This is a genomic window from Lysinibacillus sp. NPDC095746, assembly GCF_044763535.1.
GTDB lineage: Bacteria > Bacillota > Bacilli > Bacillales_A > Planococcaceae > Lysinibacillus.
Window position 1 is genome coordinate 97,974 of the sequence record NZ_JBIWGL010000010.1, and the last position, 43,622, is coordinate 141,595.

General features: G+C 37.3%; 41 protein-coding genes and 1 pseudogene. 22 read left to right on the forward strand and 20 right to left on the reverse strand.

Annotation, left to right across the window (positions count from 1 at the left end; genetic code table 11):
* Nucleotides 1-308 precede the first annotated feature (308 nt).
* The 5 genes from cobA to cysI all read left to right on the forward strand — a co-directional run bounded on the left by cobA (nt 309) and on the right by cysI (nt 5,711).
* The gene (gene cobA, locus ACIQ7N_RS09715) at nt 309-1,085 is read left to right on the forward strand and encodes a uroporphyrinogen-III C-methyltransferase (RefSeq protein WP_402931643.1); all 777 of its coding nucleotides are present in this window, start codon (nt 309-311) and stop codon (nt 1,083-1,085) included.
* A 12-nt stretch (nt 1,086-1,097) separates the two neighbouring features.
* On the forward strand, nt 1,098-1,838 hold the full coding sequence (locus tag ACIQ7N_RS09720; protein ID WP_402931645.1) for a sirohydrochlorin chelatase: 741 nt from the start codon (nt 1,098-1,100) through the stop codon (nt 1,836-1,838).
* Nucleotides 1,838-1,987 (forward strand): YezD family protein, encoded by a 150-nt coding sequence (locus ACIQ7N_RS09725; protein WP_079561519.1) that lies wholly within the window; start codon nt 1,838-1,840, stop codon nt 1,985-1,987. The genes ACIQ7N_RS09720 and ACIQ7N_RS09725 overlap by 1 nt, the downstream gene beginning before the upstream one ends.
* Nucleotides 1,988-2,118: 131 nt before the next feature.
* Entirely contained in the window at nt 2,119-3,903 is a 1,785-nt protein-coding gene (locus ACIQ7N_RS09730) for an assimilatory sulfite reductase (NADPH) flavoprotein subunit (protein WP_402931647.1), read from the forward strand.
* Nucleotides 3,904-3,989: 86 nt separating this feature from the next.
* On the forward strand, nt 3,990-5,711 hold the full coding sequence (cysI, locus tag ACIQ7N_RS09735; RefSeq protein ID WP_402931649.1) for an assimilatory sulfite reductase (NADPH) hemoprotein subunit: 1,722 nt from the start codon (nt 3,990-3,992) through the stop codon (nt 5,709-5,711).
* Nucleotides 5,712-5,749: 38 nt separating this feature from the next.
* Here the strand turns inward: cysI and ACIQ7N_RS09740 are convergent, their stop codons facing one another.
* The 4 genes from ACIQ7N_RS09740 to ACIQ7N_RS09755 are packed head-to-tail and all read right to left on the reverse strand — an operon-like array spanning nt 5,750 to nt 9,616.
* Entirely contained in the window at nt 5,750-6,820 is a 1,071-nt protein-coding gene (locus ACIQ7N_RS09740; protein WP_132361728.1) for a sulfate/molybdate ABC transporter ATP-binding protein, read from the reverse strand.
* A 16-nt stretch (nt 6,821-6,836) separates the two neighbouring features.
* Complete coding sequence (cysW, locus tag ACIQ7N_RS09745) at nt 6,837-7,712, reverse strand: sulfate ABC transporter permease subunit CysW (RefSeq protein WP_402931651.1); 876 nt, start codon at nt 7,710-7,712, stop codon at nt 6,837-6,839.
* Nucleotides 7,713-7,721: 9 nt separating this feature from the next.
* A complete protein-coding gene (cysT, locus tag ACIQ7N_RS09750) occupies nt 7,722-8,555 on the reverse strand; it encodes a sulfate ABC transporter permease subunit CysT (RefSeq protein WP_402931653.1) in 834 nt (277 codons plus the stop codon).
* 11 nt (nt 8,556-8,566) lie between these two features.
* Nucleotides 8,567-9,616, reverse strand: coding sequence for a sulfate ABC transporter substrate-binding protein (locus ACIQ7N_RS09755; RefSeq protein WP_402931655.1), 1,050 nt, complete (start codon nt 9,614-9,616; stop codon nt 8,567-8,569).
* 503 nt (nt 9,617-10,119) lie between these two features.
* On the opposite strand from ACIQ7N_RS09755, the gene ACIQ7N_RS09760 reads away from it, so the two are divergent.
* The 5 genes from ACIQ7N_RS09760 (at nt 10,120) to ACIQ7N_RS09780 (ending at nt 14,457) form a co-directional block, all read left to right on the forward strand.
* Nucleotides 10,120-10,821 carry a phosphoadenylyl-sulfate reductase gene (locus tag ACIQ7N_RS09760; protein ID WP_248716986.1) on the forward strand — a complete coding sequence of 234 codons (702 nt, stop codon included), beginning with the start codon at nt 10,120-10,122 and terminating at the stop codon, nt 10,819-10,821.
* A 12-nt stretch (nt 10,822-10,833) separates the two neighbouring features.
* Nucleotides 10,834-11,898, forward strand: a complete 1,065-nt coding sequence (locus ACIQ7N_RS09765; protein WP_402931657.1) for a sulfate permease — start codon at nt 10,834-10,836, stop codon at nt 11,896-11,898.
* Nucleotides 11,899-12,120: 222 nt separating this feature from the next.
* Nucleotides 12,121-13,260 carry a sulfate adenylyltransferase gene (gene sat / locus ACIQ7N_RS09770; protein WP_402931659.1) on the forward strand — a complete coding sequence of 380 codons (1,140 nt, stop codon included), beginning with the start codon at nt 12,121-12,123 and terminating at the stop codon, nt 13,258-13,260.
* Nucleotides 13,257-13,853 carry an adenylyl-sulfate kinase gene (cysC, locus tag ACIQ7N_RS09775; RefSeq protein ID WP_402931661.1) on the forward strand — a complete coding sequence of 199 codons (597 nt, stop codon included), beginning with the start codon at nt 13,257-13,259 and terminating at the stop codon, nt 13,851-13,853. The genes sat and cysC overlap by 4 nt, the downstream gene beginning before the upstream one ends.
* 133 nt (nt 13,854-13,986) lie before the next feature.
* Complete coding sequence (locus ACIQ7N_RS09780; protein ID WP_402931663.1) at nt 13,987-14,457, forward strand: GNAT family N-acetyltransferase; 471 nt, start codon at nt 13,987-13,989, stop codon at nt 14,455-14,457.
* Between the two features lie 48 nt (nt 14,458-14,505).
* Here the strand turns inward: ACIQ7N_RS09780 and mnhG are convergent, their stop codons facing one another.
* The 7 genes from mnhG to ACIQ7N_RS09815 are packed head-to-tail and all read right to left on the reverse strand — an operon-like array spanning nt 14,506 to nt 20,264.
* On the reverse strand, nt 14,506-14,874 hold the full coding sequence (gene mnhG, locus ACIQ7N_RS09785; protein ID WP_132361712.1) for a monovalent cation/H(+) antiporter subunit G: 369 nt from the start codon (nt 14,872-14,874) through the stop codon (nt 14,506-14,508).
* Complete coding sequence (locus ACIQ7N_RS09790; RefSeq protein WP_132361711.1) at nt 14,858-15,139, reverse strand: Na(+)/H(+) antiporter subunit F1; 282 nt, start codon at nt 15,137-15,139, stop codon at nt 14,858-14,860. The genes mnhG and ACIQ7N_RS09790 overlap by 17 nt, the downstream gene beginning before the upstream one ends.
* Nucleotides 15,136-15,615, reverse strand: a complete 480-nt coding sequence (locus ACIQ7N_RS09795; RefSeq protein WP_132361710.1) for a Na+/H+ antiporter subunit E — start codon at nt 15,613-15,615, stop codon at nt 15,136-15,138. Before ACIQ7N_RS09795 ends, ACIQ7N_RS09790 begins: the two co-directional genes overlap by 4 nt.
* Nucleotides 15,616-15,619: 4 nt before the next feature.
* Nucleotides 15,620-17,107, reverse strand: coding sequence for a Na+/H+ antiporter subunit D (locus tag ACIQ7N_RS09800; protein ID WP_402931666.1), 1,488 nt, complete (start codon nt 17,105-17,107; stop codon nt 15,620-15,622).
* Nucleotides 17,100-17,441: a Na(+)/H(+) antiporter subunit C gene (locus tag ACIQ7N_RS09805; RefSeq protein WP_049669151.1), complete on the reverse strand. Its 342-nt coding sequence runs from the start codon at nt 17,439-17,441 to the stop codon at nt 17,100-17,102. The genes ACIQ7N_RS09800 and ACIQ7N_RS09805 overlap by 8 nt, the downstream gene beginning before the upstream one ends.
* The gene (locus tag ACIQ7N_RS09810) at nt 17,441-17,863 is read right to left on the reverse strand and encodes a Na(+)/H(+) antiporter subunit B (RefSeq protein WP_049669152.1); all 423 of its coding nucleotides are present in this window, start codon (nt 17,861-17,863) and stop codon (nt 17,441-17,443) included. The genes ACIQ7N_RS09805 and ACIQ7N_RS09810 overlap by 1 nt, the downstream gene beginning before the upstream one ends.
* On the reverse strand, nt 17,850-20,264 hold the full coding sequence (locus tag ACIQ7N_RS09815) for a Na+/H+ antiporter subunit A (RefSeq protein ID WP_402931668.1): 2,415 nt from the start codon (nt 20,262-20,264) through the stop codon (nt 17,850-17,852). Before ACIQ7N_RS09815 ends, ACIQ7N_RS09810 begins: the two co-directional genes overlap by 14 nt.
* A gap of 155 nt (nt 20,265-20,419) precedes the next feature.
* Here ACIQ7N_RS09815 and ACIQ7N_RS09820 point away from each other — a divergent pair, with 155 nt between their 5' ends.
* Nucleotides 20,420-20,983, forward strand: coding sequence for a DUF5366 family protein (locus ACIQ7N_RS09820; protein ID WP_142510531.1), 564 nt, complete (start codon nt 20,420-20,422; stop codon nt 20,981-20,983).
* 186 nt (nt 20,984-21,169) lie between these two features.
* On the opposite strand, the gene ACIQ7N_RS09825 is transcribed toward ACIQ7N_RS09820, so the two are convergent.
* From ACIQ7N_RS09825 to ACIQ7N_RS09840, 4 genes are all read right to left on the reverse strand, one after another.
* On the reverse strand, nt 21,170-21,643 hold the full coding sequence (locus ACIQ7N_RS09825; protein WP_402931670.1) for a hypothetical protein: 474 nt from the start codon (nt 21,641-21,643) through the stop codon (nt 21,170-21,172).
* Between the two features lie 503 nt (nt 21,644-22,146).
* Nucleotides 22,147-22,935, reverse strand: a complete 789-nt coding sequence (locus tag ACIQ7N_RS09830) for a hypothetical protein (RefSeq protein WP_402931672.1) — start codon at nt 22,933-22,935, stop codon at nt 22,147-22,149.
* 515 nt (nt 22,936-23,450) lie between these two features.
* Nucleotides 23,451-25,301, reverse strand: a complete 1,851-nt coding sequence (locus tag ACIQ7N_RS09835; RefSeq protein ID WP_402931674.1) for a transglycosylase domain-containing protein — start codon at nt 25,299-25,301, stop codon at nt 23,451-23,453.
* 334 nt (nt 25,302-25,635) lie between these two features.
* Nucleotides 25,636-26,343, reverse strand: coding sequence for a hypothetical protein (locus tag ACIQ7N_RS09840; protein ID WP_402931676.1), 708 nt, complete (start codon nt 26,341-26,343; stop codon nt 25,636-25,638).
* Nucleotides 26,344-26,770: 427 nt separating this feature from the next.
* Here ACIQ7N_RS09840 and ACIQ7N_RS09845 point away from each other — a divergent pair, with 427 nt between their 5' ends.
* Both ACIQ7N_RS09845 and ACIQ7N_RS09850 read left to right on the forward strand, forming a co-directional pair.
* Nucleotides 26,771-27,358 carry a peptidylprolyl isomerase gene (locus tag ACIQ7N_RS09845; RefSeq protein WP_132361702.1) on the forward strand — a complete coding sequence of 196 codons (588 nt, stop codon included), beginning with the start codon at nt 26,771-26,773 and terminating at the stop codon, nt 27,356-27,358.
* Nucleotides 27,359-27,380: 22 nt separating this feature from the next.
* Entirely contained in the window at nt 27,381-27,593 is a 213-nt protein-coding gene (locus ACIQ7N_RS09850) for a hypothetical protein (RefSeq protein WP_402931677.1), read from the forward strand.
* A gap of 214 nt (nt 27,594-27,807) precedes the next feature.
* Here ACIQ7N_RS09850 and ACIQ7N_RS09855 read toward each other — a convergent pair whose 3' ends face one another.
* The gene (locus tag ACIQ7N_RS09855; RefSeq protein WP_402931679.1) at nt 27,808-28,980 is read right to left on the reverse strand and encodes a MalY/PatB family protein; all 1,173 of its coding nucleotides are present in this window, start codon (nt 28,978-28,980) and stop codon (nt 27,808-27,810) included.
* Between the two features lie 72 nt (nt 28,981-29,052).
* Between ACIQ7N_RS09855 and ACIQ7N_RS09860 the strand changes: the two genes are divergently transcribed.
* On the forward strand, nt 29,053-29,313 hold the full coding sequence (locus ACIQ7N_RS09860) for a DUF1871 family protein (RefSeq protein WP_402931681.1): 261 nt from the start codon (nt 29,053-29,055) through the stop codon (nt 29,311-29,313).
* A gap of 399 nt (nt 29,314-29,712) precedes the next feature.
* Here ACIQ7N_RS09860 and ACIQ7N_RS09865 read toward each other — a convergent pair.
* A pseudogene (locus tag ACIQ7N_RS09865) lies at nt 29,713-29,849 on the reverse strand (sodium-dependent transporter); the annotation flags it as partial.
* Between the two features lie 273 nt (nt 29,850-30,122).
* Here ACIQ7N_RS09865 and ACIQ7N_RS09870 point away from each other — a divergent pair.
* The 3 genes from ACIQ7N_RS09870 to yugI all read left to right on the forward strand — a co-directional run bounded on the left by ACIQ7N_RS09870 (nt 30,123) and on the right by yugI (nt 32,773).
* On the forward strand, nt 30,123-30,671 hold the full coding sequence (locus tag ACIQ7N_RS09870; protein WP_402931683.1) for an RNA polymerase sigma factor: 549 nt from the start codon (nt 30,123-30,125) through the stop codon (nt 30,669-30,671).
* On the forward strand, nt 30,664-32,307 hold the full coding sequence (locus ACIQ7N_RS09875; protein ID WP_402931685.1) for a hypothetical protein: 1,644 nt from the start codon (nt 30,664-30,666) through the stop codon (nt 32,305-32,307). Before ACIQ7N_RS09870 ends, ACIQ7N_RS09875 begins: the two co-directional genes overlap by 8 nt.
* Nucleotides 32,308-32,395: 88 nt before the next feature.
* Nucleotides 32,396-32,773, forward strand: a complete 378-nt coding sequence (gene yugI, locus ACIQ7N_RS09880; protein ID WP_248716973.1) for a S1 domain-containing post-transcriptional regulator GSP13 — start codon at nt 32,396-32,398, stop codon at nt 32,771-32,773.
* Between the two features lie 266 nt (nt 32,774-33,039).
* On the opposite strand, the gene ACIQ7N_RS09885 is transcribed toward yugI, so the two are convergent.
* Nucleotides 33,040-34,347: an AAA-type ATPase lid domain-containing protein gene (locus ACIQ7N_RS09885; RefSeq protein WP_402931687.1), complete on the reverse strand. Its 1,308-nt coding sequence runs from the start codon at nt 34,345-34,347 to the stop codon at nt 33,040-33,042.
* 145 nt (nt 34,348-34,492) lie between these two features.
* Here ACIQ7N_RS09885 and pruA point away from each other — a divergent pair, with 145 nt between their 5' ends.
* The 4 genes from pruA (at nt 34,493) to ACIQ7N_RS09905 (ending at nt 40,223) form a co-directional block, all read left to right on the forward strand.
* Nucleotides 34,493-36,037 carry an L-glutamate gamma-semialdehyde dehydrogenase gene (pruA, locus tag ACIQ7N_RS09890; protein ID WP_402931689.1) on the forward strand — a complete coding sequence of 515 codons (1,545 nt, stop codon included), beginning with the start codon at nt 34,493-34,495 and terminating at the stop codon, nt 36,035-36,037.
* A 262-nt stretch (nt 36,038-36,299) separates the two neighbouring features.
* Nucleotides 36,300-37,493 (forward strand): ornithine--oxo-acid transaminase, encoded by a 1,194-nt coding sequence (locus ACIQ7N_RS09895; protein ID WP_400941742.1) that lies wholly within the window; start codon nt 36,300-36,302, stop codon nt 37,491-37,493.
* Between the two features lie 83 nt (nt 37,494-37,576).
* Entirely contained in the window at nt 37,577-38,821 is a 1,245-nt protein-coding gene (locus ACIQ7N_RS09900; protein WP_248716969.1) for a Glu/Leu/Phe/Val family dehydrogenase, read from the forward strand.
* A gap of 238 nt (nt 38,822-39,059) precedes the next feature.
* On the forward strand, nt 39,060-40,223 hold the full coding sequence (locus ACIQ7N_RS09905; RefSeq protein WP_402931691.1) for an iron-containing alcohol dehydrogenase: 1,164 nt from the start codon (nt 39,060-39,062) through the stop codon (nt 40,221-40,223).
* A gap of 148 nt (nt 40,224-40,371) precedes the next feature.
* Here the strand turns inward: ACIQ7N_RS09905 and ACIQ7N_RS09910 are convergent, their stop codons facing one another.
* Together ACIQ7N_RS09910 and ACIQ7N_RS09915 are read right to left on the reverse strand one after the other, a co-directional pair.
* The gene (locus ACIQ7N_RS09910) at nt 40,372-41,367 is read right to left on the reverse strand and encodes a cation diffusion facilitator family transporter (protein ID WP_402931693.1); all 996 of its coding nucleotides are present in this window, start codon (nt 41,365-41,367) and stop codon (nt 40,372-40,374) included.
* Between the two features lie 15 nt (nt 41,368-41,382).
* Nucleotides 41,383-42,099, reverse strand: coding sequence for an MgtC/SapB family protein (locus ACIQ7N_RS09915; RefSeq protein ID WP_402931695.1), 717 nt, complete (start codon nt 42,097-42,099; stop codon nt 41,383-41,385).
* 319 nt (nt 42,100-42,418) lie between these two features.
* On the opposite strand from ACIQ7N_RS09915, the gene ACIQ7N_RS09920 reads away from it, so the two are divergent.
* Nucleotides 42,419-43,318 carry a DMT family transporter gene (locus ACIQ7N_RS09920; protein WP_402931697.1) on the forward strand — a complete coding sequence of 300 codons (900 nt, stop codon included), beginning with the start codon at nt 42,419-42,421 and terminating at the stop codon, nt 43,316-43,318.
* Nucleotides 43,319-43,622 lie beyond the last annotated feature (304 nt).

Consider the following 43,622-nt stretch of genomic DNA (forward strand, 5'->3'; position numbering starts at 1 on the left):
TGTTGCTGTCGCTGCGTTAGCACTACGCTTTCGCACAGAAAGCCTAAGCACAAAGACGATTCTGAACGCAAATATGCCGAGGCATATTTGATTAAGTAAAAATAAATAAAAATCATTTTTTAGGCACTAAATAATGTATTGACAGAATATACTATATTATTTATTATTCTTATTGTATTACTAAGAATTAAATACGTAGCTGACTAGAAAACTAGAGGCTCATATTATTCACAGGCATTGCTTTGCCTATGGATAATATGAGTCTCTTTTTTCTATCTTAAGCAAGAAAAAAGAGGGAGTGAAATCAAATGGGAAAAGTTTTTATAGTGGGTGCTGGTCCTGGCGATGTGGATCTTATCACGGTAAAAGGATTACGGTGTATCGAATGTGCTGATGTCATCCTATATGACAGACTCATCAATAAGAATCTACTATCCTATGCTAAACGAGAGGCTAAGCTTATCTTTTGTGGTAAGCTGCCTCAGCGGCACGCTATGATCCAAGAGCAAATTAATCAATCACTTGTCAGCTATGCACAGCAAGGATTGATTGTAACAAGATTAAAGGGAGGCGACCCATTCGTTTTTGGAAGGGGGGCTGAGGAAGCAGAGGTGCTAGCTCAGCATAATATTCCATTTGAAATTGTGCCTGGCATTACTTCTGGGATAGCAGCGCCTGCTTATGCAGGGATTCCTGTTACACATCGTGACTTAAGCTCAAGTTTTGCAGTGGTCACTGGGCATATGAGAGAGGGCAAGGATGATACTATTCAATGGGAAAGTCTGGCAAAAGGAATCGATACGATTGCTATATATATGGGGGTCGGTAACCTTCCCTATATCCGTCAACAGCTACTCAAGTATGGGCGTGATAAAGAAACACCGATAGCACTCATCCATTGGGGTACATTTTCGCAACAAAAAACAGTTACAGGAACTTTAGCTAATATTGAAGAACTAGTACAGCGTGAAAATATCCAAAATCCAAGCATAATTGTAGTAGGAAAAGTTGTTACTTTGAGGGAAACAATTCAATGGTTTGAGCAAAACATTCCGCAGCCACATCTAGTGGAAGCTTCTGTGTAAGGATGTGGATTCATGCAAGCTATTTTATATGTCGCTCATGGAAGTAGAGTAAAGGCAGGCGTGGAGCAAGCAAAAATCTTTCTTAAGAGTGTACAACAGGACATTGAAATACCGATTCAAGAAATTTGTTTTTTAGAGCTTGCGACGCCGACAATTGCAGATGGAATAGCAAGCTGTATTAACAGAGGGGCTACAGCTATAGCGATCGTGCCTATTTTATTGCTTGCTGCTCAGCATGCAAAGCACGATATTCCAAGTGAGATTGATAAAGCAAAAAAACAGCATCCACAAGTGCGATTTACATACGGTGAACCACTTGGTGTCCATGAATTATTAATTGATACACTACAAACTAGAACTTTAGAAGCAAAGTACCCTACTAACGATGCAAGTGTTTTACTTATAGGTCGTGGGAGTAGTGATCCTGCAGTAAAGAGTGATTTAGAAAAAATTGCAACAAGATTGCGTGATAAATATGCCTATGAAGCAGTAGACACATGCTTTTTATATGGAGTGGGTCCTACATTTGAAGATTGGATACAACAAGAAAAGAATAGGATCCATCCAGTGTTTATAGTGCCGTATTTGTTATTTACCGGGATTTTGCGCCAAAGTATAGCAAGGCAATTACAAGAGTATGAGAATAAGAACGTTATTTTATGTGAAAGTTTAGGCTATGACGACAATGTAAGGGAAGTTTTAGTGGAACGTATTTGTCAATTATTAAAAATTACTAAGGAAGGTGTTTTGTAATGGTAGATAAAAGGACCGAAAATGTAAATCTAGCATTAGATAATGTCCGCCAAATTTTAAATACTGTAAACCACGGATCGATTACATTGATTGTGCAAAATTCCTATGTGGTTCAAATTGAAAAGAAGGAAAAAATACGACTTCGATAATGTTAACTTTTCTCGGTAAATGTATGGTGATAAATCATCAGCAAATGACCTTGAAAATAGTTGTGAAATACAACCAAAATCAAACAAATAATCAAGATTAGAAATTGAGACTAAAACGTGAGGTGGCAAGATTGAAACTACAAGTAGTTAATAGTCCATTTAATGAGGAGCAGGTAAAGCTGTTAAATGAGCTGCTTCCTAAACTAACAGGAGAACAGAGGATTTGGTTAAACGGCTATTTAAGCGCACCACTAGCAACTATTGATTCTGTTGTCGAAGAAGCAACACCGATAGTAAAAACAAGCACCAAAACCGTGACGATTTTATATGGTTCACAAACAGGCAATAGCCAGGGGTTAGCTGAAAAATATGCCTTAGCTTTGAAAGATAACGATGTCGACGTAACCATTGCATCGTTAGCAACGTTTAAGCCAAATAATTTAAAAAAGGTAGCAAATCTTTTGCTCATTGTTAGCACGCATGGGGAAGGGGATCCGCCTGATCAAGCGATACAGTTCTACGATTTTTTGCATAGTAAGCGTGCTCCTAATTTAAAGCATCTTCATTATTCTGTATTGGCCTTAGGAGATAGTTCTTATAAATTTTTCTGTAAAACAGGAAAGGATTTTGATGAACAGCTTGCCAAATTAGGGGCAACTTTAATCGTCCCTCGCACAGATTGTGATGTAGATTATGATGACTCGGCTGCACAATGGTTCTCTGCTGTTCAGCAGGCGTTGTTGCAACAGACCGATATAGCTGCTACGACTACACAACATCAGACAGTACAAGGAGGCACTACATATTCCCGTAAAAATCCGTTTTATGCAGAAGTACTTGAAAACATTAATTTAAACGGCCGCGGATCAAATAAAGAAACACGTCATATTGAATTATCCATCGAAGGTGCCAGTTTCCATTTCGAACCAGGAGATAGCATCGGTATTCAACCAGATAATGATAAAAAGCTAGTAGATGCTTTAATCACAGCGTTACAGTTTGATCCACAAACGGAAGTAACCGTCTTCGAAGAAACGCTACCATTAAAGGATGCATTACAAAAAAAGTTAGAAATTACGGTACTATCAAAGCCGTTGTTACAAAAAATTGGTGCCTATACGGTCCATCAGGAATTTGCAAAGCTACTTGAAGACTCTAATTCATGGAAGGACTATGCCAAGGGAAGAGACTTACTTGACGTTGTGCAAGACTTTGCACCATTTATATGGGATGCGCAGCAATTTGTAGATTTACTACGTAAAATTCCAGCACGTCTATATTCTATTGCTAGTAGTCAGAAGGCAAATAGTGAAGAAGTACATTTAACAATTGGAAAAGTAAGCTATGAGACGAATGGACGACAACGTCTTGGTGTTTGCTCTGGAAGTGTAGCGGAACGTATTCAAATTGGAGATACACTACCGATTTATGTTCATAAAAATCCGAACTTTAGACTACCAGAGCATAAGGACACACCGATTATTATGATTGGTGCTGGCACAGGTGTAGCCCCGTATCGTGCATTTTTGGAGGAGCGTGAGGAATTAGGGATCGAAGGAAAAGCGTGGCTAATTTTGGGTGATCAACATTTTGTCACAGACTTCCTTTATCAAACGGATTGGCAGCGTTGGCTTGCTTCAGGCACGCTCAGTCAAATGCATGTCGCCTTTTCCCGTGATACAGATAGAAAAATATATGTTCAACATAAAATCGAGGAAAATGCTGTCGCCTTTTATGAATGGCTAGAGCAAGGAGCAGTCATTTATGTCTGTGGCGATAAAAAATCGATGGCTGCTGATGTTGATGCAACAATACTTCGCGTTATTGAACAACAGGGACAAAAAACGCCAGAGGAAGCTAAAGCCTTTGTTCAAGAGCTAAAACGGCAGAAACGCTATCAACGTGACGTTTATTAACTTCTTTCGGCAAATGTTTTATGTAGCGAAAGTGAAACGACAGCTACAATTATGCCAGGCATAATTGATTAAAGGAGCGATAACAAATGACAGGAAAAATAATTTTACCCCCACAACCAGGGAAGCCTAGTGATGTAGAACGTATTAAAACCGACAGTAATTATCTACGCGGAACATTAGAGCGTACGATGAACAATCCATTAAGCTCAGGTATTCCAGAGGATGATAATCGTCTAATGAAGTTCCATGGTAGTTATTTACAAGATGACCGAGATCTTCGAAATGAACGTCAGCGTCAAAAGCTTGAGCCTGCCTATCAATTTATGGTGCGTGTACGTACACCGGGCGGAGCAGCTACCCCAGCACAATGGCTAGTAATGGATGAAATGGCAAGAAAGTATGGTAACGGCTCCTTAAAATTAACGACACGTCAGGCATTCCAAGTGCACGGCATTTTAAAATGGAACGTTAAAAAATATATGCAGGAAATTAATGAGGTGTTATTAGATTCGCTTGCTGCCTGCGGAGATGTGAACCGTAATGTCATGTGTAATGTAAATCCCAATCAATCCGCATTACATGAGGAAGTCTATAATTGGTCTGTAAAATTAAGTGAGCATTTATTACCTAGAACAAAGGCTTACCATGAACTATGGCTAGATGGTGAAAAGGTAGTTGACACTCAGGATGAAGAAATTGAACCTATATACGGTGCGCAATATTTGCCACGTAAATTTAAAATTGGTATTGCTGTTCCACCAAGTAATGATGTGGACGTATTCTCACAAGATATAGGGTTAATTGCAATTGTTGAGGAGGGTAAGCTAATAGGCTTTAACGTAGCAGTTGGCGGAGGGATGGGCATGACACATGGCGATCATGAAACATACCCACAGCTTGCACGTATAATTGGCTTTATTACACCTGATAAACTATTGGAAACGGCGGAGAAAATTATTACGATTCAGCGTGATTATGGAAATCGTTCGGTGCGTAAAAATGCACGTTTTAAATATACCATTGACGCTAGAGGACTTGAATGGTTTAACGAAGAACTAACACGTCGTCTAGGCTGGGGTTTTCAGGAGGCGCGTCCATTTACCTTTGATCGTACAGGTGATGAGTTTGGCTGGGTAAAAGGTGCAGGAGGCCAATGGCATTATACATTATTTATTCAAAATGGTCGTATTAAGGACTTTGAAAATTATGAACTACTAACAGGATTACGAGAAATTGCGAAGGTGCATACGGGTGATTTCCGCTTAACGCCAAACCAAAATTTAATGATTAGTAATGTAATGCCGCAAAAGAAGAAAAAAATCGCTGCTATTATTGAGCAATACAAGCTTACAGATGGTGCACACTATTCTGCCTTGCGTCGTAATTCGATTGCTTGCGTATCGTTACCAACATGTGGTTTAGCGATGGCAGAAGCAGAGCGTTACTTGCCTTCCCTTATTACAAAAATTGAAACAATCATCGATGAAGCAGGCTTAAATGATACAGAAATTGTTATTCGTATGTCAGGCTGTCCGAATGGTTGTTCTCGTGCAGCAATGGCTGAAATTGGCTTTATCGGTAAAGGTCCAGGGAAATATAATATGTATTTAGGCGCAAGCTTTACTGGTGATCGTCTTAATAAAATATACCGTGAAAATATAGGTGAGGAGGAAATATTGACGGAGCTTCGTCCAATCCTTCTACACTATGCGAAGGAACGTCTAGAGGGCGAGCATTTCGGTGATTTTGTTATACGTACGGGTTATGTAACAGCTGTTTACGACGGACGAGATTTTCATCATAAATAAAATAAGCCATGTAGCAAAGAAATTGCTACACGGCTTTTTTAAATGGAAAAGTCCTCTGGGATAAAAACTTTTAATTGCTTTGGTTTGACAAATACATGGTCACCAACCTTAAGCTGAAGATTAGTAAATTGCTCCTTAGTCAGTTCTGCCTCTAAAAATTCATCTATATCTTCACGACGCAGCTCAATCTGCACGATAGGTCCGAGCAAATGAATATGGCTAACTTTGACGGGGACGGTGCCAGATTTGTTAGTTTTCTCAATATGAATATCATGGGGACGTACATAGCCTACTGCATGACCCTCTGGATGTTCTAGTACACCAGGTACATCAATCGCAAATTCACCATGCAGGAGCATACCATTTTGTAACCGTCCTTTAAAGAGATTTACATTACCTAAAAAATCATACACGAAAGGACTCTTTGGGTTTGTGTATACGTCGTCTGGACTACCAATTTGCTCTATCTTGCCGTTGTTCATTACGACAATTCGGTCTGCAACATCAAGTGCCTCTTCCTGATCGTGTGTGACAAAAATGCTTGTAATATGAAAATCATCGTGAAGCTTTCGAAGCCAACGACGCAATTCCTTGCGCACTTTAGCATCCAGTGCTCCAAAAGGTTCATCTAATAGAAGCACCTTGGGCTCCACTGCGAGAGCTCTAGCAAGCGCAACACGCTGACGTTGCCCACCTGATAGCTGAGTTGGGTAACGATCAGAAAAATTATCTAGTTTGACGAGTCGTAGAAGCTCCATCACTTTGCTCTTTATTTCTAATTTAGACGGTCTTGTTTTACGGGGGCGTACTTTAAGACCGTAAGCGACATTGTCAAAAACTGTCATGTGGCGAAAAAGGGCATAATGCTGGAATACAAAGCCTACATTTCGCTCCTTTGGATGCCGATCTATCATCGATTGACCATCAAATAAAATCTCGCCAACATCTGACGTTTCAAGTCCAGCAATAACGCGTAGTAAGGAAGTTTTGCCAGAACCAGATGGGCCGAGAAGGGCAACCAGTTCCCCTGATTGAATATGAAGTGAAACATCTTCTAAAGCTTGAAAGGAACCGAATTTTTTAGATACATTGTTAATTTGAATGCTCATGCTGACAATACCTCCTTTAAACGGATTTGGATTTCCAAGCAATAATATCTTTAACGATAAGTGTCATAATGGCGATCACACTCATCAGTGAAGCAACGGCGAAGGCTGCTGCAAATTGGTATTCATTGTATAAAATTTCAATATGAAGGGGCATTGTATTTGTCATTCCTCGAATATGCCCTGATACGACAGAAACGGCACCAAATTCACCAATTGCCCGAGCATTACATAGTATCAGACCGTATAATAAGCCCCATTTGATATTTGGCAATGTCACATGCCAAAATGTTTTAAAACCATTGGCACCAAGTGAAATGGACGCCTCCTCCTCAGAAGTGCCTTGTGCTTGCATAAGAGGAATAAGCTCCCGTGCAACAAAAGGCAATGTAACAAAGACAGTAGCAAGGATAATACCAGGTAGCGCAAAAACAATTTTAATGTCATGGTCAAATAGCCAATCCCCAAATAGTCCTTGTGAGCCAAATAACAAAATAAATACTAAACCCGCAATAACAGGAGATACTGCAAAAGGGAGATCGACGATTGTCAGTAATAGATTTTTTCCTTTAAAGTTGAACTTTGTTAAAGCCCAAGCAGCCATAACGCCAAAGATTGCGTTTAATGGTACTGCAATCGCGACGACAGTTAAAGTTAATTTTATAGCTGCCAATGCATCTGGATGTGTGATAGCTGCTACATATACGTCTACCCCTTTTTGAAAGGCGGTAAAAAAAATTGATACTAGTGGCAGTACAATGAAAAATGCTAAAAAAGCTAGCGCAATAAAAGTTAGCGTATATCGGACAAAGCGAGGCTCTTGTAAGGCAGCGGACTTTGTCACTGCATTATTTTTTACAGGAGCAACTTGCTGTATAAATGTAGACTGTTCCATAAATACCTCCTAATGTACAAAGCGACGATTTACCAGCCATTGTATAAAATTAATGCTAAATAGTAGGATGAAGGAAGTGACAAGCATTACTACTGCAATAGCGGTTGCACCAGCATAGTCATATTGCTCGAGCTTAGTCATAATAATTAATGGCGTAATTTCAGTCTTCATCGGCATATTGCCGGCGATAAAAACAACAGAACCGTACTCTCCTAATGCACGTGCAAATGCTAATGAAAAACCTGTTAAAATGGCAGGAGCAAGCTCTGGAAAAATAACTTTACGAAAGGTTTGTAAACGAGTTGCTCCAAGACTTGCAGAGGCTTCCTCAACCTCGGTACTAATATTTTGTAAAACAGGCTGCACAGTACGGACGACAAATGGTAGCCCGATAAATGTAAGAGCAATGATAATGCCGAGTGGCGTATAGGCAATTTTAAAATTAAAAAATTGACCAATCCAACCATTTGGCGCATAGAGTGACGTTAAAGCAATTCCTGCCACAGCAGTAGGCAAAGCAAAGGGTAAATCGACAAGTCCATCAATGATTCGTTTAAATGGAAAGTGATAGCGCACAAGCACCCAAGCTATGATAGTGCCAAAAATAACATTTAGTAAACCAGCAGTGAACGCTGTACTAAAGCTTACCTTATAAGAAGCAGTAGCACGAGGAGCGGTCACTATATCAACAAACTCTGCCCAGCTTAAGGACATTGTATGAATAAAAATCATAGATAGTGGCAATAAGACTAGCAAGCTAACATATAACATAGTGTAGCCAAGTGAAAGGTGGAAACCTGGAATAATGCGGCGTGTCGTTTTATTTACAGTTAAAATACTCATGACATGCCTCCTTATTGAGGTACATAAATTTCATCGAATGTACCACCGTCTTTAAAATGCTTCGCTTGTGCTTCTGCCCAACCACCAAAATCATCAATTGAAACGAGTTCAAGTTTTGGAAATTGCTCTTGATATTTTGCTAGAATTTTTTCATTTCGTGGTCGATAGTAATTTTTTGCAGCAATTTCTTGACCCCGTTCACTATATAAATACTTTAAATAAGCCTCTGCTACTTCACGTGTGCCTTTTTTATCAACGATTTTGTCAACGATTGCGACAGGTGGCTCGGCTAAAATACTTAAAGAAGGTGTAATGATATCAAACTCGTCACCCAATTCATTGAGCGATAAATGTGCTTCATTTTCCCATGCTATTAAGACGTCACCAATTTTACGTTCAACAAATGTTGTTGTCGCACCGCGTGCACCAGAATCTAGTACTTCTACATTGCTATAGAGAGCTTTCATAAATTCCTTTATTTTTGCCTCATCATTTTTATATAATTTCCCTGCATAGGCCCAAGCGGCTAAATAATTCCAACGTGCACCACCAGATGTTTTAGGATTTGGTGTGATGACAGATACATCATTTTTAATTAAATCATTCCAGTCTTTAATACCCTTTGGATTGCCTTTACGTACTAAAAAGGCAATAGTCGATGTATAAGGTGTTGAGTTATTTTCAAATTCTGTTTGCCAATCTTTATTTAATAGGCCTCGAGCTTGTGCAATCTCATCAATATCGTAAGCTAGTGCTAGCGTAACAACATCTGCCTCTAGACCATCAATTACAGCTCGCCCCTGTTTACCAGAGCCTCCATGTGATTGTTTTATCGTTACATCTTGACCAGTTTCATCCTTCCATTTTTTTATAAAATCTTTGTTGAATTCCTCATAAAGCTCACGTGTTGGATCATAGGATACATTTAATAGTTCTACAGGTTTTTTGGATTCCTGAGCCCCTGTATTCTTCTCTGAAGAGCTACTGCCGCAACCGGTTAATAGTAGAGCTAATGTAGATAAAAGTGCTAACGATTGGAGAAAATATTTCCTTTTTTTCATAAAAAATCGCTCCTTTTTTGTCTAGAGATTACAAAAGGCCATCTACCGGTACGATGTATAATCGTCATAAGTAGATGGCCTTCAGATACTCTGATCAGCATTTTATATTGGTTTGGTTCAAAGCTTAGTTATACATTAAACATATATTTCCTATTAGTCAACAAGGAATTTAAAAATTTGGCTTTTGACCATCATTATATACGAGAATGCAATGTAAAATGTAGGCTCATTGAAATGAATTTTTTTCTGAAAGCCTAGTTGACTACTAGGTGTACTTTAGTATATATTTGGTAATAAGGAAAAATGATTGTAGATTGAAGTAGTGTTGGACACTCGCTAATAAGTGACTAAAACTGCATTCATCTCAACACCTATAGAGGTTTCTGTAGTTGAAAGAAATTAAATAATGAGCTGGCTAGTCAAACTAGAGGCGTTTTAACAAAGACATGTCTATAAATATGTCTTTCGTTAGAACGCCTCTTTTACGTTATAAGGAGGATTATATGCTAACATATGCAACTTGGCATGAGCCAACATTGAATTTTCAGGTAGACGAAACGTATAAGGCTGCACTAGAGGTTTTGCAGTGGAGTTATGCTGAATATGGTGAGGATATCGTCTATGCATGTAGCTTTGGGATTGAGGGAATTGTCTTGATTGACCTTATTTCAAAGGTAAAGCCTAATGCGAAGATTATCTTTTTAGATACAGATGTTCATTTTAAGGAAACATATGAAACGATTGATAAAGTAAAAGATAAATATCCGCAGCTGAACATTATTATGCAAAAACCAGCACTAACACTCGAACAACAAGCAACTGAATTCGGTGATGAATTATGGAAGTCTAATCCAAATAAATGCTGCGATATTCGCAAGATTGCGCCGTTACATGAAGCGTTAGCTGGAGCAAAGGCTTGGATTTCAGGTTTGCGTCGTGAACAATCACCAACCCGACAAAATATGAACTTTATCAATCTTGACGATAAATTTAAATCTATTAAAATTTGTCCACTCATTCATTGGACATGGAAAGATGTCTGGCGGTATGTTTCAAAGCATAATTTGCCATACAATCCGTTGCATGATAAAGGCTATCCAAGCATTGGCTGTGAGCATTGTACAAAACCAGTATTTACAATGGATGATTTACGTTCAGGCAGATGGCAGGGATCTGGTAAAACGGAGTGTGGATTACATGGGTAAGGGAGTTTTGCCATGCTTGAATATGTAGCAATAGCGATCAGTTTATTTTTTGCGATGAATATAGGTGCTAGTGGAGCAGCTGCCTCAATGGGAGTTGCTTATGGGGCTGGTGCCATCAAAAAAGCTTGGCAAGCACTGCTCATTTGTTCTGTGGGTGTTTTTACAGGAGCATTTCTTGGAGGTGGGGAGGTCGTAAAAACAATAAGCGCCGGTATCATGCCAAAGGAGTACATTACAGTAAAGATTGTCATAATTATTTTGATTTCTGCGACAAGCTCACTATTTATCGCTAATCTTTTAGGCATCCCATTATCGACAAGTGAAGTGACAGTAGGAGCAGTTGTAGGTGTAGGGATTGCCTATAAAGTGCTATATATTAAATCATTGCTTGTGATAGCATCATTTTGGGTAATAGTGCCAATCGTGGCGTTTGTCATTGCATTTGTCTTTGGAAAATGGCTGTATAAATTACGAGTCAATGGTTTGTTAAAAGATCATCCAATATTAACGTTTCTCCTTGTGTTTGCAGGATTTTTTGAAGCCTTTTCAGCAGGGATGAATAATGTAGCAAATGCAGTTGGACCTCTTGTTGGTGCAGGAATGATGCCTGTAACAACTGGAATATTGCTTGGTGGGGCATTCGTGGCGCTTGGGGCGTTGTTACTAGGAAAACGGGTGCTTGAAACAAACGGTAAAAAAATAATGCGCTTTGAAAAGGCAGAAGGGATATTAATATCGAGTACAGGTGCACTACTAGTCGGTATAAGTTCTATCTTTGGGCTTCCCGTACCGTTAACACAAGTAACATCCTCTTCGATTATCGGGATGGGGATGGCTAAAAACGGGAGACAAATTTTCCATAAGCATATTGTGAAAAAAATAATTCGAATTTGGATAGTCTCACCAATCCTTTCTTTAGCCATCTCCTATTTTTTAATACAACTATTTTTAGAGAAAGATGTCTATGCCATCGTATTAATTGGCAGTATCATTGTTGGAACACTGGGTGTCATCAGCTTAATGCGAACAATGCGTGAAGAAGAGCGCTCCATATACGATGCGGGTGAAGGAATATAAATACCGGATTACTTGAGAGACAGCCGATTATTTTTATAGGAGCTAATCCAATCAGACGTGAACCGATCACATTTGAAGGGGAGCTGATCCAATCAGAGGAATTACCGATTACCTCTGAAAAGAAGTTAATCAATCGCAGAAGCCTCAATTTGCCCAAGGCTAAAAATTAAAAAAATATGCAAATAAAACTAAGTAATTCAATAGATCTAGGAGGGGATTTCGATGAGTTTACAACCACATGGTGGACTATTAGTGCAAGCCTTTAATCCAGAGAAGGAAGTAACGCATATAAATAAAGTTATTGAGCTTGATGCCATTGCGCTTAGTGATCTAGAGTTAATTGCTATCGGTGGTTATAGCCCAATTGAAGGCTTTTTAACACAGGAGGATTATGAATCAGTTGTTGAACATACACGTTTAGCGTCAGGCGTGGTATGGAGTATTCCGATTACATTACCTGTCGCAAAGGATGTAGCTGCAACATTGCAGTCCGGTGATGAGGCGAAATTAGTATATGGTGATGCTGTTTATGGCGTTATTGAAGTTGCTGATATTTATGAGCCAAATAAACGGAAAGAGGCGTTGTTAATATACGGCACGGAGGATATTGAGCATCCCGGTGTTAAAAAGATGCATGAACGCCCAAGTATTTATGTAGGTGGAAAAATTACATTAGTAAAACGTCTAGAGCAAAAGTTCCCAGCCTACTCATTCGATCCGTTTGAAACACGCCAGCTTTTTGCAGAAAGGGGCTGGAAAACAATTGTAGGCTTCCAAACACGGAATCCCGTGCATCGAGCACATGAATATATTCAAAAGGCGGCTCTTGAAACAATTGATGGATTATTTTTAAATCCACTAGTTGGAGAAACAAAATCAGACGATGTTTCAGCTGCCATTCGCATGGAAAGTTACGAAGTTTTACTACAAAATTATTATCCTGAAAATCGCGTGCAATTAGGTGTGTTTCCAGCTGCAATGCGTTATGCAGGCCCAAAGGAAGCTATCTTCCATGCACTTGTACGAAAAAATTATGGCTGTACGCACTTTATCGTTGGGCGTGACCATGCAGGTGTTGGTGATTACTATGGCACATACGATGCACAAAAAATCTTTGAACAATTTACGGAAGATGAATTAGGAATTATTCCATTAAAATTTGAGCATAGTTTCTACTGCAACAAATGTGAGGGCATGGCAACGACGAAAACATGTCCACATGATAGCTCAGTGCATGTTATTTTATCGGGTACCAAGGTACGTGAAATGTTACGTAACGGCGAATTGCCTCCAAGTACATTTAGCCGAAAAGAGGTTGTGGATGTACTAATTAAAGGAATGCGTAAGGAGGTTTTAAAGTGAGTTCAAATATCGTTTGGCATGAAGCTTCCATTACGAAAGAGGAGCGTCGCACACAAAACAAGCATCAAAGTTTTATTTTATGGTTCACCGGTTTATCAGCATCTGGGAAATCTTCTGTGGCAAACGCATTTGCACGCCGACTTTTTGAACGTGGCCATCAAGCATTCGTCTTAGATGGTGATAATGTTCGCCATGGCTTAAATAAGGATTTAGGATTTGATGAAGCTGGTCGAAAAGAAAATATTAGACGTATTGGAGAGGTATCTAAGCTTTTTGTGGAGAATGGACAAATTGTTCTAACTGCTTTTATTTCACCTTATCGAGAAGATCGTCAAGTTGTTCGTGAGCTTGTGGAAACAGGCGAATTTATAGAGGTATATGTGAATTGTTCGGTAGAAACGTGTGAAAAACGTGACCCAAAAGGTCTTTATAAAAAAGCACGTAATGCGGAAATTCCAAACTTTACTGGGGTTAGCGCACCCTATGAAGAACCGAAAAATCCAGAAATTATTTTAGACACAGAACTTTATTCTATCGAAGAATGCGTTGACCAGCTCACAGACATATTAACTTCAAAAGGATATATATACTAAATCTGTTTTCTTAAAGAATCTGCTTACTTATGATAAGCAGATTTTTTTAAATGGTAGATTTACCTATTTATTATAGAATTATTCCATATGTTGTGGGATGATTAAGTCATCATATGTTATAGGAGATGAAGAAATGAGCATACATATTCAACGATTAACGGAGGATGTTGTAAACCAAAAATTATTATATGAAATATTGGAGCTATGGAATGAAAATGCCATAGAAACTGCAGATTGTGAATTAGGGGAGAGTGAAAGGAAGGGTATTCAAGAACAACTAGAACAATATATTCAATCAAAATATGGGGCCATTTATATAGCAACTGATGAAAATAATGCAATGATGGGTTTTGGGATGGCTTCGATCAAAAAGGATTTTATTTTCGATATGAACTATGGTCAAATAGACGAGATTTATGTAGTGCCAGTGTATAGAAGACAGAAGGTTGCTAAACGTCTAGTAGATGATTTAGTACATTGGTTTAATGACGAACATGATACTACTGTAGTAAATGTTTATGTAGATTTAGAAAATGACCTAGCACTAAACTTTTGGGAAGGCATTGGCTTAGAGAAGGAATTTTTTATGCTATCAAATAACTAAAAAAAGTGGCCAATGAAGTTTATTCATTGGCCAACTTTTTTGGAAAAGTTATTTTATGCCTTGTTCCTTTTTCATCCGATCAATTTCAGGTCCCAGCTCGTCGTGTATTGTGCCTTTCCAAGGCTTTACACCAGCAATGTACGAGGAGCGAGTCATAATATGCCCTCCAACAGGACCTGTGATGAACAGGAATAGTATACCAAGCAAAATGCGTGGATTAAAGTGATCTTCAATAAGCCAGAAGTGAAAGAATACGCCGATAAGTACGCACATGACACCAAGCGTTGCACTTTTTGAAGCAGCGTGCGCACGTGTGTACAAATCAGGTAAACGGACAAGACCTATGGCTGTCACGACAATAAATAGCACCCCTACAGAAATAAAAAAGATAACTAAACTATTAGCGAGAATTGTCACGTTTAATGATATCTCCTTTCTCTATGAATTTAGAGAAAGCAACCGTACCGATAAACGATAAGATCGCTAACAGTAATATAATCTCCAGGAAGAAGCTTGTTTCAACCAATACTGAAAACAGTGCAATGAGCGAGATGACTGATACACCTAATGAATCCAATGCTACTACACGATCGGATGCAGAAGGACCTTTAACCATTCGATAAATGACTGCAATCATTGATAAGCAAATCACTACAATCGAAGCAATAATAAATGTTGTCATGATTTACTCACCTCCAAAATCGCTTTTTCAAATGAATCTCGAATTGCTGTAATTGCTTCATCGACATCACTCATGTCAATCGCATGTACATACAAAGTTTTTGCATCATCAGATACGTGCACTACTACAGTACCAGGTGTTAACGTAATGAGACTCGATAATAATGTAATTTCCCATTCTTGTGTTAACACAGTCGGATAGGCAAAGAACGCAGGTTGCATATCCAACTTAGGCTTTAATACCACTCGAAGAACTTGTACATTCGCTAACACTAACTCCTTTAAAAAGAGTAATGTCAACTTAATGATTGCCCATATGCGGTAGACGTAAAGACGGGTAGTAAAAAATCTACGCATAATAATGAGCAATATAATACCGAGAATAAACCCAATGATAAAGCCTGTTGCTGTGTAATTAGAAGAAAGGAACATCCAAACGAAGGCAAGTACAACATTTAAAATAATTTGAAATGCCATATCTCTAATCCTCCTTCATTACAGCATCTATATAAATAGATGGATCACTTAATAGTTTTGCCGCATCGTTCATAAATGGGGTAATCCATTCAGAGCCTACACCATACGCTACAGTAATGAGCACTAAAAGAACGGTAGGCGCAAATAGTGTATAGTAGACTTTTTTATCGACAGTACCCGTTGTTTCTTTTTCTTCACCCCAGAAAGCATAAAGGAAAATACGAATAACCGATAATAAAACGAGAAGTGATGAAGCTAAAATAAAAATACTACTCCATTTACTGCCTGCTTCAAATCCGCCCTGTACAATCAACAGCTTTCCAACGAAGCCACTAAGAGGGGGGATCCCTGCTAAACCAAATGCTGCAATTAAATAGCACCAACCAAGAGCAGGATATTTATTCATAAGACCGCCCATTTTTCGTAAATCAGATGTGCCAGTAATGTAGATGACGATCCCTATTAACATAAAGAGCGCTGCTTTAATTAGCATGTCATGGATTAAATAAAACATTGCACCTTTTAGGGAGATTTCATTCATTTGAGAAACACCAAATAAAATAACACCTACAGCTATGACAATATTATAGATAATGATGAGCTTCACATCGTGGTAGGCAAGTGCACCAATACAGCCCGCAACAATGGTTGCAACTGCTAATGCCATCAGTAAATCATGTGTATACGATAAATCATGAACAAAGAACAATGTATATGTTCGAGTAATCGCATAAATGCCCACCTTTGTTAGAAGTGCACCAAATAGCGTTAGCACTGGTATAGGTGCTGCTGCATAAGAAGTTGGTAGCCAGAAGTATAGCGGGAAAATAGCCGCTTTTAACCCAAATACCATTAAAAATAGTACAGCTATAACCGTAACGATACCTGGCTGATTAATTTCAGCCATTTTTACTGCAATATCTGCCATGTTTAATGTGCCTACTACAGAGTAAAGGAAGGCAACTGTAATAACAAATAAAGCAGATGAAATAACATTAATTAAAATATATTTAATGGAACCTTTAAGCTGTCCTTTTTCGCCCCCAAGAACGATAAGCAAATAAGAGGCCATTAACAAAACCTCGAAGAACACGAACAGGTTAAAAATATCGCCTGTCGTAAATGCCCCGTTAACCCCAGTTAAAATAAACATAATGCCAGGATAATAGAAGAAGCGTTCACGTTCCTTTGTGATGGAACCAAAGCCATACCAAACAACAAAGAAGGTGATCAGCAGCGTTGTAGTGACAAGCAATGCAGATACCATATCAGAAACCATCGTAATGCCATACGGCACAGGCCAATTCCCGAACGTTACCATTTGAATACCATCATTTTTCACTTTTATAAGCAGTGAAATGGCTGATATAAGTGCGAGACCTATACCAAGTAATGCGAATGAACGCTGATATTTTAAGTTTTTTTGCCCGAATATTAAAATCATACCGAAGAAAAATGGAATGATAATTGGCAGTAGAAGGAAGTTATTCATCCTCATCACTTCCTCTCATTAAGCTTATATCATCTGTCTCGAGCTCCTGATAAGAACGATATGCGAGGACTAAGAAGAAAGCTGTTACCCCAAAACTAATAACAATCGCTGTTAAAATAAGCGCTTGTGGTAATGGGTCTGCAAAAGTTTTTGCCCCTTCCTTTAAAACAGGTGGTGCTTCTCCACCTAGCCCGCCCATCGTTAAAATGAGAAGATGAGCGCCATGACTTAAAAGACCTGTCCCGATAATAATACGCAATAAGCTTTTGGATAAGATTAAATAAATCGCTGCCATAAATAGAAAGCCTATGACAAACGCCATCAATATTTCCATTATTCATCCTCCCCAATCGTTTGAATAATGGTCATCGTAACGCCGACAACAACCAAATAGACACCGCTATCAAAAAGCATAGCCGTGTGTAATGACTGTTTGCCTAGAAGCGGTAAATCGAAATAATCAAAGAAATGTGTAAAAAACGGTTTACCTACAAACATTGGGAAAGCAGCTGTTGCGAGTGCTAGAAGTAAGCCAATTGCAGTTAAATACGTATAATTTATAGGTAAAACCTTACGAACCGTATTTAAATCAAAGGCAAGGACTAAGAGCACGATCGCACTCGATGTTAAAAGTCCACCAACAAAGCCGCCTCCAGGTGTGTAATGACCAGCGAGAAAAATATGAATGGAGAAGAAGAAAATAATGAAGAATACAATTTTTGTTGTAAATTGTATAATGACATCATTTGTTTTCATGTGTTTTCTCCTTTCTATTCATGCGTAGCTTTATCATTGCTAAAATGGCCATTCCAGCAATAGCTAGTACTGTAATTTCAAATAATGTATCAAAGCCACGGTAGTCTACTAAGATAACATTGACAATGTTTCCACCGCCTGCTTTTGAATAAACGGTTTCCTCATAATATTTCGAAATAGTCGGAATCAATTTTTGTGAATGTGCAGACAGTGCTACAAGCGTAACCATAACACCAACAGCAACGGAAACAATCGCGCGATTTAATTGGAATCTCATGCGCTCTTCCCGTTTTCCCAGCTTCGGCAGATGATAAAACGCTAGTAAAAATAGCGCAACAGAAATTGTTTCAATGACAAGCTGTGTTAATGCTAAATCAGGAGCATTAAAAATAACGAAGAATAATGCTACTGTGTAGCCCACAGCACCAAGGCCTATAATAGCTGTTAAACGTGACTTTGCCAAAATTGTAATGGCTGTTCCAATGACTAACACTACAACTAAAATGATTTCGTAAGGACGAATAGGTGAAATGTCTTGGAAGGAGACTGTAAAAGCATTCTTCACAAATAAAGAACCGATTACAATCGCCGCAATGCTACTAAACATATACAGCAGGTAGTGACGCATAGAGCCCGTCATATAAAGACGTGATACGCGATTTAACCCAACATCTAGTCCGAGCATAATCTTGTCGTATGCATTATTTAACGTTAAAGATTTCGGGAATCTTTGATAAATAACTTGCCATTTCGGTAATGCTACAAACAATAGAACCCCAACAATTACGATGCCAAATGTCATGACTAATTCGGGAGTAATTTCACCATGCCAAGCAGCCACGTGAATATCAATATCCTTTGGTGAATCATATAAGAATGGCTGAATAGCTTGTACGGCTGGTTTTACAAAGGTATCACCAACTAGGTTCGGAATAAAGAATATTGTTACGACTAATGCTGCTAAAATCATCGGTGAAATTAGCATACCAATCGGTGCCTCGTGTGGTTTATGAGGTAATTTTTCTGGTTTATATGTACCAGTAAATGTTCTGAAAACAAAATAGAAGCTATAGACAAATGTAAATATACTAGCAATCCAAGCGACAATCGGGAAGAGTGCTCCCCATGTTTCGAAGCCTAAAAAATCGAAATTTTGCAGTGCAAGCATAGCAGTTAAAAACATTTCCTTACTTAAGAAGCCGTTAAATGGCGGTAGACCAGCCATTGATAAGCTTCCGATAGCCGCTACTGTAAAGCTAAGCGGCATAATACTCATTAATCCACCGAGCTTACGAATATCACGTGTACCTGTTTCATGATCGACAATGCCTGCAATCATGAATAGGCTTCCTTTAAACGTTGCATGGTTGATAAGATGGAAGATTGCCGCAAAGGCAGCAAATTTAATAGTATCTGTAGTCCCATTGCCATGAAACGCTAAAGCACTAGCGCCGAGCAAAGACATGATAAGTCCAAGCTGACTCACTGTGGAGAAAGCAAGGATTCCTTTTAAATCTGTTTGCTTTATAGCAAAGAATGAACCCCAAAATAACGTTAAAATACCTACGCTTGTTACGAGCCATACCCAAAGCTCAGAAACAGCGAAAATTGGTGTGAAACGTGCAATTAAATAAATACCTGCCTTTACCATTGTTGCAGAGTGGAGGTATGCACTTACTGGTGTTGGCGCTTCCATTGCATCTGGTAACCAAATGTAGAATGGGAATTGGGCAGATTTTGTAAACGCTCCTAGCAGTATTAAAACGAGCGACCAAGTGAACAAGGGATGCTGCACTAAGCTAGGTGCCATTACAATAAGTTCACGGATTGAATACGTTCCTCCCATTAAATAAAGAAGGATGAATCCTCCTAACATCATCAAGCCGCCACCGACTGTAATCATCATTGACTTAAGTGCACCAAAGCGAGAGGCATCACGAGCATACCAATAGCCGATCAGTAAAAATGATGAAATAGATGTTAGTTCCCAAAAGAAGTACAGTGTAATTAAATGATCTGACTGTACTACTCCTAGCATTGCGGTCATAAATAATAATAGGTAAACATAAAAATTATGTAATTTTTCTTTATGTTTGTCTAAGTAAAAAATAGAGTAAAGTACGACCAATGAGCCAATTCCAGTGATCAGCAATGAGAACAGCAAGCTAAGTCCATCTAAATAAGAAACGACGGAAATATCAAGCGATGGAATCCAAGGAAGCTCTTCAAGAAATACTTTACCATCTGCTACTTTTCCGATATAAGACGCGTAAATAATCGCGAGTGTAGCAGGTACTGCAAGAACAAACCAGCCTGTGTGAATATTTTTAATGCTTTTATATAAAAGTGGCACAAATATTGCAGCAAGCATTGGAATGAAAATATAAAGTACTTGTAACAAAAAAATCCTCCTTTATGCAGATAAGTATGTTAATTATATCGCACTTTTTGTAGGATTGCATATGCACTCATATGATTTAGCTTGCGGTAATGGAAGAACTTTGGATATATTATAAATAGGAAGTTATCAATAATAATAGAGGAAAAAAATTATTTATGAAGAACCCTTATATTTATGGTTATCTACCATTAATTACAATTTTATTGTTTAGTTTGACGTTTGGAATGTATGCAGTAAGTGAATCGTTGCAAGTTTTTCATGCAATCGGTGTGTATTCCGGCATGCGTGAGTTTTTATCCGATTTTGAGCTCCGTGTATTCTTGCTAATTGTCTTTGCTGTAATCTTTTTTATGCTATTTTCAGCATTAAAATTAGTAGGGGAAACGATTCATGAGTTAGGAATGTTATTTTTCTCAAAGGATCATGATGGTACGACAGTGAATCAAGCACGAGGTGGATACATCATTTTATTAGTTGGTGCAATCTGTTCAGCCTTTGCTATTCAATTTATTTACGTTTTAGTAGGTATTTTTGTCTTAACCGTTTTTATCTACTTTATTTATCTTATCTATAAAATGAGTCATTTTATGTCGATGGGTGGAACAATTGGCTTATTAGTATTTGAACTTTTTATGTGGACTATACTATTATCGCTATTAGTTTATGTTGTTTTAAAATTGTATAATGGTATTTTAGCAAGTTTACCGTTTGCTCACTAAATGCACCAAATCGTTTATTTCATTCATAAAAGGCAACAGGGGATTGTATCCTGTTGCCTTTTGTCATTAGTAATTTCATAACTTTTTGTTGCATTCTCAAGGGATAGTGCCGCGTTGACTAAAGCGTTACATCCTTGCATTAGGATCTGCAGCGTCTGTCAAATGTGCATAAGTGCTTAAGAGTATTTATTTTGCGGTTGTATAAAGATTTTGAATTGTACTTGAATCAATAATTTGTTCTTGCTGTTTATCATTGACAGTATAGAGAATTTTGATTTGTCGTTTAGGATTCTTTTTCACATCTTCAAGTTGGAATGACATAATTAGGACCCCTTCTTTTTCGATTGTCCAATCTTTGATGTCTTTTAATTCTCCGATATCTTCTTTGTCTCGTTTATATACCCCTAGCTTTTTACCACTTTCACCTGCATAAAACTGATATTGAATGTTAGACTCAGCGTGAAGTAAGTCAATATCGTTGATGATCACGTTATCATTACCAGTCCATCTAATAGTTGTTATAATATAGTAATTTTTTCCGTTCTCCAAAGCTGATGTAGAGACTTCATCAATAACAAATTTGCCTTCTTCGTCTTTTTTAATACATCCCCCTAATAAAAGTCCTAACAATAATAAAAACAAAAATAACTTTTTTTTCATGCTACATTCTCCCTTCTTTATGATGATATGTAATTCAATTGTAAATAAATTCATCCTGTTTTGTTAAATATATAAATGCTTTCTAAATAAAAATTGATGTAATATTGAAAATTGAAATTGTCGAAAAAGGAAAGATTCCGTCCCTTAACCAAATTGGTCATCCGTATAATAATGGCTTTCTACGCAAATTTGGAAAAGTGACCCTGATTTTTGTAGAAAGTTCTTAATATAATTCGCCAAATCGCAATAGGGTCATGTTTTGGCTTAGAGATAACGAATAGTTATATATCATTTTCTGTAAAATTGTATTTATCCATCAATATCTTAGGAGTTTTTGTAGATAAAATTTTGTTCATTTATTCTTTCTTTACTTAATTCTTAACTAAAGGAGCCTAACAATAAGAGGCTTCAAAAAACAGTATCTTAAGTCCACAAAATAAATTGTAGACTAAGATACTGTATTTAAATGAATTTAACCCTTTTTTCGATTTATTTCTAATCAATTAATATAGAGAAAATGTATGTGCGATCTGATGGAATTTTCTATAGGTAACGGTATTGCCGCTTGTAGAGGATAAACTGAATCCGGCTGCAGAGAAACCAGCGCTAATACTTTTACTAACTGCATATTCTAAGTTACCAGTAGCTCTAAATGTAACTGTAGTACTACTAGCCTTAGAGGCTGTTTGATAGCCGTTCAACCAAGTATGAGTACCTGACCCGCTTGGTAAAACAAATGCAGTTCCAGCATCTACTGATACAACTTCTCTAAATGAACCAGAATTATAAATTACTGTGTCTACTCCATATGTTACACTTGCGTAATTTTTAACTAAAACATCTGTTTTTTTCATTAAAAAATCAACATTTGCTAGTGCTTGTATAGATGGATCAGTTGCTGATGGTGTAACTGAATATGTGTTTGTAACATTTGTTAGCGGGATTGCATTATTTGTATCTGGAATTGAATTTTCCAATAAGTTGTTGTATATTGGTCTATCTGAATATTTTGCATGAATTTTTTTAGTCTCTTCAAAAATTTCAGTTGCCACTTCTTCATAAGTTTTACCTTCATGCTTAGCTAATTGTTGAATATAATTTTCTAAGCTTTTTTCTTCGAGTTCATAACCTTGTTGATCCATAACTTCAAAAAATGGTTTTACTTCGTTTTTTTCTTCTTGTTCTAAACTTTCTGAAGGATTATCTGCAAAAGTAGTTACTGCTCCTCCTGTTAAAAGACTTGTCGTTAAAATACCTGCAGAAATTGTCATTAATGTTTTTTTCTTCATCAACCTTATATACCACCCTTCATTAACTTATCAATGTCCATTTTTTTTTATTACTTTTATCTTTGGCTATAGCCAATACTCATCCGGATAAATTCACTTTAACACCAAAATATGTAAATTTCAACAAAAGAAATACAAAATTTTACCAATATCGTAGTTGTTGTGAGATTGCAATAACTTATAGTTGATTTTTTAAATGATTAAATAATTTTACATTGCTATAGAAAAAAGCGAAAACTCAAGCATCGTAATTGTTGTCAAGACAAATTACGAGAGGAATTTTCGCTTTGCACTTTAAGTTTAACAAAATATAATTGCTGTTATCATATTTTTCCGAAGCTTCTTTTCCATCTGTTGAAGAACCACATGTATTTCGTGCTTATTCAGTATCATGTCTAATTTGCCAGGGAGTACAATTTGTCATGCACAAATATTACGTCGTATCTACAATGGCAAGGTTTGGTATTTCGGATAAAGATGATGCTTTGCTATTGTTCGTATGCATATCAACTTTTAGGTTATTCCAGTAAAACATTAAATAGCTTGTGATGAATCTTATAAGCTTCTAATCTCTCCATAGATTGTGGCTTATCGTAGCCAAGCCATACTGCTGCAGTGTACTCATCATTTAATCCGGCAAGCCAGTAGTCGCGATAGTTGTTAGTTGTTCCTGTTTTGGCACCGACATAGTTACTTCTACTATAAACGCCTTGCGCGGTACCTTTGGTAACAACATCTGCAAGCATTGAACGTATATATTTAACTGTTTTTGGTGCCCAAATTTGATCGCGAGTTGAATCCCAGCTGTAAAGCTCCGTGCCATCAGATGCTGTTACTTTACGAATGCTATGGGCAAGTACGTATGAGCCGTCTATAAAACTTGTATAAGCATCCGCTAGTTCAAGTGCTGTAACACCATACGTTAAACCTCCCAAAGAGGCAGCATAAGTATGGTCTTTTGCCACGATAGAGCGGAAATGAAAGCGATCTAAGTAACTAAAGGCTGTGTCAATTCCGACGGTGTTAAAGAGACGGAGAGCCGATGTATTGTAGCTATTTCGAAATGCTACTCGAATCGGTACATCACCGTATTTAAAGCCTCCATAGTTTTGTGGACAAAATGAACCGACACAATAACTGCCACCACTAACGATAGAATCAGGTGTATGTGCTGTCGTTTCAAAGAAAGGCGCATATACAGCTAATGGCTTAAAGGCAGATCCTGGCTGACGTGTACCTTGAAAGGCCCGATGATAACCAAACTTTTCGTAGTTTTTCCCAGCATAAAGACTAACAACTTCTCGGGATGTATTATCAATAACTGCTCCAGCTGCTTGTAATTTACCTGCGCCTAGAATTGCCGTCATTTTTTTCTCATCATGTGCTTGTTTGTCTGGATCAAGCGCGGTATAAATCGTTAATCCATTTTGGAATAATGCATTGAGTCGATTGTCTAGCTGTGCTTTGATTTTTTTCTTCTCTTCCTCGCTTTGTGAATTTGCAAGTCGATCTGAATAACCTTCTTTTTCTGCAACTAACCATCTAAGCTCTTGTAGGACATACGTGCTGTACATAGGGGAGCTTTGCGCTTTATTCTTGACATTTAATGTGATAGTTTCAGCTTTATATGTAATGGCATCTTCTTTTGTTATAGCGCCACTCGCTACGAGTGTATCTAATAACCGCTCCTGCCTCGCTTTTGTTTTTTCAAAGTTTTTTAAAGGATTATAAAGCGACGGGTTATTCGGAATGGCAGCAATAAATGCAATTTCAGCTATAGATAATTCTTGGAGTGGTTTTTGAAAATAATATGTAGCTGCTCCACCGATTCCATAAACTTGATTGCTGAAATAGGCTTCATTTAAATACATCGTTAAAATCTCGTCTTTATCAAATTCTTTCTCAAGCTCATGAGAGTAAAAAATCTCTGTTAATTTTCGTTCATATGTTTTTTCGTCAGATAAATAACGCATTCGAACGAGCTGTTGTGTAATAGTACTAGCCCCTTGAGAAGTTGAATTTGTACTTGAGTTAGCAACAACTGCACGGATGATAGCACTAAGGTCAAAGCCGATATGCTCATAAAAATGAGCGTCCTCACTTGCAATAAAAATTTCCTGGGCAATTTTGGGGATTTCCTGTAATGTTAGAGGTTGCCGCCATTCGACATATTCCTCGCTAAATGTTTTGCCGTTTCGATCAATAAGTGTTACTGGAAGCTGTGGCTGTACTTCCGGTAAATGAATAGCGCTGGCGATTTGCTCCTCATGCGCTTGTGCTGCATTGATCTCTGTCCTAATATTTGTACTAATCCACCAAAGGACAGGTAAGGATAGTAAAATGATAAAAAAACCAAAAGCCTTTTTCATGTGTGCCTCCACTCTAAATATGAGTCATTCAACAGAATAACATAATTTGGATAGTTTCCAAATACGCGTTACGACCTATTTGTATTTATAATAATGAAGTTGGAGACGACGTTTGTTAGAGCTTATTAAGAGTGATTGGTGAAGGGGTTAGACATGATAATAAAGTAAAAGGATTCACACACAGTTTATGTATAAATCCTTTTTTGCTCTTTGGAAGGCGGATGTCGATAACAATGTGTTTCTGTGAATAAGTTGATTGGAGTGTAGTTAGCGTCATAGATGAGATCCTGGAGCGAACAGGCAGAGGAACGAACGCTACTAGCATCAAGAAAGCTTACGCTCTGTTTTTTTGACTGTTACTTACCATAAGAGGAATAATACATAACAATGCAAGGAAAATGAACAAGATTAAGGTGTTGATTGGATTATCTTTTACTTTTGAATCTTCTATATGGTTTTTTTCAAATTCTTTTACTTCTTCTATTTTATTTACTTTATTGTTTGGAATAAATTCGTTTTTATTGACATCATAGTAATAGAATTTGTGTTTATTAAAAGTGAAAAAGTCATCTTTAATCGTCTTATATGAACTTGAAATCATCGCTAAATTCACTTTTTCCGTATCAATTTTTGTTTTTACATATTTTTCACTTTCTGCTTTAAACAATTCTTTTTCTTTTGTTAATAGGTTGGTTGCTTCACTTTTTACTTTTTCTACATCTTGAAGCGTTGTTGCTTTTTTTAAGCCTTCTTCAATAAAGGTTATTTGTTCCATTTTCATTTTTTCTTCAAATTCTTTTGTTTTTAGCTCTAATAATGATTTATCTTCTTTTTCTGTTTCAATTACTACCGTTTTTGTTTCTTGTGCTAATATTTTAGCGGAGTCGTTTTTGTAATCATTAACTTCTTTTTTATTTTTTTCATTTACTGAATTCAGGTGCTCTTCTGAACCGATTTTTGTTGCCATACTGGTAGATGAAAAAACGATACTCAACATACATACCGACAGTCCAATTACACTTATTTTTTGAATAAATTTCATTCAATCCCTCCATTTTGTCTATTATTATTCATATAATCCTATTCCACTTTTCCTTCTTCATTCCGATATTTTCCATTTTATGGTCATTCAAGGTTATATATGAACAATCAAAAAATAAAGTAAGGGGGTTATTATGAAAGAATATTTCTTAACCGAAGAACAGTACTGTACTAACAACATCGTGCCGCTGACGCTACGCTTTCGCGTAAAAAACCACTTAATGGCCAAGCGGCTTAACGGAAGCCCCAGTCGGAAGAGAATTCAACACTGCGGATGGTGATAAGCTGAAAAATTAAAAGTGCAAAAAATCGTCAATACTTTGGTGAAGAAAACCATTAAGAAGTATGTTAGACTAAAATGAGGTCAGAAATGATAGTACTATCATTTTCAATGAAACTGAAATTTTACATTTAAAGGAGAGACTTCAATGTTTCCACAATTAACAACAGAAGTACTAGAAGGCGAAGTACTTGTAGAAATGAAAACAACATTAGGTGCCATCAAAATTAAATTATTCCCAGAGCATGCACCAAAAACTGTTGAAAACTTTTTAGGCCATGCAAAATCAGGATACTATGACGGCATCATTTTCCACCGTGTAATCCAAGACTTTATGATTCAAGGTGGTGACCCAACTGGTACAGGTATGGGCGGCGAGTCAATTTGGGGTAACTCTTTCGAGGATGAGTTCTCTGAAAACGTATTTAATCTTCGCGGTGCCCTTTCGATGGCAAATGCGGGTCCAAACACAAATGGTTCACAATTCTTTATCGTACAAATGAAACACCTTCCAAGTGATATGCTTCGTCAATTACAAGGTGCTGGCTTCCCAGAAGAAATTATTGAAGCATATGCTAAAAATGGCGGTACTCCTTGGTTAGATCATAAGCATACAGTATTTGGTCATGTTGTTGAAGGAATGGACATTGTCGACAAAATTGCAGATGTAGAAAAAGACTTCCGTGATAAACCAGTAGAAGATGTGAAAATCGAGTCAATTACAGTTTTTGAATAATAATTGTAAGGACGTGTAAAACATGAAACATTTAATGTATCAATTTTTATATATCCCAGAAGATAAATCAGGCTACATTCCCGCAGCTTTTGAATTTTTAATCATGCTTATATTATGTATTGTTGTCTTTACTGTTTTCCGTAAGATTTCTAAGAAACAAGAAATGAAATCAAAGGAAATCGAAGCACGTATTCTTTCAGAGAAAAATAATACAAACAATCAGCAAAATATTTAACTGCATTCAGCGGGTGACTAAATACCCAACGGAGTTAAAACTTCCGGCCGATTCCGGATGCAATTATGCCGAATCATAATTGATTGTACCAGATGCCTCGCAGCCTTTAAGGATTGCGGGGCATTTTTCTCGTATCATTCTCCATATGAGCTATATTTTCTCAACAAAAAAGGATATCTCAGAAAAACTTGAGATATCCTTCACTATTTACTTTCTATTGTTGAAGTACTTGCTTAAAGCGCTGAACACCGTCTTTTACTGTGTCAAATGAGCAAGCGACGTTCATACGCAGGAAGCCTCTACCCTCTTCGCCATATTTTGTCCCAGGCTCTAATGCTAACTTGCCATTTTCCAGCAAGCGTTTCATGATTTCTTTTTCATCAAGTCCTAATTCTCGATAATCAATCCAAAGTAAATAAGTGCTCTGAGGTTTTCTAATATGGATACCAGGTAATTGTTCTAATTCAGCAATCACATAGTCCATATTATTTGAAATATAAGAAAGCATATCATTTAACCATGGGGAACCCTCTGTATAAGCAGTTTGAAGTGCAACAGAAGCAAAAGTATTTAATGAGCCTTGTCCACTAGCCATATGAACTGCCTCTAGTAGCTTACGTTTTTTCTTATCCGTTACAATCATATAAGCGACTTGAATCCCAGCTAGATTAAATGTTTTTGTCGGTGCCATACACGTAATAATACGATCCATTTCATCACCAGCGATTTTTGCTAATGGTGTATGTTTTGAGCCATCCAACATTAAATCAGAATGAATTTCATCGGAAATAATAATAACATCATATTTTGCACATAGTCGTACGATTTCCTTTAATGTAGCTTCATCCCATACATAGCCACCAGGATTATGAGGATTACACAATATGTAGGCTTTCACATTTTGAGCAAGTGCTTGTTCAAAGGCTTCAAAGTCATAGACAAATGTGCCATCTTCTTCAACTAAAGGACAACTAACGATCTCTCGGCCATTACTTTTCGGGATATTATAAAATGGCGGATAAACAGGTGAGGAAATAAGAACTTTATCTCCTGGATTTGTTAGTGCCTTGATACTATCTGCTAAAGCAGCAACAACACCGTTACAGAAAACAATTGATTCTTTGTCAATGTGCCAATCATGATGTGCATGCTGCCAGTCTACGATCGCTTGCACTGCTTTATCGCTAACAAAGCTATAGCCAAAAACAGTTTTTGCAGCATGTTCTTGCAGCGTTTTTGATACGGCTTCTGGAGCAGCAAAATCCATATCCGCTACCCACATTGGTAGTATATCTGAAGCATCTTGTAGCCCATATACATTTTCCATTGCGTCCCATTTTACAGAGTTTGTACAACGACGTTTAATAGTTTGATCGAAAATAGACAAGTAAATCACTCTTTTCTTTTTTATTTACTATGGTATCATACGAGTATGATAAAAGGATAATAGGTGAGTATTTTGGAAAATATAAAAATGAATCAAGCGGCCGTACGTCTGCTAGAGGAGTGGGATCCATTCCACTTAGGTCCAGATCATTATGATACTGAAACTGCAGATGTTGTAGCAGCATTGCAAGGTATTGATGATCCATCAACTCTTGCAAAGGTTATTCAAGAATCATATGAGCATTCGTTTGAAGAATGGATTCCATTTGAAGATTGTGTAGCCATTTCGTACAAGCTTATTGCGATAAAATTTGAAGCAAAATGCATTATTTAACTTTTTAGAGGGTTTTCAAACATCCGCTGAAATAGAGGAACTCAGTTAAGAACGCCACGTCCTGTGGCACGACTGAATGACCAACATCAAGCCTAAGCACAAAGCTGAATCGGGCGCAATGATGCTTTTGCTTTTCTATAGAAAACGAGGTTGTCTCTTTCAATTTAGAGACAACCTCGTTTTTTAACGGTCCTTTATTTAAACAAAGGCAAGATCCTTTGGAGGAAAAAAATATCCCTATTGGAGACCGAATTAAAATATTTAAAATTGACTAGAGGAAGGCTTTAGCCTGCAAAGATAAATCAGTAAGGCTCCAATTGGCATACTAATACTATTCGTCAAAAAGTCTACATAGTCGAAACTAGATCGAGCAAAAGTTTCACATCAGATAGCAACATAGAATACATAATAAAAAACACTTCCGCCGTTAGTATCCGCCATATAAGGAAACTTCCTCATAGCTCTAACCCCTATAGAACTTCCAGCGACAGCTAAAATAACCCAATTTTAGATGTAAATTGATCTCTCGAAGACACGGAATTAAACCCTCCTTAAATTAAAGCTTTATCTTATCGCAATATTCTCCCGAAAAAGTAAATTTTAGGTAAATGATTCATAGAAATTCTTATCTTAATTTTGTTTGTAAAACAGGGGTGTTTTAGTGGTTCAGTATATAGTTTTAGTAACGAAATCCGAGGCCTTAGTAGCTTTGTTTTGATGTAGCGAGATATTTGTATTTTTTATTAATAAGTAAAAATATGTAACAATTAGGAACAATGATTCGTTACATGTGCGAAGGGGGGAAGACCGTGACTGAAACTGAATTAATAGAACGGGCTCAGCGAGGAGACAAAGACGCCTATATAGAGCTAATCCGAATACATCAACGAACAGTTGAAAAATTTGCTTTTCAATGTGGCGTACATAGTAATGATTTAGCGGATGTTTCACAGGAGGTGTTTGTGAAGCTGTATCGTTTTTTACATCAATTTAAACAGGATCGTTTTACGACATGGCTCTATAAAATTACATTAAATGCAACCCGTGATTATTATCGCAAAGAGCAGCGGGAACAAGCAAAGGAAGAGAGGCTAGGTGCTCAGCAGCAAACGCCCTCATCTTCCGCCGAAAAGTATGTCCTTAATTTTGAAGAGGATAGGCAATTACATAACTCTATTAAAGAACTTGATGAAAAATATCGTTATCCGCTCATATTATTTTACTTCCATGAATTTAAGTATGAGGAGATAGCGGAAGTACTAAATATTTCGTTAGCAACTGTCAAAGTTCGTCTATTGCGTGCAAAGGAAAAACTCAAAGCGGTGTTAATGGAGGAGGGGAGTGTTGAAAATGGATGATAAACAATTTGAAAAACGAATGGAGCTTCTAAAAAAATCCTATAATCGTTTGGAACCACAGTTAGATCCAGAAGCCGTTTTCGCACAAATCGAGGCAGAAAATGCAACACAACAACCATTAGAAACAGTAACAACACAAAAGCCCCCTTCAAGATGGCGAAAGCCAGCAGTCTGGATAGCAAGCATGGCAAGTGCACTTTTCGTGAGTATGCTCGTTTCATCTTATATGTTTAACAAACCAGAACTTGTAAATAGTAAAAAGGATATTTCTCAGGAAGAAAAAAAGGAAGTTGGAATTAAAGAATGGACTGAAAATACAACTAAAAAATACAATAGTAAAAAAGAACAAATAAGAAGAGAGTTAAAAGTTACTATTGACGAACTGAATGCGTTTGAATTTATTAAAGAAGCTGACTACATACTAGAGTTCTATACAAAGAGGAATTCTCATGTACAAGAAGAGGATGTACAGTTTTTAAAAATTAATGAAGAAATTATACTTAATAAATTAATGACACCAAGAAGAGCCTTGGAAACCATTGGTGAATCTAATTTAACGTTCGATGAATCTTTTGAGGTATATCGCTTATATGAAGAAACTGTATTGGAATTAGAGAACTTTTACAGTGATCTTCTTAAACCATATGAACCTCTCCTTAAGAAGTCGAAAGATACCAATAATTTTCCTTCAGATTTAAAGGCAATTATAAAGGCAGCAAATAATCAATTCATGGAATTGAAAGTGAATGAAGAGGGGGCGTTTTATTTTAAAGCAACACCGATTTACGGTGAATTTTCGCCACCCAATATCAATAAATTGCATCCTGATATTTTTGGTTACTTTGAGTATTTAGAAAAGGGACAGTTATTATTAGCAGATGATTTAAGGTATACACGAGAAGAAACCGCTAAATCATTAAAATTAATGGAGCGTACATTACTAGCTGATGTAAACGCAGGTTCACCTAGTTACAAGGTTTTAAGACAAAGTTTTGAAAATACATGGTTAGTGTTGTTGAAAGGAACTGCAAGCTATCCTGCTCTTACAAAAGGTGGGGAACCTCGTGAAGATTATATGGATTTCTTGCAAAAAGTAGCTAATGGAACGTACGGGGAAGTAATGAAGAAAACTGCTTCAACAATTTTGCATGAACTACAACAGAACAATCGCTCAAATACTTTAACTCAGTTATCAACTTATGATATTTGGACAATCATATTGCAAACTCGAGAAGAAACAGCAGGATATATTAATGATAGTGATTTTACGATTGTAAGTATTGATGAATCACAAATAAAGAGTATATATGAGCAATATAAAAAAAGCGATGCTGAAACATTTATCGATCAATTACGCCCATTAAATATGGTTTCCCTTTATTTATATGCAATAACTATTGGAGACGAATCTTTACAAAAAGCTATATTAATGCCAGGAACGAACATTAATACAAGTTTGTTAGATAATGTTAAAAGTTTAAATATCTTTAGCCAATTAGGTGAATATGATGGTATCTATCCAACGGTTGCTGTTCGTGTTTCTGAAGAGTATCAGGATAAGTATGGTAGACAATTTCTTATTAAATTATCAATAAACAAAGAAGGTAATTATCGCATAACAGGAATCACGGATTGATGGTATGAATTTTTGCCCCACTAATACACCTATGTTATAATTTGTGGTGATATATACGTAGCAAACAAAAAGAAAGTGGGCAAAGGTTATGGGACAAAAATATGAATTAGGGGACGTGTTGACTGGTAAAGTTACAGGTATACAGCCGTATGGTGCATTTGTTGCGCTTGATGAAGATACACAAGGCCTTGTACATATTTCCGAAATTACGTACGGCTTTGTAAAGGACGTTAGTGAATTTTTGTCAGTTGGGCAAGAGGTTGAAGTAAAGATACTTGAAATCGATGAAGATGCCGAAAAAATTAGTTTATCGATTCGTGCTTTGCAGGAGCGCCCAACTACATTGCGTAAAAAAGATGTACTACCACGTAAATCATTGCAGGACCGTGTAGATGAATCGGATGCGAATGGTTTTAATTCCCTAAAAGATAAATTACAGGACTGGATCGAACAGTCAGGTCAATAAAGTGAAACTTAAACTTCTTTCAGCAAACTATTCGCTGAAAGAGGTTAAAGCTTCCGACCCCAATTATGCCGAGGCATAGTTGATTTAGTGGGGGGCTTTATCCCCCACTGATTATAGTCTTCACCAATCACGCATTTACTGGCAGTTATGCTTGCATTTGACGCTTTCGATACAGACAAATAATTGCTGCTTGTTATTGTGCGAGATAAAAAACGAGGATGCTTTCAAATATGAAGGTATCCTCGTTTTTTTGTATTCAAATATAACTATTGATTTTTTATTTTTCGAATTCGATATTGTAGGTTTTGACGACTCATGCCAAGTGCACTAGCAGCCTTTGTAATGTTGCCTTCATATAAATTTAAGACGTTTTGCACATAATATGATTCAGCTTCACGCAAATAAGCATCGAGTGGCATAACATCATTCTGTTGTTGGAACATAAAGAATTCCGGCTCGTGATTAGTTGTGTCCTGCTGTTGTACTTTGAAACGGAAATGCATTGGTAATAAATCTGAGGTAACTGTTGATTCAGTGGTCATAAACGACACAATTTCATCTAGTAATAGCTCAAGCTCCTTTAAATTTCCTGGCCAATCATATTGCAAAAATAAATCCTGGACATCAGGTGCTAGATCCCGGACATTTGAAGCGAAGCGTTCCCGATGGCGGTTAAAGTAATCATCTACGAATGGAAGAATATCTTCTTTTCGATCTGTTAGATTTGGGATGGTAATCGCCATTGTAGCAAAGAAATAATACAGTGATTTTGAAAGTTTTTTCTCCTCAATCAATGTAATAGGGTCGCTTCCGACACTTCCGATTAGCATGTATTTAGACTGTGGAAGTGATTGTAATACCTCTAACAGTTTCTCTTGAATGTCTAAACTTAAAAAGTCAATGCGTTCGAAGAAAAAAGTATATGCCTTGTCATTTTGTAAGAGCTCCTGCAATTTATCTAAAACAGATGGAACAGAGCGACGACTTACTAATGTTACAAATGCTTCAGGGTCAGGCGATGCTGCATGGTGAATCCCCTCTGCGACTAAATCCTTTCCTGTACCCGATTCTCCAATTAATAAGACCGGTAACTTCACAGCTGCTGCTTTTTTTGCGTTTGAGATAATTTGTCGCATCGATTCGGATACTGCTGTAATCATATCGAATGTTAAAGGTTCATCATATCGGCGAAGAGGCTGATAAACTAGCTTTTCGAGTGATGTAATGTCACGAGCAAATTCAATTGCTCCAATTAGTTTATTTTCAACATAAAGTGGAAAAGTATCATTAATGGTTGTAATTTCATGACCATTTTTATTCCAATAAGTTTGTTTTACATTAATTTCCTTTTTACCTGTTTGTAATACACGCATTAAAGTACTTTCATGCTGGCGGAAGGAAAACATTTCAATAACAGAACGATCTGCTAATTCATCAAAATGGAAACCTTCAATTTCTTTCATTTTTGTATTATAAATAATTGTTTTGCCAGAAAGGTCTACAGCATGAATACCAACAGAAACATTTGTTGCAATAAACTTATAAAAAGGAAGTAGGGGTTCAGAATTTTTCATAAAATGTGCACCTCAAAAAATTTTTACTTGAAATATGCAACAAAATTTTGCATTATAATAAGTGTAAGAATATTCTAAACGCAAAGATATTTTGCGTCAATGTTTTTTGCGCACTTAAAACACATCTCACGAGGGAGGATAAAGTATGATTTCATACAAACACGAACCATTCACAGATTTTACTCAAGAGGCAAATTACAACGCATATTTAGAAGCATTAAATAAAGTAGAGAGTTATTTAGGTCATGACTATCCACTAATTATCGGTGGAGAACGTATTACGACAGAAGATAAAATCGTTTCATATAATCCAGCAAAGAAAACAGAAGTAATTGGTCGCGTATCAAAAGCAAACAAAGAACTCGCTGAAAAAGCAATGCAAGCAGCAGATGAAACTTTCAAAACTTGGAAAAAAGTAGATCCGGCTATTCGTGCAGACGTATTATTCAAAGCAGCGGCAATTATTCGTCGTCGTAAACATGAATTTTCAGCACTTTTAACAAAAGAAGCAGGTAAACCATGGGCTGAGGCTGATGCAGATACTGCAGAAGCAATTGACTTCTTAGAATACTATGGTCGTCAAATGCTCCGTATTAAAGAAGGTCAACCTGTAGAAAGTCGTCCAGGGGAATACAACCGTTATGACTATATTCCATTAGGTATTGGTATTGTTATTTCACCATGGAACTTCCCATTCGCAATTATGGCGGGGACAACGGCGGCAGCTTTAGTAACAGGTAACACTGTATTATTAAAACCGGCTTCAACAACACCTGTAGTTGCTTATAAATTTATCGAAGTGTTAGAGCAAGCAGGTCTTCCAGCTGGTGCTGTGAACTTTGTACCAGGTTCTGGTGCAGAAGTAGGTGACTACTTAGTTGATCATCCAAAAACACGCTTCATTAGCTTCACAGGATCTCGTGATGTAGGCTTACGCATTAATCAACGTGCGTCTGTATTAAATGACGGTCAAATTTGGATTAAACGTGTTATCGCTGAAATGGGCGGTAAAGATACAATCGTTGTTGATAAAGAAGCGGATCTAGAGCTTGCAGCACAATCTATCGTAAAATCAGCATTTGGCTTCTCAGGTCAAAAATGTTCAGCATGTTCTCGTGCTGTTATCGTTGAAGATGTTTATGACCAAGTTGTTGACCGTGTAGTGGAATTAACAAACGCGTTAACAGTGGGTGACCCATCAGACTTCAACAACTTCATGGCAACAGTTATTGACCAAGCAGCATTCAATAAAGTGACAGAGTACATTGAAATTGGTAAAGGAGAAGGTCGTTTAGTTGCAGGTGGTACAGCTGATGATTCAGTTGGTTACTTCATTCAACCAACAGTATTTGCAGACGTAGATCCTTCTGCACGAATTATGAAAGAAGAAATCTTTGGACCAGTTGTAGCTATTACAAAAGCTAAAGATTTTGATCAAGCAATTGATATTGCAAATGATACTGAATATGGCTTAACTGGTGCGGTTATTACAAATAATCGTATGAACTTAGAAAAAGCACGTGAAGATTTCCATGTAGGTAACTTATACTTCAACCGTGGCTGTACTGGTGCAATCGTTGGTTACCAACCATTCGGCGGCTTCAATATGTCAGGTACTGACTCAAAAGCAGGTGGCCCTGACTATCTACAACTTCACATGCAAGCAAAAACAACTTCTGAAATGCTATAACTTCTTTCGGCTGACTAAAGAAGTTGCCTCCGAACGCAATTATGCTGGGGCATAAATTATAAGAGAATCTGCGAGACTCCTCCTGGTAAAGTGAGTCCGGCAAGAACCGCAGGCGCTAATGTCGAGGCGGCTTACCTAGGAGTAGTGTGCAGATTCTTGCTTTTTATATTCAGAAAATGCTGAAATTGTTCTATTGAATATATTTATAGAAAAACAGAGTCTTCCAGAGTTTTTCATCATGAACGTAAGGAGAGAATACTTTATGACAAAAACAAATCAAGTGATTGAACAAACGCAAAATTTTGGTGCTGCAAACTATCACCCGCTACCAATCGTTATTTCAGAGGCTGAGGGTGCTTGGGTAAAAGATCCAGAAGGTAACAAATATTTAGATATGCTATCAGCTTATTCTGCTGTGAATCAGGGGCATCGTCATCCAAAAATTATCGCTGCGTTAAAAGAACAAGCTGATAAAGTAACACTAACTTCTCGTGCATTTTATAGCGAAAACCTTGGTGAATGGTATGAGCTTGTTGGAAAATTAACGAATAAACAAATGGTATTACCGATGAATACAGGTGCTGAAGCGGTAGAGACAGCATTTAAAGCGGCTCGTCGTTGGGCTTATGATGTAAAAGGTGTAGAAGATGGGAAAGCTGAAATCATTGCATGTAATGGTAACTTCCATGGTCGTACAATGCTTGCTGTATCTTTATCATCTGACGAAGAATATCGTCGTGGCTTCGGTCCAATGTTACCGAATGTTAAGTTAGTAGATTACGGTAACCTAGATGCATTAAAAGCTGCAATTACTCCAAATACAGCAGCGTTTTTAATTGAACCCATTCAAGGTGAGGCTGGTATCGTTATTCCATCAGAAGGCTTCTTAAAAGCTGCACGCGAGCTATGCCGTGAAAACAATGTTTTATTCATTGCAGATGAAATCCAAGCTGGTTTAGCACGTACGGGTAAAATGTTTGCATGTGATTGGGAAGAAGTAGAGCCTGATATGTACATTTTAGGGAAAGCTTTAGGGGGCGGTGTATTCCCGATTTCGTGTGTAGCTGCAAATCGTGAAATCTTAGGTGTATTCAACCCAGGATCACACGGTTCAACTTTCGGTGGTAATCCTTTAGCATGTGCTGTATCTATTGCATCAATTAAAGTATTACTTGATGAAAAATTAGCAGAGCGTTCACACGAACTTGGTGAATACTTTAAAGGTAAATTAAAAGAAATTAAGAACCCAGTCATTAAAGAAGTTCGTGGTCGTGGTTTATTTATCGGAATGGAATTAACAGAGGCTGCACGTCCATACTGTGAAAAGCTTAAAGAATTGGGTCTATTATGTAAAGAAACACATGATACAGTCATTCGATTCGCGCCACCACTTGTTATTTCACAAGAGGATTTAGACTGGTCAATCGAACAAATTGAAAAAGTATTTAATCTTTAACAAAATGTTCACATTTTAATTCGGAAGTATGTTACAATGATGCCGATATACTATCATTATAAAAAACAAAGAGGCGATTTAATATGTCTGAAAACTTAAATCTGTTCACATCTACTCAAGAAGTCATTCAAGAGGCTCTAAATAGACTTGGTTATGACGAAGCTATGTATGAATTATTAAAAGAGCCGCTTCGCATGCTACAAGTTCGTATTCCAGTGAAAATGGATGATGGTACAACAAAAGTATTTACTGGTTACCGTGCACAACATAATGATGCTGTAGGGCCAACTAAAGGTGGAGTACGTTTCCATCCGGCAGTATCTGAGGAAGAAGTTAAAGCGCTTTCAATGTGGATGACATTGAAATGTGGTATCGTAGATCTACCTTATGGCGGTGGTAAAGGCGGTGTCATCTGTGACCCTCGTCAAATGTCTATGGATGAAATCGAGCGATTGAGCCGTGGATATGTACGTGCAGTTAGTCAAATCGTAGGACCAACAAAAGATATTCCTGCTCCAGACGTATTTACGAATGCACAAATTATGGCATGGATGATGGATGAATACAGCCGTATGGATGAATTCAACTCACCAGGTTTCATCACAGGTAAGCCACTAGTGCTTGGTGGTTCTCAAGGTCGTGACCGTGCAACTGCACAAGGTGTAACAATCGTTATCCAAGAAGCAGCGAAAAAGCGTGGCATTGATATTAAAGGTGCACGTGTTGTCATTCAAGGCTTCGGTAACGCAGGTAGCTTCCTTGCGAAATTCATGCATGATTTAGGCGCGAAAGTAATCGGTATTTCAGATGCTTATGGTGCACTTCATGATCCTGAAGGTTTAGATATCGACTATTTATTAGATCGTCGTGATAGCTTCGGTACTGTAACAACATTATTTGAAAATACAATTTCAAACAAAGAATTATTAGAGCTTGATTGTGATATTCTAGTGCCAGCTGCTATCGAAAACCAAATTACTGCTGACAATGCACACAATGTTAAAGCAAACATTGTCGTAGAGGCAGCGAACGGTCCAACAACTGCTGAAGCAACTAGAATTTTAACTGATCGTGGCATTTTACTTGTACCAGACGTATTAGCATCTGCTGGTGGTGTAACAGTTTCTTACTTCGAATGGGTACAAAATAACCAAGGTTATTACTGGACAGAAGAAGAAGTTGAAGAACGTCTTTACAAAAAAATGGTTGATGCATTTGAAAATGTTTATACAACAGCGACAACACGTAACATTAATATGCGTTTAGCAGCTTATATGGTAGGTGTTCGCCGTACAGCAGAAGCTTCACGCTTCCGTGGATGGGTTTAATCAATATATAAGAAAAACGGGTCATTCCTAGTCGGATGACTTGTTTTTTTGTATGCGTATCAGTTTTATTCGTATGAATAAGATGTTTAGGACATTGCTCCATGGACATCTTTTTTCTTTGCGCTTTTGGCGTATTTGTAGAGTGAATACAATTACCGAGGAGCCAATATTTTGGTTTTAATTCTTTGCGTTCATCAATAGAAATATGAGAAAATCCACCTAGAAAGGGGCGAATTGAATGGATTCGTTTACATTTTATAACCCAGTGAAGTTACATTTTGGTGAAAATGCACTGGAAAAGCTTTCAAATGAGTTAGCGCAGCATGGTAAAAAGGTGTTAGTTGTCTATGGTGGAGGTAGCGTTAAGAAAAATGGTGTATACGATGCTGTCATCGAGAAGTTACAAGAAGCCGATAAAACAATATTTGAACTAAGTGGTGTTGAGCCAAATCCACGTGTTGAAACAGCAAGACTTGGTATTGATCTTTGTAAAAAAGAAGATATTGATCTAGTCCTAGCTGTAGGAGGTGGTTCCGTAATTGACTGTTCTAAGTTAATAGTCGCAGGTGCAAAATATGATGGCGATGCTTGGGATATTGTAAAGCGTAAAGTAATTGTAGAGGACGCTTTACCGCTTGGAACGGTATTAACGCTAGCTGCAACAGGTTCCGAAATGAACTCGGGATCTGTCATTACAAACGCTGCGACAGAAGAAAAACTAAGCTGGGGTAGCCCTGCGGTATTCCCGAAATTTCCGATTTTAAATCCAGTGTATACAATGACAGTACCAAAAAATCATACAGTTTACGGTATGGTTGATATGATGTCGCATGTAATTGAACAATATTTCCATAATACGACGAATACACCGATTACAGATGAAATGTGTGAAGGGGTATTAAGAACTGTCATTGCAACAGCACCTAAACTAATAGAAGACTTAGAGAATATTCAGTTGCGTGAAACGATTTTATTAGCCGGAACAATTGCGTTAAATGGATTCTTATCAATTGGCTCTCGCGGTGATTGGGCTTCCCATAATATTGAGCACGCTGTATCTGCGGTGTACGATATTCCGCACGCAGGTGGTTTAGCAATACTACAACCACATTGGATGCGTCTAAGTGTACCCGTAAATCCAGAACGTTTTGCAGGCATTGCAACACGCGTTTTCGGTGTTGACGCAACAGGAAAGTCTCTAGAAGAGGTTGCATACGAAGGGATTGATCGTTTATCGGCATTCTGGACCTCACTAGGAGCTCCAAGTCGCCTAGCGGATTATGACATTGACGATTCAAAATTCCAGCAAATTGTAGAGCATGCTATGCAAAATGGACCCTTTGGAAATTTCAACAAATTACAGGAAGAAGATGTGCGCACTATTTTGCAAAACTCACGTTAACTTCTTTCAGCAAATGTTTTTGCAACGTCCGTTACAGAAGTTTTCCCGATTGTTTAATAGAAGAAACAAAACTTGTATAAAAAATAGCCAACTGCCTATGTTGTGGCAATTGGCTATTTATTTTATTTAAAATGTTTTGGATAATGAGTTATTGTTTGAATGTAGAGTTTTCCGGTCTTTCGCCAATATGCACCCAATCTTGCTTCCCATCATCCTCATCAAATAAAATTGCCACTTTTGATACGCCTTTCTGACTTAAAATGACCTCTGTTAAATGGTCGCGTACATCATCTAAAAAAGCGAGTGATAGGTTAGGATCAGCTTCGGCAACTAATTCCACATGTAAAAACTCACCTTCTTTAATGACTTCTAAGCGAACAATATCTTTAATGTTTGGGTCATCCATTACAAGATGAGCAATATGATTTAGCATTTCTTCGTCTGTTTCACCAATAACCCCACGTGCATTATCAAGGAACACTTTTGCTACAACGTAGAACATCATAAAGCCGATAATCATCGAAACGAGTCCTTCTATATTTGCCCAGCCTGTAAAGTGCGCAATTAAAATAGCACCGAAGGCCAACACGTTACCACCTGTAGCTACTAAGTCTTCCATAAATACTAATTTTGTTGCTGGTTTTGCGCGATTTAAATAAGGGAAAGCTTTAGGGATAGCTGTTAATATTCCCGTTTTTTCCTGCCCAGCGTCATGTAGTATTTCAACGGCAGCTTTTGCAAGAACTGACCCTTCTAAAACAATACCAATCAATAATACGCCAAGTGCAATGAGCATTCCTTTAGATTCTCCAGCGGGGTGTATAAAATGATGCCAGCCTTCTTTTACGGTTTCATAAGAAAGGATCGCCACGATTATAACAGCAAAAAGACAAACTAAATTTACAATTCGGCCAAAGCCTCCAGGAAATTGTTTTGTCGGTGCTTTTTTCGACAGCGCTGAGCCGATATAAACGAATAATTGGTTTGCTGCATCTCCTAGAGAGTGCATCATTTCTGCAAACATGGCAACATTACCTGTAAAGAAGAAGGCAACACCTTTAATAATTCCTAAAAAGGCATTGACTACTGCTGCTAGCAGAGAAGGCTTATTCCCATTTTTTAATAGTTTTAATATTTCTACCACGAAAGAATCCTCCAACTAGTTTAAAATTTCCATTTCGATTTTTTCTATATAGGGTAGTGCTCGTAATGAACGATAAAATGACAGTAAGTTATCAGATACTATTAATGATAAGCGTAAATCTAATTCGTGATAAACATTACTATTATTTGGTACATCTTGAATGCGTATGTTTTCAATAACAATATTGTTTTCCTTTAGGAATTGTAAAAAGGATTCACTATTGTCATCATTGTTAATCTGAACTTTCAATGATATTTCTCGCATACGAATTCTTTTTGGTCCTATTTTCATTAGAAACGGCGATAAAACCTCAATTCCGAAGACAATGATAATAACAGCTAAAGTAGCATCTATATAGAAGCCTGCGCCAACAGCAATTCCTATCCCAGCAGCTCCCCAGATCATTGCTGCAGTTGTTAAACCTGAGATACTATCATTCCCTCGTCTTAGAATAACACCTGCTCCAAGAAATCCAATCCCACTAACGATTTGGGCAGCCAAGCGTAGAGGGTCCATTGTAATATTGATTTCTGACCTTGGGGGTGTTGAATAGGCGGTTTCAATTGAAATAACAGTTAATAAACAGCTAAATGTAGCGATAACTAAGCTCGTTTTTAATCCTACAGGCTTCTTTTTTAATTCCCTTTCGATACCGATTACTAAACTTAATGTGGCTGCGATTACTAATTTTATGCCAACTTCATATGTAATCATATTTTCCAAGGTTTCCATACGCAACCCTCCACAGATATTTCGTATTGCTAAGAGATATGCAAGGTGTCATTATTATATGTACATTACTTTTTTGTATTGTACATCACGATCGTAATGAAGTATAAGTATTTTTAATTTCTTTCACCACATATTTTTGGTAGCGAAAGCGAAGCGACAGCACCAAATGTCTTAACCTTTATAGGTAGTGACAGTAATACGAGTATAAGTTAAGGTTTCCGGCGGATGACACGGAATTGGAAAGGGGTCCTTTATGCGGATATAAAGCCGAATCCAGACGTAATGATGCCGAGGCAAAATTGATTGGAGGTTGGATTTAATGGAGAAAGCCAAAATTCATCCATACATTCCTATTTTTATTGGCGTAATTTCTGTATCCCTGTCAGCCATATTTGTGAAATTAGCAAATGCAGAAGCGGGAGTTATTGCGTTTTACCGTATGTTCTTTTCGGTGTTAATAATGGCTCCTCTGTTTTTTTGGAAGTACACAAACGAGGTAAAGAAATTAAGAATACGTGATTGGCTATTTTCTTCTGTTGCTGGCATATTTTTAGCCTTTCATTTTATTTTATGGTTTGAATCACTTAATTACACCTCTGTAGCAAGTTCTACAGTTTTGGTTACACTACAGCCATTGTTTGCATTTGTAGGCACATATTTTTTCTTTAAAGAGAACATTACCCTGAAAACCATATTTGCAGGAGCGATTGCTATTGTCGGTAGTATTTTAATTAGTTGGGGAGATTTTAAACTTAGCGGTACTGCATTTTATGGAGACATGCTTGCCCTAGTTGCGTGTGCACTCGTTACAGCTTACTTTTTATTTGGACAAGATGTACGGAAAAGATTATCTCTTGTGACATACACGATGATTGTTTATGCTGTTAGTACAATTACATTGTTTATCTATGTTCTTATTAAGGGGGGATCGTTCGGCCCTTATTCTACTATGGACTGGATATGGTTTATTTTATTAGCGATAGTTCCTAATTTATTAGGTCATACTCTATTTAATTGGTCTATTAAATACGTTAGTACAAATGTAGTCTCCATTGCGATCTTATTTGAACCAATTGGCGCGGCCATTTTAGCTCTTCTAATTTTTAAAGAGTATTTAATAGCCACACAAATTTTTGGTGGATTCATTGTTATAGTAGGAATTCTGTTATTTGTAGTCGATGAGAAAAAGATTTTTAAACTTTTTTCAAAAAAAGCTTGATTTTTAAATTGCTATATTATATATTATTACTTGTCCTTAACAAGAAGGACGACTTGAAAAAAGATTTGAAAAAAGATTTTAAAAAAAGTTGTTGACTTCTTGTTGAATACAAGTTATGATAATAGAGTCGCTGAAAACAGCGGTGAAGAAATGAACCTTGAAAACTGAACAAGCAAAACGTAATCAATAAAGTTTTTAGTAACTAACCTCGAGTTAGTGAACGAAACAAAATTTTGGACATCAAACATGATGCCAGCAAAACAATTTGAGCTAATCAAATTTCTTTTTATGGAGAGTTTGATCC

Coding starts and splice junctions, on each gene's coding strand:
- cobA (WP_402931643.1), top strand. CDS start 309: ATGGGAAAAGTTTTTATAGTGGGTGCTGGTCCTGGCGATGTGGATCTT.
- ACIQ7N_RS09720 (WP_402931645.1), top strand. CDS start 1,098: ATGCAAGCTATTTTATATGTCGCTCATGGAAGTAGAGTAAAGGCAGGC.
- ACIQ7N_RS09725 (WP_079561519.1), top strand. CDS start 1,838: ATGGTAGATAAAAGGACCGAAAATGTAAATCTAGCATTAGATAATGTC.
- cysI (WP_402931649.1), top strand. CDS start 3,990: ATGACAGGAAAAATAATTTTACCCCCACAACCAGGGAAGCCTAGTGAT.
- ACIQ7N_RS09740 (WP_132361728.1), bottom strand. CDS start 6,820: ATGAGCATTCAAATTAACAATGTATCTAAAAAATTCGGTTCCTTTCAA.
- cysW (WP_402931651.1), bottom strand. CDS start 7,712: ATGGAACAGTCTACATTTATACAGCAAGTTGCTCCTGTAAAAAATAAT.
- cysT (WP_402931653.1), bottom strand. CDS start 8,555: ATGAGTATTTTAACTGTAAATAAAACGACACGCCGCATTATTCCAGGT.
- ACIQ7N_RS09755 (WP_402931655.1), bottom strand. CDS start 9,616: ATGAAAAAAAGGAAATATTTTCTCCAATCGTTAGCACTTTTATCTACA.
- ACIQ7N_RS09760 (WP_248716986.1), top strand. CDS start 10,120: ATGCTAACATATGCAACTTGGCATGAGCCAACATTGAATTTTCAGGTA.
- ACIQ7N_RS09765 (WP_402931657.1), top strand. CDS start 10,834: ATGCTTGAATATGTAGCAATAGCGATCAGTTTATTTTTTGCGATGAAT.
- sat (WP_402931659.1), top strand. CDS start 12,121: ATGAGTTTACAACCACATGGTGGACTATTAGTGCAAGCCTTTAATCCA.
- ACIQ7N_RS09780 (WP_402931663.1), top strand. CDS start 13,987: ATGAGCATACATATTCAACGATTAACGGAGGATGTTGTAAACCAAAAA.
- ACIQ7N_RS09790 (WP_132361711.1), bottom strand. CDS start 15,139: ATGACAACATTTATTATTGCTTCGATTGTAGTGATTTGCTTATCAATG.
- ACIQ7N_RS09795 (WP_132361710.1), bottom strand. CDS start 15,615: ATGGCATTTCAAATTATTTTAAATGTTGTACTTGCCTTCGTTTGGATG.
- ACIQ7N_RS09800 (WP_402931666.1), bottom strand. CDS start 17,107: ATGAATAACTTCCTTCTACTGCCAATTATCATTCCATTTTTCTTCGGT.
- ACIQ7N_RS09805 (WP_049669151.1), bottom strand. CDS start 17,441: ATGGAAATATTGATGGCGTTTGTCATAGGCTTTCTATTTATGGCAGCG.
- ACIQ7N_RS09810 (WP_049669152.1), bottom strand. CDS start 17,863: ATGAAAACAAATGATGTCATTATACAATTTACAACAAAAATTGTATTC.
- ACIQ7N_RS09820 (WP_142510531.1), top strand. CDS start 20,420: ATGAAGAACCCTTATATTTATGGTTATCTACCATTAATTACAATTTTA.
- ACIQ7N_RS09825 (WP_402931670.1), bottom strand. CDS start 21,643: ATGAAAAAAAAGTTATTTTTGTTTTTATTATTGTTAGGACTTTTATTA.
- ACIQ7N_RS09835 (WP_402931674.1), bottom strand. CDS start 25,301: ATGAAAAAGGCTTTTGGTTTTTTTATCATTTTACTATCCTTACCTGTC.
- ACIQ7N_RS09840 (WP_402931676.1), bottom strand. CDS start 26,343: ATGAAATTTATTCAAAAAATAAGTGTAATTGGACTGTCGGTATGTATG.
- ACIQ7N_RS09845 (WP_132361702.1), top strand. CDS start 26,771: ATGTTTCCACAATTAACAACAGAAGTACTAGAAGGCGAAGTACTTGTA.
- ACIQ7N_RS09850 (WP_402931677.1), top strand. CDS start 27,381: ATGAAACATTTAATGTATCAATTTTTATATATCCCAGAAGATAAATCA.
- ACIQ7N_RS09875 (WP_402931685.1), top strand. CDS start 30,664: ATGGATGATAAACAATTTGAAAAACGAATGGAGCTTCTAAAAAAATCC.
- yugI (WP_248716973.1), top strand. CDS start 32,396: ATGGGACAAAAATATGAATTAGGGGACGTGTTGACTGGTAAAGTTACA.
- ACIQ7N_RS09885 (WP_402931687.1), bottom strand. CDS start 34,347: ATGAAAAATTCTGAACCCCTACTTCCTTTTTATAAGTTTATTGCAACA.
- pruA (WP_402931689.1), top strand. CDS start 34,493: ATGATTTCATACAAACACGAACCATTCACAGATTTTACTCAAGAGGCA.
- ACIQ7N_RS09895 (WP_400941742.1), top strand. CDS start 36,300: ATGACAAAAACAAATCAAGTGATTGAACAAACGCAAAATTTTGGTGCT.
- ACIQ7N_RS09900 (WP_248716969.1), top strand. CDS start 37,577: ATGTCTGAAAACTTAAATCTGTTCACATCTACTCAAGAAGTCATTCAA.
- ACIQ7N_RS09905 (WP_402931691.1), top strand. CDS start 39,060: ATGGATTCGTTTACATTTTATAACCCAGTGAAGTTACATTTTGGTGAA.
- ACIQ7N_RS09915 (WP_402931695.1), bottom strand. CDS start 42,099: ATGGAAACCTTGGAAAATATGATTACATATGAAGTTGGCATAAAATTA.
- ACIQ7N_RS09920 (WP_402931697.1), top strand. CDS start 42,419: ATGGAGAAAGCCAAAATTCATCCATACATTCCTATTTTTATTGGCGTA.